The organism is Acinetobacter sp. AB03 (assembly GCF_058107045.1).
On record NZ_JBUEBA010000002.1, the window covers coordinates 697,387 to 753,279 of the forward strand.

Below are 55,893 nucleotides of genomic sequence, written 5' to 3' on the forward strand. Positions count from 1 at the left end.
TATCTGAATATTTTCCAAATGTTATTTATGCTCTTAAAAAATTAGAATTTTTTCATTTAGATTTTCACAAAAGCGGTGAATCCGATGGACATCTAGTCCCACATTTAGAGTTAGTTACAAGTGAATATTGGGAAGCACTACAGTTAGTCTGCTTTTCGATACTGTTTGCTCAACCTGAACATTTACCTACGATCATGGATATTTTGGCTTATGAAAATGACGAACAAGATGCCCTATTAGATAAGTTGGTATCACCTTGGTTACCAGAGCGAGATATTTCGAATATTTATTTAAGACAGTTGCCTTATCGAAAACTAGATAAAGTCTTTTCAGCCAAAGAAGAAGACAGACCAAAACTGATGTCACAGTATTTGGATGAATGGTATGGAGCCAGTAAACGAGAGCCTTATCATGATCGGCATAAGAGTAGTCAATTTCCAGGCTATTGGTCGCTTGAAGCAGCGGCAGTTACCGTTGTATTGAGAATAGATGATAGTAGTTATCGGGATAAACCTTATTATCCAAAAGACTTGGTTGATTATGCTCGAAGCCAATATACGCCTTTAGATCAACAAGGTAATGCTGAGGATGGTGACAAGCGTTTACGTTGTTTTGCAGGTGAAATATGCCCTCAATCTGGTGAATGGTATAGCCCAGCAAACAACATGGATAAACGTCATTTTAACCAAGGTGATGTGATGCCCGAGATTCCAAATAATGCTTGGGGTGAAACGATTTGGTATTTGGATTTAAGTCATTGATATGAATTTAAAGGAACTGATGAGGTTCCTTTTTTATAAAAATTTTCTGGCGTTTAGAGTAATAAGATTGATTTGGGAGAAATTTTTAATTACTCAATTAAACTGTCATTGAGTAGGTTTATGGATATTTTAACATTAGATGATTGGAATAATTTTCATAGAGAAAATTATCAAAGTCATAAAGATTATAATTCACGAATAGATGCTATTTTTAGAAAGATTTCGATAGGAGTGGCTTTGTTGCATAAATATGTAAGCATTTGATTTAAATAAATTTAATTTTGGATCAAAAAATAATCAAAACTTTTAAAATCATATAGTTATGAAATCTTTGTGCAACAAAGCCCTAGATTGAAATTAATGTGATATCAACAGGAACTGATCTTAATAAAAATGAGCCAAATTTATATTTAGTACATAGTTACTTGGGAACAATGAATACTAGCTAGAAAGGTTATGGCTTTATAATTTTATGAAACTTTTAAAATGTTCTCCTGTTGAGGATTATAAGCCGTGGATACTTAGTCCTCAAAAATGAATAGTTCTATTCTTTGAGGGAATAGAACTTATGATCGATTTAGCACAACAAATTGGACATGCAATTCGGAGTTGTCGAGTTGAGCAGAAAATTTCCCAAGAAAAATTAGCATTGCTTTGCAATATTGACCGTAGTTATTTAGGGCGGATTGAACGAGGAGAAGTAAATATCACAGTGTTAAAACTCTATGAGATTTAATAGATAATTTATTAACTCATAAATCATTTATTTCAGTCATTAATTGGGATGATATTGTAAATAATCCTGAAAAATTAAGATATCTAATAGATTTAACTTTTCAGGATAAGGATAAGGCTGAATATGATTTATCTAGACCAATGAAAGGTAAAAATAGTTCTAATAACTCTACCAATTCCATTTTTCAGAATTTATTTCAAATGGAACCTTAACATGGTTCTCAAAAAGGTATTAATTGATCTAAAGGAATCTAATAGTTCAGCATAAGCATAGTAAGTCTTTTGTATTTCGTAGATCGTCGTGTTGTAGAAAAATTTTCCACTTCCTTCGCCGGAATATTCGATGGTATTATCCGTAGAAATTTTTTGATACCAACGACGATAGTTATTCTGATTCTTAGTCAAAAACTTGTTTAGCTCTTGGAGTATATGATTTGTTAGGTCATATAGATCCTTATCCCTTTTTGGATCAAGAATTTTCATTTCGTGACGGAAAAAATTATAAGTTTCGAAATATGATTCGAATACATCTGAAAAATTATCATATTTTGGCTCAATTCTAAAAAGTGTTCTTTTGGAATCTAAAAAGTTAGAAACACTATTGGTATATAAGGTTCTAGATGTATCAAATAATATATTTAATCCACCTAAACTTAGTTTGTCTATTCTCAAAGAATACTTTTTACCAAGATATGCTGTAAAGGCTATGTAGCTTACTAAGCAAATTACAGTTGTAACAATCGTGGAAGATACGATTGAAAAGTTGTTTTTAAATTTTTCAGATACCCAAGCTGAGTAGTCTATGTAGAACATACTAATTAACATAGCAAGGAGAATTATGAAAATTAACTTTGTTAGATGCTTAGCTATATATGAGGAAAGAGAGTCAGTGATTTTTTTCATATCAATAAGATGCATTAGGTTTTATTAATGTTATGATAAAATTAATAAAAAATAAAAGGTTGTTTGATGGTAACTATGATTAGGCGTAAAGTTTTCATTTCTCATTACAAGGGTGATCGAATAGAGGTTGATAATTTTATAAAAAGGTTTGGTCATCTTTTTATTACTAAAGTTCTTGGTGCTAATGACAATGATGAGTTTATTAACAGTACTGATACTGAATATGTAATGAGAAGAATTCGCCAAAAGTACTTAGACGATAGTACTGTCACCATTGTGTTGCTGGGTAGTTGTACGCACAGTCGTAGGTATGTGGATTGGGAGATAAAAAGTTCATTAAGATATGATGCTTACACTCTACCGAATGGTTTAATAGGGATTGTATTACCTAGCCAAAATAATCGTTGTTATTTACCTGCTAGATTTGAGAATAATTGGGATCAACAACATTATAATTGTTATGCAAGATTTTATCCCTATCCTAGTTTAGATCAACAATTGGTTGAATGGATTGAAGATGCATATATTGCAAGAACGCAAAGGAAGCATTTGATAAATAACTCTAGAGTCATGCTGGGTTACAATGCAAAATGCAATATTCATGGAGCTACCCATTGATTGACATTATTACACCACCTTTAGCAATACATTTTGTTTGGCACCATGCTGATAATGAATCATTTAAAAAGTATTGTCAGCCTTTTAGAAGATTTTTAACGAGAGATATTGAGCGGCCTTTTTCGCGTGAATTAAATATTCCTACTTTTTTTTATAGTAGTTTAAGCGAAATTCCGAGTTATCCCATTAGTTTAGCTCAAAGAAATATAGTATTTATCTGTATGAGTGAGAATACACTCACAGATGAAAGATGGATTGATTTTTATAAAAATTTCCCTGTAGATCAAAGTTTGTCACTAATTCCAGTGGCTTTCGATATAAATGGTTTGAAGCATTGCAACCATCAAGGTGCTCTTTTAAAGCGCAATGCTTTGAGATTATACGAATTCGGTTTGGCAGATGATGATCAGACACGTGAATTAGAATCTATTTTAAAATTATTACATGAGTTGTATAGATTTGGTTTTGTTGATACAGAATCACCGTCTGTAGGGTCTGATACATCTATTCATCTTTTCTTGAGCCATGCTAAGAAAGGAGAAATGGGTGAAATATATGCAAAAGCAATCAAGCATTATATTGATACAACTAATATGAAAAATTTCTTTGATGCCTCAGAAATTTCAGTTGGTTATCAATTTGATACAGAGATAATTAGTCATATCCATAAATCTACGTTAATAGCTATTACTACTGATGCATATTCATCTCGCTATTGGTGTCAGCGTGAAATTTTAGAAGCTAAAAAAAATAATAGACCAATCATTTCAGTAAACTGCTTACAAGTTTATGAAGATAGGATATTTCCGCCAGCTGCGAATGTGCCATGCGTACATATTGCACCTACTGATCAGCCAACTAAATTCGAAATTCTAAATATTCTAGTTGCTGCGTTAACTGAAACTATTAGATTTAATTTTTCTATATCTCTCCTAGAGTATTATAAGCAACAATTATGGATAGACTCGACAGCAATTGCTCTAGCTCGTCCTCCTGAAATTCAACAAATAGTTTCTTTACGAAGTACACTTAATGAAAGTGAAATTTTAAAAATTTGTTATCCAGAGCCTCCTATTTATGCTGAAGAGATAGATTGGCTTGAATTCTTAAAGGTGAAACCTTCAACTCCTTTATGGGCAGTTGGAGATTCGAATACACAAAATAAAAAAATTGGTATTTCGATATCTGAATATGGTGAAGATTTTGAGAATATACACATTCATGAAGATGAGTTGAAACGATTTTCACAAGAGCTTGTTAGGCATCTTCTCGTCAGAGGTAATACTATCATTTTTGGAGGAGATTTAAGGAAAGATGGTTTTACTGAATTTCTTCTTGATGAGGCTAGTATTTTACAAAATAGATTGCCTGAAAGGGAATTCAAAGTCGAGAATCATCTGGCTTGGCCATTGCATATCACTAATGATTTAAGCAAATGGAAAATTAAATATGATCAAATCATTTCACAAATTAAATATGGCATTCCTGATGACATAGATGGGCAAGTAGATGAATCAGTTTTTTTACCCCCTACAGATTCTTTTAGCAAATTTATTTGGTCTAGATCACTAACATTTATGCGGGAACAATCAATATCTAATAGCGATATTAGGGTTTTTGCAGGGGGTAGACCTAAAGGTTATAAAGGTAAAATGCCTGGTGTTCTTGAGGAGCTTTTAATCTCGATTGAATATAATAAACCAATATATTTAGTGGGCGGTTTAGGTGGAATCATAAAAGATATCTGTATGATAATTAGTGGGGATACTATACCTGAAACTTTGACATTAGATTGGCAGTTATCAAATAATGAAGGTTATGATGAATTAATAGATTATTTGTCACAACAAGGTTATGAAATCAACTATTTTGATTTTATTGCCAAGATTAAAAGTATAGATATTGATCATTTGGCATCATTGGCTGGGCTATCTGTAGTTGATTATAGAAAATTAATGAAAACACCATTTATTGATGAAGTTATTCATTTGATTCTAAAAGGTGTAAAAAAAATTGCATAATTAGACATGTTAGATTGCTATATGGCAATCTAACAGTTTTCTTGTTAATTAATAAAATCTGGTAATCTTTTTCCTTTTACCCATGCATATTTGAGTTCGTTAAAGTATTCACTTTTAGTAATTGTTGGATAAAGCTCTAAATACTCTTGTCCCTTAAATTCTTCATTTTCTTCAAAAGTTAACGGAAGAACACTAACTTTTTCAGGACGAAATCCATCAAAATATCCGAGTTCCCATGGCATCCATTTAGATTCTTTTGAGCTAAATGTATGAATATAGATTAATGACTTACATTGTCTCATTCTTTTTCTTAATATATTTGCTGTAGTTGCATTAACTTTATCTCTTTCTAATAAGGGATCAATAATCCAATCAACATATACTGTAAAACCACTTTCCTCTAGTAGAGTTTTAACACCTAAGATTAAATCGGCGTCTTTAACTGCATGAGATAAAAATATATCAAAACTATTTTGTCTCTCTTGATTTTTTATAGCTTCATTAAGTACTGAATCAAGCATAATGTGTTTAGATTTAGCTTGAGCTCTGTTGGCTGCTGAACGTGCATCAGATCTGGTAAAAAATTTCATATTTAGAATTCTTTTCAAATTAAATTTTATGATTAAAAAAGAGCCTAATATTTAGACTCTTTTTGAGGAAATTTCATTTGTCGCTAAGGAAAACTTATATGTCGCCTTACGCACATTATCTGTCATTCAGCGGTGATGCTTTACCTTACCAGCTCAACGCGCCGCCAGTCTGATAATCTGTCACACGTGTTTCGAAGAAGTTCTTCTCTTTACGCAAGTCCATCATTTCAGACATCCACTGGAATGGATTGTTTACACCAGCAAACTGCTCAGGCAAGCCCAACTGTGCTAAACGGCGGTTACAGATGAATTTCAAGTATTCTTCCATCATCGCAGCATTCATACCCAATACACCACGTGGCATAGTGTCACGCGCATATTCGATTTCAAGCATCGTACCTTCAAGAATCATTTGAATGATTTCTTCTTGGAATTCAGCAGTCCACAAGCTTGGGTTTTCGATCTTGATTTGGTTAATCATATCGATACCAAAGTTCAAGTGCATCGACTCATCACGTAAGATGTATTGGAATTGCTCAGCAACACCATTCATCTTATTACGACGGCCCATCGACAAGATTTGGCTGAAACCACAGTAGAAGAAGATCCCTTCAAGAACACAGTAGAACGCGATCAAGTTACGAAGCAAAATTTGGTCGTTTTCAGGTGTACCTGTTTGGAAAGTAGGATCACTTAAAGACTGCGTATATTTCAAGCCCCAAGCCGCTTTACGTGCAACAGATGGAACTTCGCGGTACATGTTGAAAACTTCGCCTTCATCCATACCTAAAGATTCGATACAGTATTGGTAAGCGTGAGTATGAATTGCTTCTTCAAATGCTTGACGCAAAATGTACTGACGGCATTCAGGGTTGGTGATGTGACGGTAAATCGCCAACACCAAGTTATTTGCAACCAATGAGTCTGCTGTAGAGAAGAAACCAAGTGAGCGCATAACAATGGTACGTTCGTCTTCAGTTAAGCCATTTTCAGACTTCCAAAGGGCGATGTCATGGTTCATGTTTACTTCTTGTGGCATCCAGTGGTTTGCACAACCGTCTAGATATTTTTGCCAAGCCCATTCGTATTTGAACGGTACAAGTTGGTTTAAGTCCGCACGACAGTTAATCATGGCTTTGTCGTCAACTTGTACACGTTGTGCACCCATTTCTAGTTCTTCTAGACCTGGAGCAACATCTAAACTTTCTAAGGCGTTAGATGCTCTTGCCAACGGATCGGCTGAATTTGTTGATCGGCTTCGAGGGGTTGAAGCGGGTTGTGCAGTTGCCACATTCTTCTGTGGTTGCTCTGCAGCAGATACCATCTGCGGATTAGCCGCTTTTTGCGGTTCGACGGGCGCAGACTTGTGTTCAGGTGCAGCCGGTTTTTGCGAATCATCTTCGAAATCGTCCCAACTTAGGATAGACATATCAATTCTCTCTACGTTGCTTTATATCTTTTATCGACATCCAGCTACGCTGAGATGTCTTACTATACGCTTAATTTGTGAAAGCAAAATTAAGTTTTGCCAATCATTGTTCTAAAACTGTGCATAGAACGTGATTCTCACGACTTATTTTGCTTTCGCTTTTTGCTTTGGTTTGCTTTTACCCAAAAGTAGGCAATGGGCATATAAAACAAAACCACAAAGGAAATCACCAAGGTCGCAAGACCTAACATATAGTTATGTGTCATATGGAGCATGGTGGGTTCCTTTAATGAAACATATTAAATATGTTCTTGAATCCAATCACATCCTTTGAGTGATAGCCAACCTCTAAAATCTTTAGATGCTTGCAATACAAGAACGTGATCATTTTTATCTAGATGTTTATTTAACTTTTCATAAATTTCATCAGCGCTTTTAGGGGTACTGATAAGCCAATATGATTTCATTAAATGACACCAGCTATCAAAGCTTTTTAATTCTTTGATTAAGGCTTCATAGCTTTGACCTTCCTTATAGAGGTCGTAGCTTATCGAATAAACTGCCATTTATATCTCCTTAAATATCATTCATTAGAGCAGTTGTTACCCAAAAGTCCTTGACGATATTGCGAGATCAGGCGATTATTCACCTGCTTTTTACGAAGCAATATGTCGAAGAACTCGCTTCTTAGACTGGAAAGGGGATCTGTAGGAAGATTCCCTTTTTTTTATGTCTAAAATTTGTCTCTTAGGATTAGTAGTAGGAATTACTTTGCCTCTGAGTTGAATTAACTATTTACATAATTAATCCAAGAATTCTAACTTTTTTAATCTCCCTAAATCCCTCTTTTAAAAGAGGGACTTTCACACCTCAATAAGTTTGGTGTAATTCCCCTCCTTTTAGGAGGGGTTAGGGGAGGTGATTACTGACAAGCCTCACAGTCTGGATTATCAATTGAACACGCCATTGGCACTGGAGCTGCTTGACCGAAGCCTTCATCTTCAGCAACCACTTCTGGTTTAACTTCCTGAGCAACTGCTGCAACAGGCGCTGCCGTTACAGTTGCAGGTTTTACTGCATTCAATGCACCAGTGTTAATGGTTGATTTCTCAGCAGAAGTTGCACCTAAAGCTCGGAGGTAATACGTTGTTTTTAAACCACGTAACCAAGCCATTTTATAGGTCAAGTCCAGTTTCTTACCGTTTGCACCAGAGATGTAAAGGTTTAAAGACTGCGCTTGATCGATCCATTTTTGACGACGTGATGCAGCATCCACAATCCAGCGTGGCTCAACTTCAAATGCCGTCGCGAAGATTGCTTTAAGCTCTTCAGGAATACGAGAAATCTTCTGAACTGAACCTTCAAAGTGTTTCAGATCATTCACCATCACAGAGTCCCATAGACCACGGTCTTTCAACGCACGTACTAAGTACGGGTTGATCACTGTGAACTCGCCTGACAGGTTCGATTTTACATATAAGTTTTGGAATGTCGGCTCAATCGACTGAGACACACCACAAATGTTCGAGATGGTTGCAGTCGGTGCAATGGCCATCACGTTCGAGTTACGCATACCGTCTTTTTGAACTTTGGCACGTAAAGTGTCCCAGTCCAAACGTTGAGTGCGGTCAACTTCAAACATACGCTCAGGACGTGTTTTTGCAACAAGGTCTAGCGAGTCAATTGGCAGGATACCTTGATCCCATAGTGAACCTTTGAATGTCTCATAAGTACCACGTTCAACAGCCAAATCACTTGATGTTGAAATTGCGTAGTAGCTGATCACTTCCATCGATTCATCAGCAAAGTCTACTGCTGCATCAGAACCATAAGCGAGTTGCATTTCATAAAGCGCATCTTGGAAGCCCATGATGCCCATACCCACTGGGCGGTGTTTCAAGTTCGAGTTTTTCGCTTGTGGCACAGCATAGTAGTTAATGTCGATCACGTTATCGAGCATACGAACCGCTGTTTTCACTGTACGTGCAAGCTTTTCACGGTCTAACACACCACCTTGAACGTGTTGTACAAGGTTGATTGAACCTAAGTTACATACCGCAATTTCATCTTTGCTTGTATTTAATGTGATTTCTGTACACAAGTTAGAAGAGTGAACTACACCAACGTGTTGTTGTGGTGAACGTAAGTTACATACGTCTTTGAATGTGATCCACGGGTGACCTGTTTCAAACAACATTGACAGCATTTTGCGCCACAAATCTTTTGCACGGATTTTCTTGTGCAACATGTTTGTTTCTTTTGCAATTGCTTCATAGTGTGCATAACGCTCAGCGAATTCTGCACCCATTAAGTCGTGTAGATCTGGTGTTTCAGATGGCGTGAACAGGGTCCATTCAGCATCTTCAAAAACACGTTGCATAAATAAGTCAGGAACCCAGTTCGCGGTGTTCATGTCATGCGTACGGCGACGGTCATCACCAGTATTTTTACGTAGCTCTAGGAACTCTTCGATGTCCAAGTGCCAAGTTTCAAGGTATGCACACACAGCACCTTTACGCTTACCACCTTGGTTAACTGCAACAGCAGTATCGTTTGCCACTTTAAGGAATGGAACTACACCTTGTGACTTACCGTTTGTACCTTTGATATATGAGTTCAAGGCACGAACTGGCGTCCAGTCATTACCTAAACCGCCTGCCCATTTAGATAGCATTGCGTTATCACGCATAGCGCCATAAATGTCATACAGGTCATCATCAATGGTCGTTAAATAGCAGCTTGATAACTGTGGACGTAGCGTACCTGAGTTAAACAGGGTAGGCGTAGACGCCATGTAATCGAAGCTAGACAATAAGTTGTAGAACTCGATTGCACGTTCTTCACGGTTTGCTTCGTTGAGTGAAAGACCCATCGAAACACGCATGAAGAATAATTGTGGTAATTCGAAACGTACGCCATCTGAGTGGATGAAGTAACGGTCAAATAATGTTTGCAGACCTAAGTAAGTAAATTGGTTAGAACGTTCTGGTTGAATCGCTGCGGCTAATTTCGCAAGATCAAAGTTAAGAAGCTCTGGTGAAAGTAGGTCTAGCTCAATACCTTTCTTCAGGAAAGTTTCTAAAGCATCGCCTTCAGCTGTGTCTTCAGACAAGCCAAGGAAAGTTAAACCAGTTGCGACCAATTCATCACGAAGGAGGCGAGCTGTCACGTAGGTATAGTTTGGTTCTTGTTCGATACGTGTACGTGTTGCCATCATCATCGTGGTTGCGATGTCAGACGCTTTTACACCGTTGTAAAGGTTTTTAATGGTTTCATCGATGATCGCTTGAACATTGATGCCTTCTAAACCTTCAGCCGCTTTTGTTACAGTCGCTTCAAGCTTACGCATGTCAAGCGGTTGAAGCTGACCATTGGCGTCAGTAATTTGTAAGGTTGGGTGATGGTTTTCACCTGCTTGTTTACGTGCATCAGCACGTTGATCGCGGTAGATGACATACGCACGAGCAACTTTCTGTTCACCTGTACGCATCAGCGCAAGTTCAACTTGGTCTTGGATTTCTTCGATGTGAATTGTACCGCCAGAAGGTAGGCGGCGACTGAACGTATTTAATACCATCTCGGTAAGTTGAGAAATACGATCGTGGATGCGGCTTGAGTCAGCACTTTGTTGGCCTTCAACAGCCAAAAATGCCTTACCAATGGCAACAGAGATTTTTTCTGCGTCAAAGCTGGCAACATCTCCAGTGCGTTTAATCACCTGAATTTGACCAGGGGTTGAATTCGATACGCTCATGCTAGCATAGCTCCATTTTGTCATCTATTTTTATGTCTATGGACCGTTTGAACTGGGCAGTTTTTATGCCACAGTGTTTGAGGTTTAAACACAAGACCTAGTGGTTTAAAAATTAATTGAACACAAGATACGGGAAAATTCAGGGTAGATCAATATTGACATTTTATTAAATATTTTGATCGATTTGGTCTCGGAAAGATCTCAAAAAGATCCATTTTTTATGATTCTTGTATTAAGCCTTATTAGACAAGGCGATAGCATAACAAAGCTCGGTTTAAGTGCTTATAGATAACATTGTGGATAAGTTCAAAACAGACGAGTGAGTGAGTTATAAACTGTTCAAACAGTGACTTGGTATGAAAAATCGCCATTTTGTAAAGAAACGTTTCTTTTGCTTTGGTTGGATATACAGCAAACGCGAGAAAGCCTGCATTTCGAGGTTAAAAAAATGTATAACAAAATGCTACTTTGATGTATCAGTTTGGTGAACAAGATCTTGTTTACAATGTAAACGTGTGTATATTGCAAAATATATCAGAGCGTATCCCTTGGATTTTAAAGGATACGTTAAGTTGTCAAAATAAAGGGGCACTCCATGAGCCAAGAAGAAAAGTTACCAAAAATTTTAATCGTAGAAGACGATGAGCGCCTAGCTCGCTTAACTCAAGAATACCTGATCCGTAATGGTCTTGAGGTTGGGGTAGAACCCGATGGTAACCGTGCCATTCGCCGTATTATTGCAGAACAACCCGATATGGTGGTGTTGGATGTGATGCTTCCAGGTGCAGATGGTTTAACCATTTGCCGTGAAGTACGTCCACATTATCACCAACCGATTTTGATGTTGACTGCACGTACTGAAGATATGGATCAAGTGCTTGGTCTAGAAATGGGTGCAGATGACTATGTGGCAAAACCAGTTCAGCCACGTGTTTTACTTGCACGTATTCGTGCTTTATTACGTCGTACAGACAAAGCACCTGAAGATGAAGTTGCACAGCGTATCGAATTTGATGATCTGGTGATCGATAACGGTGGTCGTTCAGTGACTTTAAATGGTGAGTTGGTTGACTTTACCAGCGCTGAATATGACTTATTGTGGTTGTTGGCTTCAAATGCAGGACGCATTCTTTCTCGCGAAGACATTTTCGAGCGCTTACGTGGTATCGAATATGACGGTCAAGACCGTTCAATTGATGTACGTATTTCGCGTATCCGCCCAAAAATTGGTGATGACCCTGAAAATCCAAAACGTATTAAAACGGTACGTAGTAAAGGCTACTTATTTGTAAAAGAAACCAATGGTCTTTAAGCCGTTTATTTGATTCGTTAAAACGGGACATTTTTAGTGTTCAAACACAGTATATTCTTGCGTATCTATGCTGGGCTGGTAGTGCTGGTCGCTATTGTTGCCCTCATGGGATATTTGCTTGTACAAATTATTAACTATCAGCGAGTGCAAGAATATCGCGAGTCTTTGACGGACGGGATTTCCTTTATTATTAGTGAAGGTGTATCCCGTCAGACCAATGCACAGCAAAAAGCAGACTGGATTTCAGATGCTTCAGATTTGCTTGAACTGCCGATTAATATGATCCCTGCCGATAAGGTGGATTTGAGTCGTGCAGAATTAAAGCGGATCAGTGAGCGTAAAGCGGCTGTGCGTTATGATGCACAAACGCAAGTCGCTTACCTGATTATTGGTCTAAAAGATGATCCGAAACATTTACTGTATATTAAAGTAGATAAAATTGGTGAGCTGCAAATGAAAGCACTCCCGATTTTTATCCTAGATTATTTGGTGTATTACCCAGGTCAAGAAGAAGAGTACTTGGAAAAAGTACAGAAACATTTCTCTTATCCTGTGCAAATTGAAGAAGTACAAAATCTGGCTTTAGAGTCGGAGCAGATTGGTCGTTTGCGTTTAGATCATAGCGTGATCTTATATCGTGATAGTGCTTCTGTGCGTGGCACCACCATTTCTATTGTGTCTCCACCTTTACCTAGTTCACCGAGCAAGGTTTTGGTATTGGGGCCTGTGCCTATTTTCAACTGGATGCCGTTTCAGCTCGCAGCGGGGATTACCTTGTTGAGCCTGTTTGTACTCAGTTTGGGGGTGTATGGCTTGCTTGTACCGATGCAGCGTAAACTGCGTGAGGTCAATTACGGTTTAAACCGTATGAAAGCAGGTGATATGACCCTACGTTTGCCTGTCGATGGCACCGATGAAATGGCCAGTCTAGCCAATAGCTATAACAGCATGTCAGACCATATTCAGCGACTCATCGAGGCGCAGCGTGAGCTGATGCGTGCGGTCTCACATGAGCTTCGTACGCCCGTTGCTCGGATTCGTTTTGGTATGGAAATGTTGGCTGAAGAAGATGATTATGAATATCGTCTTCAGCAAGTCGATATGATTGATAAAGATATTGAGGCTTTAAATACCTTAATTGATGAAATCATGACCTATGCCAAGTTAGAGCAGGGCACACCATCACTCGATATTGAAAACATTGTATTGTTTGAAGTCTTAGATCAGGTGGTGGTTGAGACGGAAGCCTTAAAAACCCAGAAAGAAATTCATTTAAATGCTCCTCCTTTAACTTTAAAAGTTGAAGCTGAGCGTCGTTATTTACACCGCGTGGTGCAGAACTTGGTTGGTAATGCGGTTCGTTATGGTGACCATCAGGTGCTGGTCAGTGGCGGAATTAATGACAGTGGTATGGCCTATGTTTGTGTTGAAGATGATGGGCCAGGCATTCCGGAAGATGAGCGAGAGCGTGTTTTTGAAGCCTTTGCACGTTTGGATGATAGTCGGACTAGAGCATCGGGTGGCTATGGTTTAGGATTGTCGATTGTGAGTCGAATTGCCTATTGGTTCGGTGGTAGTGTTAAAGTGGATCAGAGTCCAAGTCTCGGTGGTGCACGTTTTACCATGACATGGCCGGCACACCGCTTTAGTAAGTCTAAAAAGAAGTATAGTGTCAAAGAAAGTACGGATCCAAAAAGCTAAGCATTGAAAATAAAAAAGCACCGAATTTCGGTGCTTTTTTATTTTCAATGCTGGCTTATTCTTGGATGCTGGCATCGGGAGAAATAATCTGTTTGCCTTGTTTTAGGCTTTCAAGCGCATCTGCATTAAAGTCAATCAATAAAGAGTTGTTTTGCGTATCTATGCCATAACGGCTAATGAGCTTTTGATCACCATTAATCGTTTCAATTTTATATTCATCCACAATATTCATAATGCCATCAAGGTTGGTGGTGGCTGAAGCTTTGTCTTGGCGAAAAAGTTCATAAATGTCGCGTAAATCAAAGATGGCATTATTGGCATCGGGGTGTTTACGAACATAAGTTTCAACATGGCGAATAAGCAACTGGGCAAATAAAAAATAGTTAGGTTTATGGGTGAATTCCAGACTCATGTGGTGCTCCTTATTCTTTGTTGTTGGTTGTTTATATCAATAGCACAAGAAAAAGCCAAGTGCATTAATTGATTGGGGTGATTTGCAAAAAAATACAAAAAATATGAGTGACTTAATCTACTTTTTTACTTTTTAAATAAGCAAAATGCTGCAGTTGAAGAGCTGAGTTTTTTAAACTGCTGATTGTGTGATTGTTATCGAAATAAGGCTGAAAAATGCTTTATAGGCTTTGTTTGAATGTTAAAATTTGGAAAAATAATAGAATAGTAGTGTTTTATTAGATAAAGCGATTGGTTTCGAAATAAAAGGGCTTTCATCGAAAAAATCTCAAAAAACGAAGAGAAATCATCCTAAAGACGAAGGTCTATAAGCTAGCAACTTACGTCAGCAATCGGGTACAATTGGCGGGATTAATTTTGTGTTTGGTGTATTTGAAGGCCAATACATGCATTCTTTGTTAATAAATTAGGCCTGCCAGGAGTTATCCCCGCATGAGTGCCATTACTCCATACGAATGGGCAATTATTGCCTTCGTGATCGGCGTTACATTTCTTTGCGTCTTTATGCTCACTGTCCCATTACTCCTTGGGGGTAAGTCATGGGGCCGTGCAAAGCAAGAGCAATTTGAATCAGGTGTGGTTGGTGCTGGTGGCGCACGTATCCGCCTGTCAGCAAAGTTCTATTTGGTTGCAATCTTCTTCGTCGTATTCGACTTAGAGGCGCTTTACCTTTATGCATGGGCTACATCGGTTCGTGAAGTGGGTTGGGTGGGTTTCACCACTGCAGCAGTATTTATTTTAGTTTTACTCGTTGGTTTGGTTTATGAGTTGTCTACTGGTGCGCTTAACTGGTCGCCTTCTGACAAACGTAAAGCAGCAGGGATTAAACCTAAAGTTGGTTCTCCAAATATGAATCTTGCAGAAATCACTCGCTTTAATTCAATTGAAGAGTTGGTTATGGACCCTACAGGTCAAATCCCAGCTCAATCATCTGGTCGTGTGAAAGATAAGTCACCGGCTAAATCGTCTGATAAGGAGTAACTCGGGATGAAATATACATTAACCCGTGCGAATCCGGATGCTGATCAATATCCACTTCAAGAGCGTCAAATCGTAACGGATCCGCTTGAAGAAGAAGTGAATAAAAATGTGTTCATGACTCGTTTAGAGGACGTGGCACATACAGCAGTGAACTGGGGTCGTAAGAACTCAGTTTGGCCGTTTAACTTTGGTACATCTTGCTGCTACGTAGAGTATGCAACGACTTTAACTGGCGTGCATGACTTGTCGCGTTTCGGTGCCGAAGTAATCCGTGCTTCACCTCGTCAGGCTGACTTGATGATTGTTGCAGGTACATGTTTCGTCAAAATGGCTCCAGTTATTCAACGTTTATATGAACAAATGTTGGAACCGAAGTGGGTTATTTCAATGGGCGCATGTGCAAACTCTGGCGGTATGTACGATATTTATTCAGTAGTACAAGGTGTGGATAAAATCATCCCAGTCGATGTTTATATTCCAGGTTGCCCACCCCGTCCAGAAGCATTAATCCAAGCATTAATGTTGTTACAAGACCAAATTCAATTAGAGCGCCGTCCACTTTCTGCCGTGATTGGTGATGATCTTAAGCCAGTGTATAAGCCAAAGATGATGCCAGAACGTGACCGTAAGAATGCTGAACGTATTGCAGTGAAAAACTTACGCTCTATGGATGAAATTAAATAATTTAAACGACAGTTGTTTTGATGCACCCGGTCTGGGTGTAGTTGTCGTTTAGGTTGAATGAATTTGTATTAAATAGGAAGCCAAGCCAATGGCTGAAACTGAAAACGCTATGCCAGAGTCAGCGCAAGTTGATTCACGCCCAGCATTTGCAATTGTAGAAGAGCTCAAAACCAAATTTGGCGAGAACTTCTATGTGCAAACGACTTTTGAAGACTTTCCAACAGTCTGGGTTGAGCGCGCGCGCGTACAAGAAGTTTTAATGTTCTTGCGTACAGTGTCACGTCCATACGTGATGTTGTTTGACTTGTCTGCGGTAGATGAACGTTTACGTACACACCGCGACGGTTTGCCTGCGTCTGACTTTACTGTGTTCTATCACTTATTATCGCTTGAGCGTAATAGTGATATTCGTATCAAAGTTGCATTGAATGAAAATGATGTAAATCTTCCAACTGCAACCAACATTTGGCCAAATGCCAACTGGTACGAACGTGAAGCTTACGATATGTTCGGGATCAATTTCGAAGGGCATCCAATGCTCCGTCGTATTTTGTTGCCAACCTATTGGGAAGGTCACCCACTTCGTAAAGAATACTCTGCACGTGCCACTGAATATACGCCGTATATGCAGAACCAAGCAAAGCAGGATTACGAACAGGAACACCTTCGTTTCGTACCTGAAGATTGGGGTATGAAGCGCGGTAATGACGACGAAGACTTCATGTTCTTGAACTTAGGTCCGAACCACCCATCTGCGCACGGTGCTTTCCGTGTAATCTTGCAGTTAGATGGTGAAGAAGTGAAAGACTGTGTGCCTGATATCGGCTATCACCACCGTGGTGTGGAAAAGATGGCTGAACGTCAAACTTGGCATTCATTCATTCCTTATACCGACCGTGTCGACTACTTAGGTGGTTGTGCGCAAAACATGCCTTATGTGATGGGTGTGGAGCAAATGGCGGGTATTACTGTACCTGACCGCGCGCAATGTATCCGTGTCATGATGTCTGAATTGTTCCGTATCAATAACCACTTATTGTATATCGGTACTGCGATTCAAGATGCCGGCGGTATGACACCAGTCTTCTACATGTTTGCGGATCGTCAAAAAATCTATGACGCGATTGAAGCAATCACTGGTTACCGTATGCACCCAGCATGGTTCCGTATCGGTGGTACAGCGCATGACTTGCCAAACAACTGGCAGCATCTGATTCGTGAAATCCTAGATTGGATGCCGAAGCGTATGAATGAATACTACACCGCTGCATTACGCAACTCAGTATTTATTGGTCGTACCCGTAACGTAGCTCAATATGATGCAAAATCTGCATTGGCTTGGGGCGTGACTGGTACAGGTCTGCGTGCAACAGGTATTGACTTCGACGTTCGTAAATATCGTCCATACAGTGGCTATGAAAACTACGACTTCGATGTGCCACTTGAGTACGAAGGCGATGCTTATGCACGTGTCATGGTTCACTTCCGTGAAATTGAAGAATCACTCAAAATCGTGAAGCAATGTTTAGACAACATGCCTTCAGGTGCGTACAAAGCAGATCATCCATTGGCTGTTCCACCACCAAAAGACAAGACTTTACAAGACATTGAAACCTTGATTACGCACTTCTTAAGCGTATCTTGGGGTCCAGTCATGCCTGCAGGTGAAGCATCTGTGATGGCGGAAGTGGTCAAAGGTGCGTCGAACTACTACTTGACTTCAGACAAGTCAACCATGAGTTATCGTACCCGTATTCGTACACCGACCTTCACGCATTTACAGCAAATGCCTTCTGTTATTAACGGCAGCTTAATGTCTGACTTGATCATTTATTTAGCGACTATTGACGTCGTTATGGCTGACGTGGATCGCTAAGGGGTAAACGCATTATGATGATTTTGACTGATAAAAAGCCACGCGTGAATGTTGAAGGGATTTTGACTACGGACGAAATCCACGAAATTGAACATCACATTGGTCACTACCCGTACCCACGTGCAGCATCTTTGGATGCTTTGAAGTGTGTACAACGCCGTAATGGCTGGGTAGATGACGCGCAGCTAAACGCCATTGCTCAGTTATTGACAATCAGTGTTGCTGATTTGGAAGGTGTTGCAACTTTCTATAACCGTATTTACCGTCAACCCGTGGGTCGTAACGTCATTTTACTTTGTGACTCGATTGCATGTTTCTTGATGGGTGCGGAAACTTTAGCAGAAGCTTTTCAGCGCGAGTTAGGCATTCAGTTTGGTCAAACGACTGCTGATGGTCGTTTTACTTTGCTGCCGATTTGCTGCTTAGGTAACTGTGACAAAGGCCCAACCTTAATGGTGAATGAAGACACTCACGGTTTGGTTGAAGTTTCTTCAGTGAAACAGTTATTGGAGAAGTATGTATGAATACCGAACCAAAACCAATTTATGGCGAAGGTAACCCAGAAACGCATCCATTAACTTGGCGTTTGAGTAAACAAGAGCACGTTCGTAATGCAGATGATTACGAAGCGCTTGAAGGTTACGCGGGTCTGAAAAAAGCAATCACTATGCCGCCGAAAGATGTGCTTGAAGTGATTAAAGCTGCGACCGTAAAAGGCCGTGGTGGTGCGGGCTTCCCAGCAGGGATCAAATGGTCTTTGATGGCGCCAAATGACAATTCAGGTCCACGTTACCTGATTTGTAATGCCGATGAGATGGAACCAGGAACCTTTAAAGACCGTTTGTTGATGGAAAAACTTCCTCACCAATTGATCGAAGGGATGTTGATTGCAGCGTATACGCTAGAAGCAACTCATGGTTATATCTTTATTCGTGGCGAGTACATTGAAGCGGCTGCTTACTTAAATGAAGCGCTTGAGCAAGTTCGTGCCAAAGGTTACTTGGGTGAAAACATCCTTGGAACTGGCTGGAGCTTCGAGTTGCATGTGCATACTGGTGCGGGCCGTTATATCTGTGGTGAAGAAACTGCATTAATCAACTCGCTTGAAGGTCGCCGTGCAAACCCACGTACGAAACCACCATTCCCACAAGTTGCAGGTGCTTGGGGTCGTCCTACCATTGTTAACAACGTAGAGACCTACAATAACCTACCAGCAATCATGTTGCGTGGTCCTGAATGGTATATCGGCTTATCTGCGGGTAAATCGAAAGATCCAGGCACAAAAATTTATGGTGCATCTGGCAAGGTGAAATTCCCTGGTCTTTGGGAGCTTCCATTTGGTACAACTGCGCGTGAAGTCATTGAAGACTATGCGGGCGGTATGCGTGATGGCTTGAAGCTTAAAGCATGGTTACCGGGTGGTGCGTCTACAGACTTCTTGGCTGCTGAACACATTGATCTACCGATGGATGCTGAGAGCATCATGAAAGCAGGTTCACGTTTAGGTACGTGTTTGCTGATGGTGGTGGATGAAACGCAATGTATGGTTTCAGCGACTCGTAACTTAGAAGAATTCTTTGCACGTGAGTCATGTGGTTTCTGTACGCCTTGTCGTGATGGTTTACCGTGGGCGGTGAAAGCACTGAAAGCATTGGAAGATGGTACAGGTAAGAAAGAAGATATCGATCACTTACAAGAACTTACTCGTAAGCTTTGGATTGGTAAGACTTTCTGTGCGCATGCTCCGGGTGCAATGGAACCGTTGATGGGTGCACTCAAATATTTCCGTGGCGAGTTTGAAGCAAAAGTAGTGAATGCTGCTGCGCAAACTAGCAACGTAGAACAAGCTTAAGGAATTCGACTATGGCTACAATTCATGTCGATGGCAAATCGTACGAAGTCAATGGCTCAGAGAACTTGCTGCAAGCATGTTTGTCTTTGGGTATTGATATCCCGTACTTTTGTTGGCATCCATCCTTAGGTTCTGTCGGTTCTTGCCGTCAATGTGCCGTGACTCAATACGCGAATCCTGAAGATACGCGTGGTCGTTTAGTCATGTCATGTATGACGCCTGCATCTGACAATACCTACATCTCGATTGAAGACAAAGAAGCGAAAGACTTCCGTGCGTCAATTGTTGAGTTCTTGATGACGAACCACCCACACGACTGTCCAGTGTGTGAAGAAGGTGGTCACTGTCATTTACAAGATATGACCGTGATGACTCAACACGATCGTCGTCGTTACCGTTTCACTAAACGTACACACTACAACCAAGAGCTGGGCTCATTCATTTCACACGAAATGAACCGTTGTATCGCATGTTACCGTTGTGTTCGTTACTACAACGACTATGCGGGTGGTACTGACTTTGGTGTGTATGCAAGCGCGTCACGTGTTTACTTTGGTCGTCCTGAGTCAGGCACTTTAGAGTCTGAATTCTCGGGTAACTTAACTGAAATCTGTCCAACAGGTGTATTCACCGACAAAACTCACTCAGAACGTTATAACCGTAAGTGGGACATGCAGTATGCGCCAAGCGTATGCCAAGGCTGTTCTTCGGGTTGTAATATTTCTCCGGGTGAGCGTTATGGCGAACTTCGTCGTGTCGAAAACCGTTTCAACGGTGAAGTGAACCAATACTTCTTGTGTGACAAAGGTCGTTTTGGTACAGGTTATGTGAACCGTGCAGATCGTCCACGTCAACCGCAGTTCCGTGATGGTGCTGAAGTCACTACAGTTTCTGTAGATCAGGCATTAGATACGGTGATTGCAAATATCCAAGGCAAAAAAGTCTTAGGTATTGGTTCTCCACGGGCATCACTTGAGTCGAACTTCGCGCTTCGCAAATTAGTCGGTCAAGAGAACTATTCAACAGGTATGTCTCAAAAAGAGCAAAACTTGGTTGAATTGGCTGCATCGATTATGCAAACCGAAGGTGTATATAACCCCGGTATGCGTGAAATCGAAAGCTATGATGCCGTGCTTATTTTGGGTGAAGACTTAACGCAAACTGCGCCACGTATGGCGTTGTCTGTTCGTCAAGCGGCGAAAAACAAAGCCAAAGAAATGGCTGCAGAACGTCGTACTCAAGACTGGTTAGCAGAACCGCTACAACGTATTGCTCAAGATGCGAAATCACCGATTTTCATCCTCGCTGCAACGCAAACTCGTCTTGCTGATGTTGCTGCAGGTGAAGTGGTTGCTTCTCCAAACGACATCGCTCGTTTAGGTTTTGCCGTTGCTGCTGCTGTGAAAGGTGATGCAATTCTTGGTCTGGCAGATGATGCGAAAGCATTTGCTCAGAACATTGCAGATACACTGAAAGCGGCGAAGAAACCACTGATCATTTCAGGTACAAGTTTACAAGACGCATCTATCATGGAAGCTGCTGCACAAGTCGCGCAAAATCTTGGTGGAAATGCTGGCTTAAGCTTGACTGTTCCTGAAGTGAACTCTATGGGCTTAGCAATCTTCGGTGGACAAAGCTTAGAACAAGCGTTTGCACAAGACTATGACACGGTTGTGATCGTTGAAAATGATCTATTCCGTCGTTTGCCAGCGGTACAAGTTGAAGCAGCACTTTCTGGTAAAGATGTGATTGTTTTAGATCACTCTGAAACTGAAACTGTGAAGAAAGCGGATATCGTACTTTCTGCTGCGTCATTTGCTGAAGGCGATGGTACGGTTGTCTCTCAAGAAGGCCGTGCACAACGTTTCTATCAAGTGTATGACCCGAGCTACTACAAACCTGAACTGGCGATCAAAGAATCTTGGCGCTGGTTACATGCCATTGAAACAGGTGTGAAGGGTAAAGCGATTTCTTGGACCTTGCTTGATGACGTAATCGAGTCAGTTGCGAAAAACGTACCTGCACTTGCTGCGATTCAAGATGTAGCTCCAGATGCGGGCTTCCGTGTCCATGGTTTGAAAGTTGCGCGTGAACCGCGTCGTTACTCTGGTCGTACCTCTATGCGTGCACCATTGAACGTGCATGAACCGAAACAACCGACAGATATCGACTCGGCATTAACATTCTCTATGGAAGGTTATGTTGGGAACCAGACGCCGTCTTCACTGGTACCATTTGCATGGTCAGCAGGTTGGAACTCACCACAAGCTTGGAACAAATTCCAAGATAACGTGGGTGGTCACTTAAAAGGTGGTGATTCGGGTGTGCGTTTATTCGATCGTTTAGCGAAGCGTCCAGCACGTAGTTTCGTTGCTCCAGCGGTTGTGGTTGCAAACCCTGAAAGCTTCCGTTTAGTGCCGATGCATCACATTTTTGCTTCTGGTGAATTTACTGTGAAAACACCTGCGATGGAATCGCGTATTCCTGAAGCGGTCTTTGCAGTGGGTGAGCAAGATGCAACTCGTTTGAATGTTCAAGATGGTCAAAAAATCACTGTGAAAGCAGGCGAGACTTCGATCGTACTTCCAGTTCAAGTGATTGATTATTTACCTACAGGTTATATTGGTTATCCAGTTGGTCTTGCACCTACGGTTTCACTTGCTGAGCCTGTATCAGTCGCGGTAGGAGCGTAATTCATGCAACAAGAATTAATCCGTCAAACGCCGCTTTGGGCTGAGAACTGGCCAATTGCCTACTCAGTCATTCAAGCGATTGTGATTTTACTCGTTGTAGTACTCATCGCTGCGTTGATGTCTTTTATTGAGCGTCGTTTACTGGGCTTATGGCAAGACCGTTATGGTCCGAACCGTGTAGGTCCTGGGGGGATGTTCCAGATCGTTGCCGACATGCTGAAAATCATGTTCAAAGAAGACTGGACACCAAAGTTTGCTGACAAATTGACTTTCCGTTTAGCTCCTGCTGTTGCCATGGCAACAGCGGTGATGTCGTTCATGGTTATTCCTGTATCACCATACTTAGGTGTTGCAGACATGAGCATCGGTCTATTGTTCTTTATGGCAATGGCAGGTATTGCAGTCTATGCTGTATTGTTTGGTGGTTGGTCCTCAAACAACAAATATGCATTGCTTGGCGGTCTACGTTCTGCAGCTCAAACCATTTCCTATGAAGTGTTCTTGGGTATTTCATTGATGGGTGTGGTTGCAATTGCAGGCTCATTCAATATGCGTGAAATTGTAGAAGCACAAAAAGATGTATGGTTTGTCATCCCACAGTTCTTAGGTTTCTTAATCTTCGTGGTTGCAGGTGTTGCGGTCACTCACCGTCATCCATTTGACCAACCAGAAGCAGAACAAGAATTGGCGGAAGGTTACCACGTCGAGTACGGCGGTATGAAATGGGGGATGTTCTTCGTTGCGGAATATGTCAACGTGGTTCTGATCTCTGCATTGATCGTAACGCTATTCTTCGGTGGTTGGTTAGCGCCATTTAACATCGATATTCCGTTCATTCCACCAGTATTCTGGTTCATTATCAAAACAGCATTCTTTGTGATGATGTTTGTCTTGGCTCGTGGTTCACTTATGCGTCCGCGTTATGACCAAGTGATGAACTTTGGTTGGAAGATTTGCTTACCATTAGCGTTAGTTAACTTATTAGTTACTGGCGCAGTGATTCTGTGGTAAGGGCAGGGAGAATAAAATGTATAAAATTCTAGCTGGGTTCGGGTCAATCGTACGTTCACTGTGGATGGTTTTCTCACACGTGACACGTAAACGTGACACCATTCTTTACCCAGAAGTGCCAGCCGAACAAATTGTTCCACCACGTTTCCGTGGTCGTATCGTGTTAACACGTGACCCAGATGGTGAAGAACGTTGTGTTGCGTGTAACTTATGTGCAGTTGCATGTCCTGTTGGCTGTATTTCACTACAAAAAGCAGAAAAAGAAGATGGTCGTTGGTATCCGGAGTTTTTCCGTATCAACTTCTCACGCTGTATTTTCTGCGGTATGTGTGAAGAAGCATGTCCGACGACTGCAATTCAAATGACTCCAGATTTCGAGTTGGGTGAATACGTTCGTCAAGACTTGGTATATGAGAAAGAAAACTTACTCATTTCAGGTCCTGGTAAATACCCAGACTACAACTTCTACCGTGTAACAGGTATGGCTGTAACTGGAAAAGACAAAGGTCAAGCGCAGCGTGAAAGCGCACCAGTTGATGTACGGAGCTTATTACCATGATGTGGCCATTTTATTTGATGGCACTTGTGGCCATCGTTTCTACGATTCGTGTTGTGACCAACGCGAATCCTGTACACGCTTTATTAAGCTTGATCGTGTCACTTCTTGCAGTTGCAGGCATGTTTATGATCGTGGGTGCGCCATTTGCTGGCGCGCTTGAGATCATCGTCTATGCAGGCGCGATCATGGTGTTATTCGTATTCGTAGTGATGATGTTAAACCTTGGTCAACACACCGTTGAACAAGAACGTAAATGGTTAACATCGTCTGCTTGGGCATATCCAGCGCTCATGAGCTTCTTAATGGGCTTGGTGTTGGTGTGGATGCTCGGCTCTGACTACACAGCGGCTGGCCCTGTTATGGGGACTGAAGTTGTGGGTCCAAAAGTCGTTGGCCAAGCACTCTTTACTCACTATTTATTATTGGTTGAAGTTGCTGCCATGTTATTGCTTGCTGCGTTGGTTGCAGCATTCCATCTTGGCAAACGTGAACCAGGTGCAGAAGAGGACAAACAATAATGGGCAACATCCCTTTAGAACATGGTTTGATTGTTGCAACCATTCTTTTTGCACTGGGTTTTTACGGTGTGATGGTGCGACGCAATCTATTATTTATGTTAATGAGTCTTGAAATCATGATGAACGCAGCTGCGCTTGCGTTTGTTTTGGCTGGTAGTGCATGGGTACAACCAGACGGACAAATCATGTTTATTCTGATCTTAACGCTTGCTGCGGCAGAGGCTTGTATTGGTCTTGCGATCGTCCTTCAGTTCTACCATCGCTTCCATCACTTGGATGTGGATGCTGCTAGTGAGATGCGCGGATGAGTTTTTTATATTTAACAGTATTATTCCCGCTCATTGGTTTTGTCCTTTTAGCGGCAGGTCGCAACAAGCTTCCTGAAAATGTCGCTGCCATTATTGGTGTGGGAGCGGTTGGCCTTTCTGCATTGGTTGCTTTGATCGCTGGTCTAGACTTTGTTAATAATGGCAAAGTGACTTATGTTCAACATCTTTGGACATGGTTCAATGTAGGTAACCTAAGCCCAGGCATTAGCTTACATCTTGACGGTTTATCACTGCTCATGATGGGTATGGTGACGGGTGTGGGTTTCCTGATTCACATCTTTGCATCATGGTACATGCGTGGTGAAGAAGACTTCGCGCGTTTCTTCTCTTATTTCAACCTGTTCGTTGCCAGCATGTTGCTGCTCGTATTGGGCGATAACTTAGCGTTATTGTTCTTAGGTTGGGAAGGCGTAGGTCTATGCTCTTACTTGCTGATTGGTTACTACTATCAAAACCCTGCAAATGGTTTTGCAGCAATTAAAGCATTTACCGTAACACGTGTCGGTGACGTTTTCTTATTGATCGCTTTGTTCTTAATTTACCAACAGTTCGGTACTTTAAACATTGCTGAAGTGGTTGCAGCTGCACCAACAGTGATGACACAAAGTTCATCTTTAACCATTTGGACAGCACTCATGTTGTTCTTGGGTGCGGCAGGTAAATCTGCACAGATCCCATTACAAACATGGTTGGCCGATGCAATGGCAGGTCCTACACCTGTATCTGCATTGATCCACGCTGCAACGATGGTAACTGCAGGTGTTTACCTGTGTTGCCGTATGTACACCGTGTTTGAAATGGCGCCTGAAGTGATGATGTTTATCTCAATCACAGGTGCGGTAACGTTGTTAGTGGCTGGTTTTGCTGCATTGGTTCAAACCGACATCAAACGTATTTTGGCTTACTCAACGATGAGTCAGCTGGGTTATATGTTTATGGCTGTGGGTGCTGAAGCTTATCAAGCAGGCTTGTTCCACATGCTGACTCACGCATTCTTCAAGGCATTATTGTTCTTGTCTTCAGGTGCAGTGATTTTGGCTTACCACCACGAACAAAACATCTTCAAGATGGGCGGTTTGTTCTACAAGAACAAATTCCTATTTGCTTGTTTCGCCATTGGTGGCGGTGCATTGGCAGCGATTCCATTCATTACAGTCGGCTTCTTCTCGAAAGATGCGATCTTGGGCGCAGTTTGGGTACAAGGCGAATCAATCGCAGTATATAACTCATTATATTGGGTGGGTGTAGCTGGTGCTTTCTTAACGTCGATTTACACATTCCGTCTGATTTGGGTTGTGTTCTTTGGTAAAGAAAATACACCGTATCATGCGATTAAAGGCATTACCTTTTGGGGTCCTTTGGCGATTCTTGCTGTACTTTCAACTTTCGTCGGTGCGGCACTTAAAGCACCTGTGGAAAGCATTTTAAATGCAGCAAAAATTCCAGCATTTGTGATTCCTGAAGCTTTAGAACATGGCATGCATAGCGCTGAATGGACTGCTGTAGGTATTGCATTGGTTGGTTTAGTGATTGGTGTGGTCTTATTCGCGTTTGCTTATAGCGCAGTGAAAGGCTTTGCTAAAACGTCATTGGGTGCAGGTCTTGCAAACATTTGCCGTAATGCACTGGGCTTCGATGCGCTTTATGACATCGTTTTTGTGAAACCATATTTGCTTATTGCGAAGATTTTAGGTCGTGATCCAATTGATCGTTTGTGGTTAGTCTTGCCTGCACTTGTAAAAGGTGGTCATAGCTTCACAAGTTCACGTCAAACGGGTTCATTGCGTGATTACGCATCAAGCATGGCATTAGGTATCTTTGTATTGCTAATGGTCTTGATCGTAACTCAGATCGTGGGGAAATAAGATGGAAATCACAAACAACTGGATTCTACCCGCGCTGATCTTAGTTCCGTTCATTGCTGGTTTTATTTGTTGGTTAGTCGACAAACTCGACGACAAACTGCCGCGTTATATCGCGTTAGTGGGTATGCTCATTACTTTGGGCTTAACTGTTGCGCTATGGCAGACAGGTACATTTAACTACGAACTTGGCGCGAAAGTGCCATCGTGGTCTGCTGAATTCATGTTGCCATGGATTCAGACTTTAGGCATTAACATCCACTTAGCGGTGGATGGTCTATCTCTATTAATGGTGGGCTTAACTGCACTTTTAGGTGTGTTGGCTGTCGGCTGTTCTTGGGGTGAAATTCAAAAGAATGTTGGTTTCTTCCACTTAAACCTTTTATGGTCTTTGGGTGGTGTGATCGGTGTATTCTTAGCGATTGACATGTTCTTGTTCTTCTTCTTCTGGGAGATGATGCTTGTACCTATTTACTTCTTGATCGCACTTTGGGGTCATAAAGGAGCAGAAGGTAAGTCACGTGTTTATGCTGCAACCAAATTCTTTATCTATACGCAAGTCGCTGGTCTTATTATGTTGATCGGTATCCTAGGCCTTGTGGTTTATGGTTACATGATGACGGGTATGATCGGTTTTGATTACAACTACTTATTAGCTGTAGCCAACACTTTAGACAAAGAATTACCTACCGTTGCTTATGCATTCATGCTGTGTTTATTTGTCGGTTTTGCGGTAAAACTTCCAGTTTTCCCATTACACGGCTGGTTACCAGATGCGCATGCACAAGCACCTACAGCAGGTTCGGTTGACCTTGCAGGTATCTTAATTAAGACCGCTGCATATGGTTTACTACGTTTTGTGATTCCATTCTTCCCAGCGGCTTCTGCACAGTTTGCAGACATCGCGATCATTTTCGGTTTAATCGGTATCTTCTACGGTGCTTGGTGTGCTTTCCAGCAAACCGATATGAAACGTTTACTTGCGTATACGTCAATTTCGCACATGGGCTTTGTTTTACTTGCGATTTACGCAGGTAACATCTTAACCTTCCAAGGTTTGATGATCATGATGTTGGCACATGGCCTATCATCTGCTGCATTGTTCATTATGTGTGGTCAAGTGTACGAGCGTGTTCATACACGTGATATGCGTTTGATGGGTGGTATGCGTGGCCAGTTCCCATATCTTGCATTCTTCCTCATGTTCTTCGTGGCGGCGCTTGTAGGTATTCCGGGTCTAGGTAACTTCATTGGTGAGTTCCTGATCTTGATGGGTTCTTATGCAAAATTCCCAGTGTTTACTATTCTTGCAGCAGTAAGCTTAGTATTTGCAGGTCTTTATGGCTTGATTCTGATCCACAAAGCGTTGTTTGGTACGCCAAACGAAGAACAACAGCAGCACTACAACAACCCATTGAAAGATTTAAATGCGCGTGAAGTAGTGATCTTGTTAATCTGTGCTTTCGGTCTGTTATGGCTTGGTTTGTACCCACAAAGCTTCCTTGATATTTCAAATTCAAGCATGGCGTGGTTAGCGAACAGCTACATTCCTGTACAAGAAGTAGTTGACGTTGCGAGTCAAGCAACTGTTCAACTCGAAAATGTGGAGATGCAATAAGTCATGAACTTCACAATGTCATTTTCTGAGCTTATGCCTTTAGCTCCTGTGATGATCGTTGCTTTAACAACGATCGTCGTGATGATTCTTACTGCAATTAAGCGTAACCATAACTTAATTGCGACAGCATCAGTGGTGGGCTTAAACCTTGCAGCAGCATATGTACTCTTCACAATGTTCGGTGGTGCTTTTAAACCAGCGAACGTGATGGGTATGTTCATGGTGGATGCGTTCACCTTGCTGTACCAAGTAATTATTCTAATTGCTGCTTTGGCATGCTGTACTCTGTCGCATGCCTATATCGAAAGCTATAAAGATAACCGTGAAGAGTTGTATATCTTAATGTTGTCATCAGTGACTGGTGCAATGTTAATGGTGGCAAGCTCTCACTATGCATCGTTCTTCATTAGCCTTGAGTTGATGTCAATTCCTGTATATGGCTTATTGGCCTATACACACCAGCGCTCTAAGTCTTTAGAAGCGGGTGTGAAGTACTTGGTGCTTTCAGCAACAGCTTCGGCAATGTTGTTGATGGGTATGGCTTATATTTACGCGTACACAGGTTCAATGTCGTTCTATGACAATGTTCAAGCGTTAATGCAAAACATTCAACAGCCAATGGTACTTTTAGGTTTAGGCCTGATTGTTTTTGCTGTGGCATTCAAACTGTCTTTAGCGCCATTCCACAAATGGACGCCAGACGTTTATGCAGGTGCACCAACTCCGATCGCAACTTTCCTTGCAACAGCTGCAAAAGTAGCGACGATTGGTCTGTTTGTACGTTACATCTTAACTTCAGGTGCGATCCTTGTTGACTCAATCGTGACGATCTTAACCGTGATTGCGGTGTTATCGATCTTGGTGGGTAACTTCCTTGCAGTGAAACAAGTGAACTTGAAACGTATCTTGGCATACTCTTCAATTGCGCACTTTGGTTACTTGTTGATTGGTTTAATCAGCATGACTTATGCAAGCCTTGGTAATGTTTCGGTCTATGTGATCACTTATGTGTTAACTACGATTGGTGCGTTCGGTGCGGTTGCATTGATGTCTAGTCCATACAACAACGTAGACGAAGCAGAAAGTCTAGCGGACTACCGTGGTCTATTCTGGCGTCGTCCAGTGCTGACTGCCGTATTAACCGTGATGATGCTATCGCTTGCAGGTATTCCATTGACAGCGGGCTTCATTGGTAAGTTCCTTGTGGTCATGGCTGCGGTAACGACTCAGCACTGGTTCCTTGCTGCGATGATCATTGTTGGTTCTGGTATTGGTCTGTACTACTACCTCCGTGTGATGGTTGTTATGTACATGACACCACCAGATGCACCGCGTGTAGATGCTGTGGATCATTGGGGCCAAAAAGTGGGTGGTATTATGGTGCTTTTAGCTGCGGCAGCAGTGCTTGTGATTGGTATCTATCCAGATCCAATTATTAAGTTAGCACTTCAGTCAGAGATCTTATCTCCAATCCACTTTATGCTTTCTCAACAGCACTAATTTTTAAAAACGTTTCGTTTTAACAAAAAAGCCTCCATCAATTGGGGGCTTTTTTGTTTTTATCGCACGATAAAAAGCTTTATAATGTAAGGAATTTTATTTTACCTTTTAGGTGCTCTCCCGTGGCTATCCATGAAATTCGTCATCCACTGATTCGTCATAAGCTTGGTCTTCTTCGTCGTGCAGATATCAGCACTAAAAACTTCCGTGAGCTGGCTCAGGAAGTGACCATGCTGTTGACCTATGAAGCGACCAAAGATTTACCTGTTTGCGACCATGAAATTGATGGTTGGAATGGTAAAGTAACGGTAGACCGCATTGTGGGTAAAAAAATCACCGTTGTGCCAATTTTACGTGCGGGTATTGGCATGTTAGATGGTTTCTTAAACCTGATCCCAAGTGCCAAAGTGTCTGTACTGGGTTTAGAGCGTGATGAAGAAACGCTTGAAGCACGTACTTATTACAAAAAATTAGTTCCAGATGTACAAAACCGTTTAGCGATGATTATCGACCCGATGCTTGCAACGGGTTCTTCATTGGTTGCTGCGATTGATGTATTGAAAGCAAGTGGCTGTAAAGACATCCGTGTGATGGTATTGGTTGCGGCGCCTGAAGGCATTAAACGTGTTTTGGATGCGCATCCAGATGTCACTATTTTCACAGCTTCAATTGACCAAGGCTTAAATGCCAATGGTTATATCGTGCCGGGTCTAGGCGATGCGGGCGACAAAATCTTTGGTTCAGTTCAAAAAGATTAAGATTAAGCCCCAGCAAAAAGAGGCTTTTATAGCCTCTTTTTTATAAACTACAACAAAGCGTGTACATATTAGGATCTGTTTATGAAGGCCGAGCAATATCAAGGAAAAGTTAAGCAATATAATGCGGATAAAGGTTTTGGCTTTATTTCCTCACCTGAAGGTGACGTATTTTTTCATATCTCGGATTTCCCTGCAGACTCAGGTGAGCCGAAACGTAATGAACGCGTGAAATTTAATGTGGTTGAGAATGGCGACCGCTATAAAGCGATTAAAATTGAGCGGGTTGAAGACAACTCTGCCAAAGCCAAGAAATCGAAAGTCTCAAGCCATAATAAATCGATCACCACAGACTTATTGTCTAATTTTAGACGCTAAGTCAGCGTTGATTCAGAGTGCAATCGTGCAAAGATTAATCTTTGCATTTTGAAGCTAAGAGGATTTTTAGTCTCTTTTTTATTGATTACAATACGAAAAATACAATTGAATAGAGCAGATTATGTTTCTGAAAGGGAAAATCAAAAGCTTTAGTACCTCACGTGGTTTTGGTTTCATTGAGGTGGAGGGGGATATTGATGATGTATTTTTTCATATCAAAGATTTGCCACAGCACAACATTGAACCCAAGATTGGTGAAGCGCTTCAGTTTATGATTGTAGAAGACCAAGGCAAGTTTAAGGCTGGCAATATCCAGCGGCTCGGTCTGTCCTCAGAAAGCAAAGCAACGACATCACCCAATAAGAAAAAAGCGCATACCCAAGCCTCGCCACGTTACCATGAGGCGGGACATAAAAGTACCATCATCACCGTGATTGGCATCATTATCGTCGCGGTATTGAGCTTTTTGACCTATGGGAAATATCAAAGTTATAGTGCAGAAAAACAGCGTAAAGCTGAACAGTTGATGCTTGAGCAGCAACAGATTGTAGAAGAACAGCGTAAAGCTTTAGGAAAGTTGCCCGATCAAATCCTATCTGAGCAAGGGAAGCGTAATTTAGATGCAGGTCTGCATCAGACCAATCAACCTCGCTCGGAACGTGTGACGGAAAGCATTGATAAACAAAATGGTCGTTTACCTGTCAGCACTGGACAGTTTAAATGCGATGGACGAACCCATTGCTCCCAAATGCGTTCTTATGAAGAAGCGGTTTATTTCTTAAGGAATTGTCCAAATACCAAAATGGATGGGAACAATGATGGTGAGCCTTGTGAGCGCCAATTTGGGAAATAAAAAAAGCACCCTCGGGTGCTTTTTGCTTACTTATTTTTCGCAGAATTTCATAAAGGCTTTGAGTCCTGGGCCTTGGTACTTCTGACGATGTACCAACATGAACAGTGGACGTGTTAGAGACCAGAACGGCGTATCAAGTACCACCAACTGGCCTTTTTCGCGCAAAGGTTCAGTTGCCAGCTTTGAAATACAGGACATCCCTAAACCACCCGCCACGATTTTTAAAATCGCTTCATTATGACCTAAAGTTAGACGGATATTGGCATCAGGCAAGTCTTTTAAAATAGCATTATCAAACACTTCACGCGTACCTGAACCTTCTTCGCGCAAGATCCACTCGACCGATTTAAAGTCTTCAGGCGTTAATGTGCGATTTAACTGCGCCAAAGGATGATCTGGTGCACAGCAGACCGCTAATTCATCGTCACGCCAGTGAATACATTGCAGTTGCGGCAAGTGACAAGAGCCTTCAATCAAAGCCAAATCTAGTTGGAACTGATTCACCGCCTCAATCATTTGACGGGTGTTACCAACTTGCAGTTGTAAATGGGCTTGAGGCTGAATTTGTAAGAAATCAGCCATTAGGTCAGGCATGAGGTAGTCACTGATGGTCAGGGTTGCACCCAAACGCAAATCAATGCTTTGTAACTCACCTTTAGCGGCTTGCTCGAAAGCATCACAGCGACCCAAAATTTCTAAAGCTTGTGGCAGCAGGAAACGACCCAGATCATTGAGCTGAAGACGCTTACCTAGACGGTCAAACAGAGGAGCTCCCAAACCGTCTTCTAGATCTGCTAAAGCCATACTCGCAGCACTCTGGGTGAGTCGAACCGCATCACTGGCTTTGGTTACTGTGCCTTCTTGAGCAACTGCTACAAAAACCGCCAACTGGCGTAAAGTCATGCGCATGAATATAGCCTTAACATTTAAAAAATATTAACAAATTATGTGGTCATGCTAACATGAGCAACGTCTTTGATGCCACGCTGAAATCATGTCAATTGAAAAATTTAGCCTAGAAAAGGTTTTATCCGTACACCGTTGGACCAATACACTTTTTAGCTTCACTATGACGCGACCTGCACATTTTAAGTTTACCGCAGGACAATTTGCCCGTATTGGCATCAAAGTGGGTGATGAATTGGTGGTTCGAGCGTATTCGGTGGTGTCCTCTCCCTTTGATGAAACTTTAGAGTTTTTCTCGATTGTGGTGCCTGAAGGTGCATTTACCTCGAATTTACAACACTTAAAAGTTAATGATGAGATCTACCTCGAAAAGATCCCGTACGGCTTTTTGACCTTGGCGCGTTATCAGTTGCCGTTACCAAAAGACTTATGGCTACTGGGCACAGGGACAGGACTTGCACCTTTTATCTCGATGTTGCAAGACTTTGAGACGTGGTCGAAATACGAGAGCATTACACTGGTTTATAGTGTACGTACAGCCTCTGAACTGGCCTATGCAACACGCATTCAAGAAATTGCAGAGACCTTTGGTGAGGGCCATACAGGCTTTAAATTTGTGCCGATTATTACCCGTGATCCGCATGCACCACTGCATGACCGTTTACCCGTACTGATTGAAAATGGTGAGCTTGAAAAAGCAGTCGGTTTGAGTCTGAACCCTGAAACCAGCCATGTGATGCTGTGTGGTAACCCGCAAATGGTCGAAGATACCAAAGAGGCATTAAAAGCACGTGGCCTGACCATGAACCGCCGTGGTGAAGGAAATATCGCGGTCGAAAACTATTGGTAAGCTTCAAAAGCTCACATGGATAGCGATATCAAAGTATTGCTAAAACATCGCTTTAGCACAGAGAAAGAGACGAAATATCGCGTAGGTTTTGTTGTTGACTGAAACACTTTAAACTGAGGAGCAGTGGGGTAAATGCTAAAAATGGATTCATTCCTAATCGGTTGATGGTGTTATTTGCTGGTTTGGCATTTACTTTGGGGCTTTGTATTACCTTATATATCGGTAAAACTGCTTCGGCTCAAATGAGTAAATCCAGCGGTCAAACCTTATATATTGCTGCGAAGAGTATCAGTAATACTTTGGCCAATTCGTTGACAGAACGCGAACGGGAAATGGTGCTTTTGAGTCAATCACCGTTTATTGCTGAGGCAGACTTTAATAATCCACGTGTTCAACAGCAACTCGATCAAGTTAAAAAATCATATCAATATTATGCATGGCTTGGGATTGCTAACCCTGAAGGGAAAGTCGAAGTTGCGGCAAACCATTTATTGCAAGGTGCAGATGTATCTGAGCGGGATTGGTTTATTCACGGCTCCAAGCGAGTGTATTTGGGCGATGCACACAAGGCTGTTCTACTCGCCAAAAAAATCAAGGCCATTAACCCGAATGAACCGATGCGATTTATTGATTTTGCGACTCCCATTTATGACCCTACAACGCATAAAATAAAAGGCGTTTTGGCTGCGCATGCAGACTGGAGCTGGGCAAGCCATGTGCTGAAAAGTTCATTGTCTGAAAATGCCGCACAACGTGGGATTGAAGTATTTATTGTGAACCAAGCGGGTGAAATTCTATATCCGTTTAAAAGTATTGGTCAGGTGAACCCTCCGAGTTTTAGTAAACAACATGGCAATTACTTTGTGCATGACTGGGGAGAGGGACAAAACTACCTCACCACGGATGTTCCTGTGTTTTCACAAACACAGATGAACTTGGGTTGGCATGTCATGATTCGCCAGCCAGTTTCGATAGCCTTGGTAGAAGTTCGGTCACTGCAACATCAAATCTTAGCTATTGGTTTTGTGATTTCATTACTGCTACTTTTTGTGACTTATCGCTTAGCGAATCGTTTTAGCCGTCCAATTGAAAACTTGGCAAAAAGTGCGCATGCAGTCGAGCAGGGACGTGAAGATGTTTACTTTGAGGCGAATACCAGTATTAGAGAAATTAAAGGCTTGTCACAGTCATTAAATAGTATGACCGACACACTGTTGACACAAAAACATCAGCTAATGGATGCCAATACAACGCTTGAGCAAAAGGTTCAGGAACGCACACAGGAACTTAAAACGGCCAATATAGAATTAGAAAAGTTGGCACGGCATGATGCACTGACAGGACTGTATAACCGCGGTGCATTGACCGATTATCTGGACTATTTATACGCTCAGTTTACACGTAGTCATGTGGGCTATGCGGTGCTGTTGTTGGATGTAGATTACTTTAAAAAAGTGAATGATCAGTATGGGCATGAGGTGGGTGATCGATTCTTAAAAGGGGTGGCATAGGTGTTGTCCTCGAACATCCGTGAGTCGGACTTTGTTGCTCGTTATGGTGGTGAAGAGTTTGTGGTGTTGTTGCCCACGACCACGCTTGAAGGTGCAATGGTTTTAGCTGAAAATCTACGTCAAACTGTCGAACAAGCCCCAATTTTGGATCAGCATCCCATCAGTATTAGTATCGGGGTGAGTGTGGTTCAGGTCACAGATAGTGATGCACAGACTGCCTTGTGCCGTGCCGACCAGCATTTGTACCAAGCTAAAGCGCAAGGGCGTAACCGTGTGGTTGCACTTTAACATTTAGGCTTCGACTGTGGCAGATTGGGGCGATCTGCTACACTGAAGTATCTTCTGCTTTACTGTGCATTATTGTGATGTCTTACGATATAAAAATGAGCCAACTACCTAAGGTTGAGCGCTCCCCGCAGCAGAAAAAATTAAATCGTTTGATTGAGCGTATTGAACAACAAAAACAAGAACTGGCGACATGGCAAAACGCCCAAGCCGACATTCAAAACTATACGCGCAGTAAGCTTTTACCTGTTTATACCGAGTTGCACACGGTTTTATTTGAACAGCTCGATACCTTGTGGAATCACTTAGCCAACGATGCCTTTAGCAAAGCGGACTTGGCGCAGATTGACACCAAAATAGCCGCTTTAGCCAAGATGCTAAAAAAATCTCAGATGCTGACTTCCGCACAGAAAGAACAAGTAGAGAAAGTGGATACTTTCTATAAGCAGCATTCAGAGCATGTACGCGCGAAGAAAGCCAAAGCCATTTTAACGCAAGCGCATGACCTCGCTGAAACGGTAGAGCAAGGCATAGCACTTGATGTTGAAACAGATTGGGAAAGTTATGAATATGATTCTGCCCAATATGCAGCAGAGCGAGAACGCGCCAAGCAGTTGAAACAACAACAAAAACGTGAGCAATCAGCCAAAATGGCAGAGCAGTCACTAAAAACCGTATATTTAAAAATTACCGCGATGATTCACCCTGACCGTGAGCCTGATGAAGCGAAGAAGTTAGATAAGACTGAACTTTTGCAAAAGGTCAATGAAGCTTATGCAGAGCAGGATTTATTTTATTTGCTCAAACTCCAATTACAGTTAGAGACCAATAAAAGCTTAAGCTCAAAGCCTTTAAGTTCTGAACAAGTGAAGTTTTATCAGTTGTCTTTGGAAGCCCAAAGTCAGAACTTGCAAAGCCAGTTAGAGGAAATTTTTGCGTCTTTTCACTTGAGCAGTCATATCAACATCAAACAGCTCAAAATGAATGATGTGTATAAGGTGATTGATAAGGATGTTGCTGAGTTAAAGCAGCAATTGAAGTGGGAAAAAGAGCGTTTAAAGCATATGAAAAAGGTGAGTGGGGTGGAGATGTTGTTGGGGCATCAGCTTCTTTAATTTTTGCTTTTCTCCCTCTCCCTTTGGGAGAGGGAGGTACGGTTACATACTTTCCATAATTTTTTGAACTAAAGCCATTTTTTGTTCACGTGTCAGTAGATTTATATCTTTTTCTTCAATAAATTCATCTAATGCCCCGACTTGTTTGCCACTCATATCTGGAAATCCTGCAAAATTTCTATTAAATCGATCCAAATCAAATATTCTGAAAGTAGCTTTTGCTTTTGGACCGCAAGCTGTGAAAAAGTAGTGGTCTGGATAATCACAATGATTAGAGCGAGTTCTTTTAATGTGTTCCTCATAATTATCGAAGAATGGATGAATAATTTTAAAACGACCCCTTGTGCTCGGGTAGGTGGATTGTGAGCAAGCCGTATTACCATTTACATGGGGGTTTTGGTCTCCTTTTTCTCGATTACAGTCAGGACAAATGACAATTAAGTTTTTAGGTTCAAATAGGAATTGAGGAAATAATGATTTCGGTAAAATATGCTCTACTTGCCAATGCAATCCATTAGTAGAAAAAATATATTGCTTACAATAGAAACAAGTGAGTTTTTGTTCAGATAAATAGTGATTACGAATTAACGAACGAAAACTTTTAACATCCTTATTTTCATCATCATTCCATAACTGATAATTTATTTTATCGTAGCTATCTATAAAAGGCTTAAGTTCTGCAGGTATTACAAAAATTTCCATTTCATCCTCTATAGCTAGCTATAAGATTGAAAAGAATAAATACTTTGTCTTCTTTATCTATTTTTTCATGTTTTATTAATTTTTCTAAGTGTTCGAGTAAGGCTTTACTTTCATCATCTAGATGGAAATCAATTTCTATATTAAACTTATTTAAAATAATAATTAATTTCCTGATCAAATATTCATTATTATTTCCTGGGAAATTAAAAATCTCTGATAGTTGAAAATCTGAAGATCTATTTTTAAAATGATCTATACTATATGTCTCATTTTTTTCTAGATTGTGTATGTAAGTATGTAAATAGTCAGTACCTGAAACAATTTGTGGCGCGTGCGTTGCTATAAAAAAATGACAATTCTCGAAGTTGGAGAAAACTGAGTTTAAGAAGTTAAGTACCTGATTTTGCCATTCTGGATGTAAGTTTATCTCAGGCTCATCAATACAAACTAAAGAGTCATTTTCTAAAAAAATTAATAGAAAAAGTCCCAATGTTAGAAATGAAGTTTCACCTGAGCTGAGATCTCTATATGAAACTTTATGATTTTTTTTTGTAAAGTCTATTTTTTTTATATTCCAAAGACCGAGAGCGATACCATAGCTTAAAGATGAAAATGACTTTAAATTACTAGCGAGAGGGAAATAATAGTCTGTAAGTTTACTATCACAAAGATTGAGGTAAATTTGTTTTAAGATTTCATGATTTTCAGTTTTGTTTTCAAAGTATAGAAGATTATTGTTATAGGTGCCCATAAAAAAATCTGAATTTTTTTTATTTTTATTGAATGTGATGTGGAGATTTTTATCAAAATCTAAAAATAGTAATATTTTGTCCAGTAAATGTTCTCTAATAGGATCTTGCTTTAGTTTTAACATTAATAATGGTATTAACGTTCTAATGCTCCAATCCTTGTATTGCAAAATTGGTGATACATCAAATAGATTTTTTTGGTCTAAAATTTCTATTAGTTTGTAATCTATAAGTTTATTTAAAGCATCGCAATAAGAGAAGTTTTTTTGCAATCCCTGATAGTTGGCATAACAATAATATTTTGAGCCATAAGTTCTAAGTTGTGGAAACTTATGGTACATCGAGTTTGAGAAAGCTAAAACATACTTCTCATCCTTTAGTCTACGCATAATTAAGCTATTTAATAGACGACTTTTACCACTACCATTTTTTCCTACAAGAATTGTAAAAATGTTATTAGTGTTGGATGAAAGTTTTTTGTCATAAAAAGTGTATTTTTTACCGCTACTTTCATGCGTATGGATAAAAGTCATTTTCAATATAAAAGGCTGAATAATCAGCCCTTTATATTACATATTAATTTTAAGATTACAACACTTTACAGCGCTGCAATCTGCTCCATATTCGCTTTAATCTTCGCTAATTGGTCGGCAAATTCAGCCAATTTCACTTTTTCACCTTCAACGACAGCCGCAGGTGCTTTCGCTACAAAACCTTCATTAGAAAGTTTGCCTGCAATGACGTCATGCTGCTTTTGCACTTTGTCTAAGTCTTTCTGTAAACGACCTAATTCCGCTTTCGGGTCAATTAAACCTTTCATTGGAACGAATACAGACACGTGACCAACAACGCTTGATGAAGACAATGGTGGTTGCTCACCATCAGCCAAGAACGTAATGCTTTCAACTTTTGCCAACGCTTTCACTAATGGTTCAATGCGCGCAATCTGTGCTTTTTCTGCTTCAGTGGTATTTTGTAGAAGAACTGGTAATAAACGTGCATTACCTAAGCCCATTTCACCACGGATGTTACGTACTGCACCAATCAAACCTTGAAGCCATTGCATATCGGCTTCAGCCTGTTCGTTTACACGCTCAGGGTTGGCAACAGGGTATTGCGCCAGCATGATGGTTTCGCCAGAAATACCAAGTTTCGGTGCAAGTGTTTGCCAAATTTCTTCAGTCAAATACGGCATGATTGGGTGTGCAAGACGTAACGATGCTTCCATCACCGCAAGTAGTACACGACGAACTTCAGCTTTACGCTCAACTGATACATTTTCATCGTTCAGAACAGGTTTCGTCAGTTCGACATACCAGTCACAGTATTCATTCCAAATGAACTCGTAAATCGCTTGTGCAGCCAAGTCTAAACGATAAGTCGCGAAAGCTTGTTGTACCGAAGCTTCGGCTTTTTGCAGACGGCTTACGATCCACTGTTCAGGCAATTCCCAAAGGTCTTGACGAACTTCAGTGCCAATCACTTGTTCTTCACAGTTCATCATCACGAAACGGGTTGCGTTCCAGATTTTGTTGGCAAAGTTACGGTAGCCTTCAACACGCTTCATGTCGAACTTAATGTCACGACCGGTGTTGGCAAGTGCGCAGAATGTGAAACGAACTGCGTCCGTACCATAGGCTTGAATGCCTTCTGGGAACTCTTTACGGGTTGATTTTTCAATCTTCGCCGCTTGTTTCGGGTTCATTAGACCTGTAGTACGTTTTTGTACCAAAGTCTCAAGGTCAACACCGTCAATCAAGTCAAGAGGATCAAGTACGTTGCCCTTAGACTTCGACATTTTTTGACCTTCGCCATCACGGACTAAACCGTGAACATAGACCGTTTTAAACGGAACTTGTGGCGTACCATCTTCATTTTTCATGAAGTGCATCGTAAACATAATCATACGAGCAACCCAGAAGAAGATGATGTCAAAACCAGTCACCAATACATCCGTTGGGTGGAAGGTATTGAGGAAATAGTTTTCCACATCTTTCTTGGCATCGCCAGTCCAACCAAGAGTTGAGAAGGTCCACAGCGCAGAAGAGAACCATGTATCGAGTACGTCTTCGTCTTGGCTAAGCGTAACATCAGCAGGAATGTTATTTTTCGCACGGACTTCAGCTTCGTCACGACCGACATAGATGTTGCCTTCAGCATCGTACCAAGCAGGGATACGGTGACCCCACCAAAGTTGGCGAGAGATACACCAGTCTTGAATGTTGTTCATCCATGCCATGTACATGTTGCTGTACTGCTCAGGGACAAACTTGATGCGACCGTCTTGAACCGCTTCAATGGCAGGTTGCGCCAATGGTGCAATTTTCACATACCATTGATCGGTCAAAAGTGGCTCAACGATTACGCCTGAACGGTCACCACGAGGTGGTTTCAAGGTATATGGTTGGATTTGATCTAACCAACCTTCAGCATCAGCTTGTTCAACCAGTTTTTTACGCGCTTCAAAACGCTCTAAACCAATATAGTCCGCAGGGGCAGGGATGGTTTTAGAAATTTGCTCGCCCGCTTTCGCGATGTATTCAAACTCAGCCAACACTTCTGCATTTTTATTGAAGATATTGATAATTGGCAATTCACAACGCTTACCGACTTCATAGTCGTTAAAGTCGTGCGCAGGCGTAATTTTCACACAGCCTGTACCGAATTCTTTATCGACATATTCATCTTTAACGATTGGAACAGCACGACCTGTAATTGGCAGGATAATGTTCTGACCCACAAGGTGCGTATAGCGCTCATCATCTAGTGCCACAGCAACCGCAGTATCACCCAGTAATGTTTCAGGGCGTGTGGTTGCGACAACAATGTGGTCTTTACCATCATGGGTACGTAGGTTTTTATCTTCAAAGAAATATTTGAAGTGCCACAGTGAACCTGCTTCTTCTTTATCCGACTCAACTTCGAGGTCAGAAAGCGCAGTTTGCAGTTTTGGATCCCAGTTCACCAAACGTTTGCCACGGTAAATCAAACCGTCTTCGTGCAGTTTAACAAATACTTCTTTTACGGCATTCGATAAACCTTCATCCATCGTAAAGCGTTCACGTGACCAGTCTACTGAAGAACCTAAACGACGGATTTGACGGGTGATGGTGTCGCCTGATTGCTCTTTCCATTCCCAGATTTTTTCGATGAATTTTTCACGGCCGAGGTCATGACGGCTGACACCTTGAGCACCCAACTGACGCTCAACCACCATTTGCGTTGCAATACCCGCATGGTCTGTACCCGGTTGCCATAAGGTGTTTTTACCTGACATACGGTTGTAGCGTGTTAAGGCATCCATAATGGCATTGTTAAAACCATGACCCATGTGCAAGCTACCGGTGACGTTTGGTGGCGGAATCATGATACAAAATGACTCACCTTTTTCAGAGGGCTTGAAATAACCACGCTCTTCCCAAGTTTGGTACCATTTTTTCTCGATCTCGGTCGGATCGTAAGTTGTAGCGATATTTTGCGCTGAATCAGTCATAGTTCAAACAGTTCAAAAGTAGATAAAAAATTGCATCTATTGTAGCAAAGAAATCGCAAATGGGGGTATGTAAAGCAAATGCGTTGATCTAGCAATTGCGACATGATGCAGAGCGCTTTATGATGTGTCTAAACCTAGAGTGCGCTTTGTTCGCAGTAAAAATCAAAAAAAGGGGGGATCACTATGACTTATCAAATATCATTAAAATTAAAACCTGAAACTCACCAACGCTTTGCCCACATTCATCAACAGCTTAATGCCGGCGAAAGCCAAAGTCTTGCCAAACCTTTGGGTGAGGTTTTAGCGGATATTTCATGTGAAGTGATTGATCAAGTCTTTGGCGATCTTGCGCGCTTGTCTACCTCAGGTGATGGAGAGTCTGAGAAAATTATTCAGCATATTGTGGACACTATGCGTAAGTACATGCCGTGGTCCGTGTCTTTTTTTTCAAATGACCGTCTAATTCCAATGGTGAATTATCTAGAGCAAATGATGTATGACAACGAGAGCACACATTTTTTAAGCTACCCAGTCGAAAAAACCTTAGTCACCGAACTTTTGGGTTGTGCGGAACAGATGGAAAAGGGCAATAACAGTTATGTTGCTCCAGCTTTGAAGGTGTTTACGCAAATTGTCGACCAAGGGGTGACCAGTCTGGTCCGTGAACCCAAAAAAATGCTTAAATTTAATCTGGTGGTCGATAAAACACTAAATGGGGTGATTAACTTAACGACCCAGTTGGGCTATAAACGTTTTGATAAGTTAGGGCGTATCTATGATGCGCAGATGATGAGTCAATATTTCGATCATTTCCTGACTTTTTTAAATGATCAATCTGCAAATAAAACTTCGGTATGAGGCAATAAGGACATGGCACAGTTAAACAGTTTAGACGCTAAGGTGGTCTGGATCACGGGGGCATCTTCAGGGTTAGGTGAAGCACTGGCTAAAGAATGTGCTTTACAGGGTGCTGAGGTCGTACTCACGGCAAGACGTTTTGACGAACTCGAGAAAGTTCGTGTCGGACTGCTGAATCCAGATCAACACATTTCCATTTGTGCGGACATTACCGACGAAGCTCAAGTTCGCCATGCCTATGAGCAAGTGCTACAGAAAAAAGGTCGAATTGATTGGTTGATTAATAATGCGGGTTTAAGCCAGAGAGCCTTGATTGCTGACACCAGCATGCAGACTGAACGTGCAATTATGGAAGTGGATTATTTCTCACAAGTGTTTTTAACCAAAACTGTTCTACCGACTTTTTTAGCGCAAAAATCTGGCCGTATTGCTTTTGTTTCGAGTGTTGCGGGGTTGTTGGGGACGCAGTACCGTGCCAGCTATTCAGCAGCCAAGGCTGCCATTCATATGTGGGCAAATAGCCTGCGTGCCGAAGTGGCCAATGAGGGCGTAGATGTATCGGTGATTTTCCCGGGCTTTGTTAAAACCAATGTCTCGTTTAATGCTTTAAATGGCGAAGGTAAACCACAGGGTCATCAAGACGAAGCGATTGAAAATGGTTTAGAACCCGATATTTTTGCGCAAACGGTGGTGAGTGCATTGCTCAAAGGTGAAGAATACATCGTAGTCGGTGGTCGGAAGGAGAAAATGGGGGTTCTGGTGTCTCGTTTATCGCCTACAACGTTGTATAAAATGATTCGTAAGATGAAAGTGAAGTAAATTGAAAAAGGCAGGAGGAACGTCTCTTCCACCTGCCTTTTAGGATCATGATGTTCACATATCCCATCCCCCCATGTTTTGATAGGGGGGAACACCGCTGCACTACTTGCTGATTTTATTTAAATAATTTAAGAATAATTCCGCATTTTTCCCACGCACTTGCCAAGACATACAACGCACACCGCCGCCCATATGGCAGACATTAGAAGACTATACAGGAACAACAGTACGTTTGGTTACGCTACGAATTTGTTGTAACGCGACAGCATCTTCTTTAATCCCAAATTGCGGGAAGTAAATCCGTTCAGGCGTGACCAGCATGTTGGTGTATAAACCACATGCAGAACCAAATTTTTCATCGTAGATTTCGCTACCATCATAAGGGGTGATGATTTCACGAATTTTAACATTGGGAATGCCGCGCTTTAAATCGGCTTTAAGTTGCTTGGCATAGTCGGGATCTTCAGGGTAAGAGTTAATCACCAAGGTGTTTTGGTCGACAAAGCTGACCACACCATCGGCATGTTCCAAGCCCCCTTGTTCATCGGCTTCAATGAAGGCAATCTGCTTTGCACCTGTTAGAGCCATGAGTTTTTTACGGGCTTCGCTTTCGGTGAGCTTGTTATCCGCTAGAAATTTGGTGCTGAGGACGACATTGCCATAACCATCTTCCACCCAGTTTCCGCCATCATTCAATAGTTTGCTTTGCGTAAACTGTAAGCCAGCCTTTTGGCTGTAGTATTTAAACACGTCTTGTACTTCATCTGAAATGGCCTGACCTTTTTGTAGTGTAGGTGAAGTCCATTTTTATTATGTTTAGTGTAGAGAATTATGCTCTAGTGAGTAATCACCAACCGAATGTACGATAGAAGGTGAGCGAGCATGAGCTATTTTGAACGCTCATGCTATTTGAGTTTAGTGAATGGATAATTGGTCAATAGTGACTGTTTGAGGACTTTGAATGGCAGTCCCATAAGCAAAGACTTCAACCATACCGCCTTGCATGCCCATTTCTGTGGTCGCCAGTCGCATACAAGCAACATGCGTTGCGCCGTGCTTTTCTGCTTCAAATTTGAGTCGGACGATAGCTTCACGACGGGCACGATCGACGACACTTTCATAGCTGGTGAGTCTACCCCCAAAAAAGTTTTGCACGGTCGCCAATACATATTTGAAATAATCATGAGAAATCACAACATTGCTACTGATCATGTGCCCAGACTGTTCGAAGCTTACTTTGCGTAAATTACCCACGGTAATGTAGGCAAGACGCTTCTCATTCTGTTCAAGCTCCGCCAAATGTTTACGTTCATTGTAGCGACCAAAGCCAAAACCGACGCTAAAGAGCACCGCAAAGATCAGCAGTTGGAAAACTAAACTTTCCATTGCTTAGGCCTGTGTTGGAAATGGATCGGGGAGATGGTTGTCTAACGGTGTGACACGGACTGCAGTGCCATAAACAAATAACTCAGATGCACCTTGGGCAATATTTGAGGTTGAAAAACGAATACCTACAATGGCATTGGCACCTAAGCCTTGTGCTTTTGCAATCATACGATTCATGGCTTCTTGGCGTGATTCTTCTAAAAGCTCGGTATAGGCAGTGAGTTCACCACCGACAATATTTTTTAACCCTGCCAAAAAGTCGCGCCCGACATGTTTACTTCGAACCGTACTGCCATAGACCACATCCAGTTGTTGAGAAATGGTATGTCCAGGAACAGACTCAAGGTTACTTAAAAGCATAATGTTCAATATTCAAATGATTTGATTATCTTTGAAGATAGGAAAAAGCCCAGCAAAAAGCAATAAAAAAGCCCACCGAAGTGAGCTTTTGATGTTGCAAACCTTAGTTTGCTGTTTTGTTGTATTTCACATCTGAAGAAGAAGGCTGTTTCACCACTTGATCAGCAGTGTTGGCTTTAACGCCGCCACCGAGGGTTTTATACACTTCAACTTGGTTGTTTAAGTTTGCTTGTTCAAGCAATAACAACCCTTGTTCCGCCGAGTACGATGTACGCTGTGCATCAAGTACAGTCAGGTAGTTATCGATACCTGCACGGAAGCGGGCCGTTGAAAGCTTATAGGTGGTGTTGGTTGCATCTACCAGACGACGTTGCGCCGCCAAACGGTCACCAATATTTTCACGTACTGCCAAGGCATCATTCACTTCGCGGAAAGCGGTTTGAATGGTTTTTTCATAATCTGACAACGCAATTTTTTGGTCAGTTTCTGAAATCTTCACATTGGCACGACGTGTACCCCAGTCAAAGATTGGAATATCCAAGCTTGGGCCAAGTGACCAGACAAAGGCACCTGATTTAAACAAATCGCTTAAATCTGTCGATGCATAGCCGGCTGTACCCGTTAAACTGATAGTTGGGTACAACTGTGCTTTTGCCGCACCAATGTTGGCACCCGCAGCAGACAATTGATATTCCGCAGCGCGGACATCAGGACGGTTATTTAACAAGTCGCTTGGCAAGCCCGCTGTCAACGCCGTACTTTGGGTAATGCGTTTCACAGGTTGAGGAGACAATAAGTTTGCAGGAACAGGCTGACCCACCAACAGGTTGAGTAAGTTCTGTGCTTGTGCAAGTTGAGTCTTGTAGTTCGCAACGTCATTACGTGCGGTTTCAACCGAAATTTGCGCTTGACGTACAGGGACTTCGCTATCGATACCGACATCAAAACGTTTTTTGTTCAGATTGTATGATTCAAGCTGTGCTTTTAAGGTTTGGTCTGCCAGTTTTAAGTTGGCATTGGCAAACGAATAGCTCAGCCATGCTTGCGCAACCTGACCAATCAACGAAATTTGTGTTGCATCACGTGCACTTTGAGTTGCCAAATAGCTGTCTAAAGCATTGTCTTTTAAGCTACGAACACGACCCCAAAAGTCTAACTCATAAGCAGTGACACCAAGACCAACATTATAGGTTGTGACTGGCTTGGTCGTACTTAGCGTATCTTGACGAAGCACACTACCACTTGCCCCAATAGTGGGTAGTTGGTTGTTTTCAGTAATTTGATACGCTTGCTGAGCACGTTGAATATTTAAAGTCGCCGTACGGAGGTCACGGTTATTGGCTAATGCTAACTCGATGACTTGGACTAAACGCTGATCAGCAAAAAAGTCTTTATAGCCTTGTTCTGCAACAGATGGACCTGTCGTTGAACCAATATATCCTGTTGGGATATCCGCTTGAGCGACGGGTTCTGGACCACGCATGCTTTGACATGCAGTCAAAGCAAGCGCAAGTGCAGATACCGCAATGCTACGACCTGAAATAGACCATACTTTTTGCATCACGATGTTTGCTCCTGATTGTTTTGTTTCTTAGGTTTGTATTTGAAAATACTACGAATCCAAACAAAGAATACTGGAATGAAGAAAATACCCAACAGTGTAGAACTAATTACACCACCAAGGACACCAAAGCCTACCGAGTGTTGGCTACCTGCACCTGCACCTGTTGAAAGGGCAAGCGGAAGGACACCAAAACCGAAAGCAAGGGTGGTCATGATAATTGGGCGTAAACGCATTTTTGCAGCATGAAGGGTTGCATCAAACAAGTCTTCACCTTGTTCTTGCAACTCTTTTGCAAACTCTACGATCAAGATTGCATTTTTCGCAGAAAGACCAATCACGGCAACAATTGCGACTTGGAAGTAGATGTTAAATGACAGATTTGGATCGCCTTTGATGATCATACCTAACCACGTTAAAGTAAATGCACCAATAATACCAAGTGGTACAACCAGCAATACTGAAACAGGGATAGACCAACTTTCATACAATGCGGCAAGACATAAGAAGACGATAAGCATTGAAAGAACAAGCAGCGGAGCTGTTTGATTGCCCGAATCACGTTCTTCTAAAGATAAACCCGTCCATTCATAGTCGAAACCATCTAAGCCCATAGATGGTAACTTGCCAATGATTTCTTCCATCGCGAGCATTGCATCACCCGAACTAACGCCTGGTGCTGGAGTACCTTGGATGTTAGCCGAAGCAATACCGTTATAGCGCTCTAGACGAGGTGAACCATAAGTCCATTCACCCGATGCAAATGCAGAGAAAGGAACCATCGTACCTACGTTGTTACGTACATACCATTTGTTTAGGTCTTCCGGCATCATACGTGTATTTGAGTCGCCTTGAACATAAACTTTTTTCACACGACCACGGTCAACGAAGTCATTGATATAAGAACCGCCCCACGCCATGTTCATGGTTGAATTAATATCGGCAATACTTACACCCATTGCTCCTGCTTGCGCTTGATCAATGTTGATTTGATATTGAGGCGTATCTTCTTGACCATTTGGACGAACACCAGCAAGACGTTTGTCTTGTGCAGCCATGCCTAACACAGCATTACGTGCTGCAATCAGTTTATCGTGACCTTGACCACTCGCATCTTTTAACTGGATGTCAAAACCTGAAGAAACACCTAATTCTGGCATTGCAGGTAATTGCAATGGCATGATGTAAGAGGCGTCTTTCACAATCATATTCAATGCCATACCACGTTGGATGATGGCACCAATTTGCGACTCAGGTGTCGTACGCTCACTCCAGTCCTTCAATTTGATAAATGCAAGACCAGCATTTTGGCCAACCCCTGTGAATGAGAAACCAGAAACAGTAAAGATCGACTCTACATTTTCTTTTTCCTTGTTCAAGAAGTAATCAGTCATAGTTGTGATGACTTTATCCGTTCGTTCAAGGCTCGCACTTGGTGGAAGCTGAACTAAAGTCATGACGACGCCTTGGTCTTCATCTGGTAAGAATGAAGAAGGTAAGGCTTTATACAGACCGAATAAACCTGCAAGCACCAGTAGATAAACCACACCAGAGAATATTTTATGGTGCGTCATGCGGTTGACACCGCCTTGGTATTTCACGGCAACTTTTTCAAAGCTACTGTTAAACCAACGGAAGAATCGCGCAAAAATATTATTACTTTCTGGCTTGTTTGCATCATGTTGTTTTAACAAGGTTGCACACAGGGCAGGGGTGAAGGTTAATGCCACGATCAGTGACAAAATCATTGCGGTAACAAGCGTAATCGAGAACTGACGGTAAATAACACCTGTTGTCCCCGCAAAGAATGCCATCGGTACGAATACTGCGGTTAACACGCTCGTAATACCGACCAAGGCACCAGAAATCTGTTTCATGGACTTTTCAGTTGCCGCTACAGGGTCAAGATGTTCTTCGACCATGACACGTTCTACGTTTTCCACCACGACAATTGCGTCATCAACCAATAAACCAATCGCTAAGACCATCGCAAACATGGTGAGCGTGTTGATTGAGAAACCGAAGATGTTAATGACAGCAAATGTGCCCAATACAACCACTGGAACAGCCAATGTTGGAATAATTGTGGCACGCCAATTCTGTAAGAACAGGAACATCACAATAAAGACCAAAATGATCGCTTCAATTAAGGTTTTAACAACACTCTTAATCGAAAGTTCAATAAACGGTGTGGTGTCATAAGCCAGTTGATCTTTTAAACCATTTGGGTAGTTTTTACGAAGTTCACTGAGGCGCTTTTCTACAGCCGCTGCTGTATCTAGTGCATTTGCACCAGTTGCCAGTTTAATCGCAACACCGCCAGCAGCCTTACCATTAAATTTAGAGTCGAACTGATAGTTATCTGACCCGAGTTCAACACGCGCAACATCACTCAAACGGACTTGAGCACCAGAAGATGTATTTTTTAGAAATATATTCTTAAATTGTTCAGGTGTTTGCAACATACTTTGCGCATTGACAGTCGCATTCAGCACTTGACCTTGTACAGAAGGTGCACCGCCTAACTGACCTACAGCCACTTGAGCGTTTTGAGCACGAATTGCAGCAGCAATGTCACTTGGTGTCACTTGCAAACTGTTCATTTTCGCTGGATCTAGCCAAATACGCATCGCATATTGACCACCAAAGACTTGAAGTTCACCAACACCTGCAACACGGCTCAGCGGTTCAGAGATGTTTGAGTTTACATAGTCATTAATGTCCGCCCCAGAAAGACTTCCATCTGGAGAGTAAAATGCAAGTACTTGCATAAAACTTGCGCCAGACTTGGTGACTTTTACACCTTGACGTTGTACATCTTCAGGTAAAAGTGCCGTTGCCGATTGTAGTTTGTTCTGTACTTGAACTTGAGCAATATCAGGATCGATGCCTTGTTCAAAGTTTAAGTTAATAGATGCTTGACCGTTACCCGCACTGTTTGAAGAGATATAACGTAGACCATCCAGACCATTCATTTGTTGTTCAATGATCTGAGTGACTGTGTTTTCAACAGTCTGTGCAGAAGCACCTGGATAAGTTGCAGCAATTGTCACCACTGGTGGTGCAATTGTTGGATATTGAGCAACAGGCATTGTAGTTAGCGAAAGAACCCCCGCCAACATAACCACCAGTGCAATCACCCAAGCAAAAATAGGGCGATGAATGAAAAATTGAGCCATATTCGTCTACCCCTTATGTATTTGAAGTAGCTTTTTGTTCAGTTTTTGCACCAGCTTCTGTCTTTTTAGCATCCGTTGTTGGAGCTTGAGGTGCTGCTGCTTTAGGTTGATACGGTTTCGCAACAACTTTCTGTTCAGCTTTAACTTTTGCTATTCCGTCAACAATAACTTTTTCACCTGTTTTAAGGCCTTCAGTCACAATCCAGTCTTGGCCTTGAATACCAACTGTGGTGATTTGACGAGGCTCTACTACGCCTTTGTCATTCACAATCATTGCCATCGCTTGACCTGTTGGTGTGCGAGTCACTGCAATTTGCGGCACTAACATCGCATTCGGGATTACGCCTTGAACGATTTGTGCATTGGCAAACATACCTGGAAGCAGCAAGTGATTCGGGTTCGGGAACACCGCACGAATCGTCACAGTCCCTGTATCTGGATTGACACTGGCATCAGAGAACGCTAAGCGGCCTTCGATTGGATAGTCACTGCCATCTTCAAGTTTCAGCTTCACACGCGTGTTGTTACTGCTGTCTAAGCTACCTTTACTCAATTGTTGACGTAAACGAAGAAGTTCAGAGCTTGATTGGTTGATATCAACATAGATCGGGTCTAAACGTTGAATCGTCACCAATGGCTCTGTTTGGTTTGCAGTCACCAAAGCACCAGCAGTAACTGTAGAGCGGTTGGTTTGACCTGAAATTGGAGAGCGGATGGTTGAGTAACCTAAGTCCACTTCAGCATTTTTAACTTGAGCACGTGCTGCTGCCACTTGTGCTTCAGCGACATTTACTTGACCCACTAAGTCGTCATAGTCTTGCTTCGCAACAGCGTTGCTTGAAACCAGTTGCTGATAACGATTCAATTTGGTTCTGAGTGTGCTTAAATTCGCTTCTTGTTGTAATAATGCTGCTTTGGCATTATCAAATGTTGCGCGGTTAGTACGAGAGTCAAGTTCATAAAGTGCCTGGCCTTCACGTACATAACTGCCTTCCGCAAACAAACGTTTTAGAATGATTCCACTCGTTTGTGGGCGAACTTCAGAGATTTCAAATGCCGTGGTTCTGCCAGATAACTCTACAGATTGTTCTACATTTTGCGGTTGTGCAACAATGACACCGACTTCAGTAGGTGGCATTTGTTGAGAAGCGCCAGCTTGCTGCGCATCCTTTGGATCTTTGCTACAACCAACAAGTGCAATACTCGTTGCTAATGCGCAAGCGGTAAGGGCTGGGGCCCAAAGCTTTGCCGATATCATTGTTCCACCTCGATTAGATTCTTATCTAAAAATAATGTGTATTTAATTGGGTATATCTGCCACACAAGATGTAAAGCAGTGAAATCCAGATAATACTAATGCTCCAACCTGCGAGAACGTCGGATGGGAAGTGTACTCCAAGATAGACTCTTGAAATTCCCATCATCAGCATCCATAAAATAGCAATGCATACAACATAACGATGTGCAGGAAATGGTCGACTTAAGAAAATGGCAAGACACGCCAAAGTGGCAGCATACATACTGTGCGCACTCGGAAAGGAAGCACCATAGCTCGTCACTAGGTGAAACATTTCTGGTGGGCGTGGTCTTGAAATTAGAAATTTAAGTAGCCAAGCAGAAGCAATACTTCCAACAACGCCTAAACCAATAAAAACAACATCTCTATACTTTTTATACCATGCACGATGGAAACACCATAGAGTGGTTAGAAATAATACAAACGGCATGCCACCGAGTGCCGATAAAAGTATTGCAAGTTTATCTATAGGCTCAGTTCTTAATGTGCTGAAACATTCGACCATCGCCAGATCTAAAGCGGTGAGTGGTTGAATGCTTAGAGCTAATACACTGATTATAAATAAAATAATACCGATAAAAAGCAACAAGTAAGGCATGCTGGAACTCGTGTCATTTCAACCGATTTAAGCGCGGTTATTTACTGGGTTAAAGTGTACTCATCAGTACACTTTAATTCAAGTGTTGATTAATCATGTATAAAATTTTGTTTACAGTGTAACAAGAGCTCAAAATGGGTACAAAATCATTTTGTATGGTGTTTTGTATTGTTCGAACTTTCATCAACTTCAAGAGGTACTTTGGGTGGCCAAAAGAAGTCACTTGGTCGCGTTAGAAAATGGGTTAAAACCAATTTTGCTAACGGTTTCCACTGTTCAAAACGGACCCGACGTGCACGTAAAGCCACAATAATCGTGAGAGTAAAACTAACAAATAAGTTCGTCAGACCAATAGCGAGTACTCCGAGGAAAGATACAATAATCAAGCCAATCTCAGGACTACCATTAATATTCATCAGGCCTTGAATGAAGTTTGCTGAAGCAAAGGCAATATGGCGAATATCTAGGGGTAAACCCAAAATATAACCAATGGTTCCCATACTTCCTAACATAATCCCGAACAGAAAATTACCCGCCAACGCACCTAAGTTACGTTCTATATAACCTGCAAATTTATCGAGCCGTTCTTGTCCCATGATGGTTTTGAGACGAGGGTGTGCTTTTAAACGAGGGCCAACTTTGCGATAAACCGCCATATTGTCAAAATAACCCGCCAAAAGTCCCGATAAAAACAAACAGACACCCGCAATCGCGGCGTGCGGAATGGCCAAAGAGGTAAAAGGGTTTAAGTCATGTAAGACTTTCGCCGCTTTTGCATGATTGAGTAGCGGTTCATGCATGCCAGTTGCCCATGCCCATGTAATAAAGGCGGCAACAGGGATGGCAATTGAGATATTGCCCAAAATAGCAATAAATTGGGTGCGAATAATATTAATAATCAGCGCTGCTAATTCAGCAATTTGCGCTGTTTTTGAACCTTTGCGCTGTTGTACAGTTGCCGCGAGTGCCGCCGCTGTCATTGCTGGTTGCTTTGTTGCCACGGTAAAGTGCAAGACATGAATCAGCATAAACCCCAATGAGTAGTTCATGCTGTAAACAAAGGCTTGCATGAGCGGCGCCATGATCATCCGTGCTGACAAGATTTTCAGGGTGGCCATGGTTGCAATGATGACACCTGCACCCGCTGCGGACTTATACATGGCTAAAAAGCCTTGTTTGTCTGTACTTACATAGTGTTCGCCCGTTTTACTGGCATTTTCAGTCACCTGTAAAGCAATCAATTCACTATTGGTCGTCAGTAAAGAGCGCACACTCCGTTCACTATAAATCGCAGCGGTAATGTCGACCAAGAGCAGACTCACCGCTTCATAGTGTGCTTCGCCTTCTTCTACAATTAAATTGAGCAACAGTTCGACGCGGTCTAAGCATTGCTCAAGTAAGGAAATCAGATAAGTTAAACTGACACTGACCCCAATACGTTTGGTCGCACGACGAATTTTCAATACCACATCACGACACTGCTCAATCATGACCAGTGCTTGAGAGGCGTCGGGTGGGGCAACCACACTCGAGGTTTCAGCTTCTTGATGTGCCTTTTTATACTGTTGAATGAACTCGATAATTTCGCGGTTCTGCACTAAAAAAGGCGATTCATATTCGGTCAGCTCAGGATGCGCATTAATAAACTCCGGATATAAACCAATACCACTAATCCGATAAGACAGCACCGTAATGGCTTTAATCACTTCACTGCGAATTTTGACTTTTTCTTTTTGATTGGCATGCCCGTGATTGAGCAGGTTCAGCAGTTGTAGCCAGTCACTGTCTCGGATGTTATCGAGCCAATATTTATCACTTCGGTTGGGAAAAACGCGACGGACTAAATCTTGCAGTTGAGTTTCGTCATTAATCAGCGGGAGAAAATGTGCCCCTAAACGCTGTGACAATTGGTTCCAAAACCCATCTAAAGACAAGATACCTGTATCGGCATAAAGACTGGTTTGTTTATATTGGGAAATAAGCCGCAGCACAAAGCTTTGTAAGGTCGATGCGGCATCGGGAGTGATAAGTAATGCTTGAATGAGCGCTTGAAATTTTTGATGGATTTCATCGGTTTGATGCGAATCCGTTGGACGAATACGCTCCACCAACTCAATTAAAAGTTGATCATTTAAAACAGCTTGAGGTTGCTCAAGCTGTTGCTGCATTTGAGAGAAAAGATCATTAAATTTTATATGCATAGGCAAGTTAAAAACATTTTAAAGCATCATTTGTTATTGAATTCGATGTAAAGCCAGTTGGGTTAAATTGACCAGTGCTTGACGATATTGGCTGTCAGGTAAAGCCTGTAATGCTTGAAGTGCGGCTTCGGTTTCTTCATGCGCCCGTTGTCGACAGTAATCTAGTGCGCCAGAACTGTTTACGATAGCAATGACTTGATCAAGATCTGCCGTTCCACCTGTCGCAATACTTCGACGAACAATGTCATGTTCTTCACCCGTTGTATTTTTCAATGCTGAGATTAACGGCAAAGTCGGTTTGCCTTCCATTAAATCATCGCCAATATTTTTACCTAATGTTTCAGCGTCTGAGGTGTAATCCAAAATATCATCAATGATTTGAAAGGCATTGCCAAAGTGGCCTGCAAATAAGCGTAGTGGTTCACGGTACTGCGGTGTCCCAGAAAGAATGGCAGCCCCTTCAGTTGCCAGTTCAAATAAACGTGAGGTTTTACCGTGAATAATATCTAAATAAGTTTGTTCTGTGGTTTCAGGTTGGTGCTGTGCTTGAAGTTGTAGCACTTCACCTTCGGCAATTTCACAAGTCCCTGTAGAAAAATCTTTGAGTAAGGTCATATCACCGAGATCGACCAATAAATCAAAGGCACGTGAAATTAGAAAGTCACCCACCAGTACAGCGGTCTGATTGTTCCAAGTCGCGTTGGCCGTTGGGCGACCACGACGTAAGCCAGATTCATCGACCACATCATCATGGACTAAAGTTGCGGTATGCAGCATTTCAATGATTGCAGCAAGTTTACGTTGGCGTTCAAGGTCTTCTGCACCACAGGCTTTGGCGGCCAATAAACACATAATGGGACGCATGCGTTTACCACCTGCTTCAACCACATGTTTACTCACCGCCATGACCAATGCCACTTTAGAGGTAATGCCTTCATTAATAAATGTGTCCATCGTGGCAAAGTCTTGAGCTACAGGGGCGAGAATATCTTGCTTAAAGTCGATGGTCATTTGAAGAGCGGCCTCATCTATATAAAGTGATAAAAATCAGCATTACCAGTATTGTGTAAATAGGGATACCTGTCTAAATGATTCATTTCAATCTTAAATAAGACTCGCTAGTGTGCGAGGCTGTATTTTACGAAAGACAGTTCCTTATTTCCCCAATGTATAAGCGTACTGCATTTGTAGGCTTATTTACATTTTTAAAATCAATTCATCCATACTATAGCGGATTGATTTTAAAAATCTATTTCATTGTAAGCAAAGTCAAGCCAGAGTTGAACTGTAATTTGTTGATTGAGTTTTTCTCGATTATTAAATAATCGTTAATTTAGTCTAATAAGTTCGGCAAATCTCTTGTTGTTTGAGTCAATATCACTTAAAATCCTTGCCCTTGATTAACCCCAGTGGCGTTCGTATTAAGATCGATATCTTCCTTTATCGGCACGACGACACGGGCATGTTTGGAGTACATTATGTACGCAGTAATCCAAAGCGGTGGTAAACAGCACCGTGTTGTAGAGGGTGAAACCCTTAAAGTTGAATTGTTGAAAGCTGAAACTGGCGCAACTATTACGTTTGATGACGTATTAATGCTAGTAAATGGCGACAGCATTCAAATCGGTGCTCCAGTTGTTGCTGGTGCTACTGTAACTGCTGAAGTAGTTAGCCATGGTCGTCACGACAAAATCCGTATTGTAAAAATGCGTCGTCGTAAACACTACCGTAAACAACAAGGTCACCGTCAATGGTTCACTGAGTTGAAAATTACAGCTATTTCAGGCTAATCACGAGGAGTAATGAGACATGGCAACTAAAAAAGCCGGTGGTTCGACTAAGAACGGTCGTGATTCGAACCCTAAAATGCTTGGTGTTAAAATTTACGGTGGTCAATCTGTGACTGCTGGTAACATCATCGTTCGTCAACGTGGTACAGAATTCCACGCAGGTCAAAACGTTGGTATGGGCCGTGACCATACTTTGTTTGCAACCGCTGACGGCGTAGTAAAATTCGAAGTGAAAGGTCAGTTTGGCCGTCGCTACGTAACTGTTGAAGCGTAAGTTTTAATAGTAAAAAAACCCACAGTTTTGTGGGTTTTTTTTCGTCTATTCATATGGTTAGCTTATTTTTCTTGTATTTTTAAATTTTGAAATAAAGCACTAAATACCAGTAAGTGGTGATATACGTCACAAAAAAAAGGAGCGTAATAATAGTGTAAAAGTAAAAGAAAGGCAGACGGATATGAATAAAATAGA

At 41.7% G+C, this 55,893-nt stretch carries 46 protein-coding genes and 2 pseudogenes; 29 read left to right on the forward strand and 19 right to left on the reverse strand.

Features of this window, described 5'->3' with window-relative positions; all coding sequences use genetic code 11:
• On the forward strand, window positions 1-761 hold a 761-nt coding region (locus ACY3FQ_RS03720; RefSeq protein ID WP_489773637.1), incomplete at its 5' end, for a PoNe immunity protein domain-containing protein.
• Window positions 762-1,329: 568 nt separating this feature from the next.
• The gene (locus ACY3FQ_RS03725) at window positions 1,330-1,497 is read left to right on the forward strand and encodes a helix-turn-helix domain-containing protein (protein ID WP_178929035.1); all 168 of its coding nucleotides are present in this window, start codon (window positions 1,330-1,332) and stop codon (window positions 1,495-1,497) included.
• 191 nt (window positions 1,498-1,688) lie between these two features.
• Here ACY3FQ_RS03725 and ACY3FQ_RS03730 read toward each other — a convergent pair whose 3' ends face one another.
• Window positions 1,689-2,399, reverse strand: a complete 711-nt coding sequence (locus ACY3FQ_RS03730; protein WP_489773638.1) for a hypothetical protein — start codon at window positions 2,397-2,399, stop codon at window positions 1,689-1,691.
• A gap of 66 nt (window positions 2,400-2,465) precedes the next feature.
• Here ACY3FQ_RS03730 and ACY3FQ_RS03735 point away from each other — a divergent pair, with 66 nt between their 5' ends.
• Together ACY3FQ_RS03735 and ACY3FQ_RS03740 are read left to right on the forward strand one after the other, a co-directional pair.
• The gene (locus tag ACY3FQ_RS03735; protein WP_178928350.1) at window positions 2,466-3,017 is read left to right on the forward strand and encodes a TIR domain-containing protein; all 552 of its coding nucleotides are present in this window, start codon (window positions 2,466-2,468) and stop codon (window positions 3,015-3,017) included.
• On the forward strand, window positions 3,014-5,038 hold the full coding sequence (locus ACY3FQ_RS03740) for a TIR domain-containing protein (protein WP_228128220.1): 2,025 nt from the start codon (window positions 3,014-3,016) through the stop codon (window positions 5,036-5,038). Before ACY3FQ_RS03735 ends, ACY3FQ_RS03740 begins: the two co-directional genes overlap by 4 nt.
• 44 nt (window positions 5,039-5,082) lie before the next feature.
• Here the strand turns inward: ACY3FQ_RS03740 and ACY3FQ_RS03745 are convergent, their stop codons facing one another.
• The 4 genes from ACY3FQ_RS03745 to ACY3FQ_RS03760 all read right to left on the reverse strand — a co-directional run bounded on the left by ACY3FQ_RS03745 (window position 5,083) and on the right by ACY3FQ_RS03760 (window position 10,811).
• Complete coding sequence (locus ACY3FQ_RS03745; RefSeq protein ID WP_005400339.1) at window positions 5,083-5,628, reverse strand: TIR domain-containing protein; 546 nt, start codon at window positions 5,626-5,628, stop codon at window positions 5,083-5,085.
• Between the two features lie 145 nt (window positions 5,629-5,773).
• Complete coding sequence (locus ACY3FQ_RS03750; RefSeq protein ID WP_004982915.1) at window positions 5,774-7,057, reverse strand: ribonucleotide-diphosphate reductase subunit beta; 1,284 nt, start codon at window positions 7,055-7,057, stop codon at window positions 5,774-5,776.
• Window positions 7,058-7,356: 299 nt separating this feature from the next.
• Complete coding sequence (locus ACY3FQ_RS03755; protein WP_004695371.1) at window positions 7,357-7,623, reverse strand: hypothetical protein; 267 nt, start codon at window positions 7,621-7,623, stop codon at window positions 7,357-7,359.
• A 356-nt stretch (window positions 7,624-7,979) separates the two neighbouring features.
• On the reverse strand, window positions 7,980-10,811 hold the full coding sequence (locus ACY3FQ_RS03760) for a ribonucleoside-diphosphate reductase subunit alpha (RefSeq protein ID WP_004695373.1): 2,832 nt from the start codon (window positions 10,809-10,811) through the stop codon (window positions 7,980-7,982).
• 595 nt (window positions 10,812-11,406) lie between these two features.
• Between ACY3FQ_RS03760 and bfmR the strand changes: the two genes are divergently transcribed.
• Both bfmR and bfmS read left to right on the forward strand, forming a co-directional pair.
• Window positions 11,407-12,123, forward strand: a complete 717-nt coding sequence (gene bfmR / locus ACY3FQ_RS03765; RefSeq protein WP_004695375.1) for a response regulator transcription factor BfmR — start codon at window positions 11,407-11,409, stop codon at window positions 12,121-12,123.
• Window positions 12,124-12,159: 36 nt separating this feature from the next.
• Window positions 12,160-13,824 (forward strand): sensor histidine kinase BfmS, encoded by a 1,665-nt coding sequence (gene bfmS / locus ACY3FQ_RS03770; RefSeq protein WP_005400340.1) that lies wholly within the window; start codon window positions 12,160-12,162, stop codon window positions 13,822-13,824.
• Window positions 13,825-13,879: 55 nt separating this feature from the next.
• On the opposite strand, the gene ACY3FQ_RS03775 is transcribed toward bfmS, so the two are convergent.
• Complete coding sequence (locus tag ACY3FQ_RS03775) at window positions 13,880-14,236, reverse strand: hypothetical protein (RefSeq protein WP_004695379.1); 357 nt, start codon at window positions 14,234-14,236, stop codon at window positions 13,880-13,882.
• Window positions 14,237-14,727: 491 nt separating this feature from the next.
• Between ACY3FQ_RS03775 and ACY3FQ_RS03780 the strand changes: the two genes are divergently transcribed.
• From ACY3FQ_RS03780 to ACY3FQ_RS03855, 16 genes are all read left to right on the forward strand, one after another.
• Complete coding sequence (locus ACY3FQ_RS03780; RefSeq protein ID WP_004695380.1) at window positions 14,728-15,276, forward strand: NADH-quinone oxidoreductase subunit A; 549 nt, start codon at window positions 14,728-14,730, stop codon at window positions 15,274-15,276.
• Window positions 15,277-15,282: 6 nt separating this feature from the next.
• On the forward strand, window positions 15,283-15,960 hold the full coding sequence (locus tag ACY3FQ_RS03785) for a NuoB/complex I 20 kDa subunit family protein (RefSeq protein ID WP_004695382.1): 678 nt from the start codon (window positions 15,283-15,285) through the stop codon (window positions 15,958-15,960).
• An 88-nt stretch (window positions 15,961-16,048) separates the two neighbouring features.
• A complete protein-coding gene (gene nuoC, locus ACY3FQ_RS03790) occupies window positions 16,049-17,836 on the forward strand; it encodes an NADH-quinone oxidoreductase subunit C/D (protein WP_178928349.1) in 1,788 nt (595 codons plus the stop codon).
• Window positions 17,837-17,850: 14 nt separating this feature from the next.
• The gene (nuoE, locus tag ACY3FQ_RS03795) at window positions 17,851-18,360 is read left to right on the forward strand and encodes an NADH-quinone oxidoreductase subunit NuoE (RefSeq protein WP_004695385.1); all 510 of its coding nucleotides are present in this window, start codon (window positions 17,851-17,853) and stop codon (window positions 18,358-18,360) included.
• The gene (gene nuoF / locus ACY3FQ_RS03800; RefSeq protein WP_178928348.1) at window positions 18,357-19,688 is read left to right on the forward strand and encodes an NADH-quinone oxidoreductase subunit NuoF; all 1,332 of its coding nucleotides are present in this window, start codon (window positions 18,357-18,359) and stop codon (window positions 19,686-19,688) included. Before nuoE ends, nuoF begins: the two co-directional genes overlap by 4 nt.
• 11 nt (window positions 19,689-19,699) lie before the next feature.
• The gene (gene nuoG, locus ACY3FQ_RS03805; RefSeq protein WP_178928347.1) at window positions 19,700-22,381 is read left to right on the forward strand and encodes an NADH-quinone oxidoreductase subunit NuoG; all 2,682 of its coding nucleotides are present in this window, start codon (window positions 19,700-19,702) and stop codon (window positions 22,379-22,381) included.
• Window positions 22,382-22,384: 3 nt separating this feature from the next.
• A complete protein-coding gene (gene nuoH / locus ACY3FQ_RS03810; protein ID WP_004695391.1) occupies window positions 22,385-23,392 on the forward strand; it encodes an NADH-quinone oxidoreductase subunit NuoH in 1,008 nt (335 codons plus the stop codon).
• A gap of 16 nt (window positions 23,393-23,408) precedes the next feature.
• Entirely contained in the window at window positions 23,409-23,951 is a 543-nt protein-coding gene (gene nuoI, locus ACY3FQ_RS03815) for an NADH-quinone oxidoreductase subunit NuoI (protein WP_004651038.1), read from the forward strand.
• Window positions 23,951-24,469 carry an NADH-quinone oxidoreductase subunit J gene (gene nuoJ / locus ACY3FQ_RS03820; protein WP_171056751.1) on the forward strand — a complete coding sequence of 173 codons (519 nt, stop codon included), beginning with the start codon at window positions 23,951-23,953 and terminating at the stop codon, window positions 24,467-24,469. The genes nuoI and nuoJ overlap by 1 nt, the downstream gene beginning before the upstream one ends.
• Window positions 24,469-24,777, forward strand: a complete 309-nt coding sequence (gene nuoK, locus ACY3FQ_RS03825; protein ID WP_004695395.1) for an NADH-quinone oxidoreductase subunit NuoK — start codon at window positions 24,469-24,471, stop codon at window positions 24,775-24,777. The genes nuoJ and nuoK overlap by 1 nt, the downstream gene beginning before the upstream one ends.
• On the forward strand, window positions 24,774-26,663 hold the full coding sequence (gene nuoL / locus ACY3FQ_RS03830; RefSeq protein WP_234964750.1) for an NADH-quinone oxidoreductase subunit L: 1,890 nt from the start codon (window positions 24,774-24,776) through the stop codon (window positions 26,661-26,663). The genes nuoK and nuoL overlap by 4 nt, the downstream gene beginning before the upstream one ends.
• A 7-nt stretch (window positions 26,664-26,670) precedes the next feature.
• Window positions 26,671-28,278: an NADH-quinone oxidoreductase subunit M gene (gene nuoM, locus ACY3FQ_RS03835; protein ID WP_171262524.1), complete on the forward strand. Its 1,608-nt coding sequence runs from the start codon at window positions 26,671-26,673 to the stop codon at window positions 28,276-28,278.
• Window positions 28,279-28,281: 3 nt separating this feature from the next.
• Window positions 28,282-29,778 (forward strand): NADH-quinone oxidoreductase subunit NuoN, encoded by a 1,497-nt coding sequence (gene nuoN / locus ACY3FQ_RS03840; protein ID WP_005400347.1) that lies wholly within the window; start codon window positions 28,282-28,284, stop codon window positions 29,776-29,778.
• Between the two features lie 122 nt (window positions 29,779-29,900).
• A complete protein-coding gene (upp, locus tag ACY3FQ_RS03845) occupies window positions 29,901-30,536 on the forward strand; it encodes a uracil phosphoribosyltransferase (protein WP_058870138.1) in 636 nt (211 codons plus the stop codon).
• Between the two features lie 81 nt (window positions 30,537-30,617).
• On the forward strand, window positions 30,618-30,911 hold the full coding sequence (locus tag ACY3FQ_RS03850) for a cold shock domain-containing protein (RefSeq protein ID WP_005400349.1): 294 nt from the start codon (window positions 30,618-30,620) through the stop codon (window positions 30,909-30,911).
• A 121-nt stretch (window positions 30,912-31,032) separates the two neighbouring features.
• Entirely contained in the window at window positions 31,033-31,764 is a 732-nt protein-coding gene (locus ACY3FQ_RS03855) for a cold shock domain-containing protein (RefSeq protein ID WP_151836421.1), read from the forward strand.
• 30 nt (window positions 31,765-31,794) lie between these two features.
• Here ACY3FQ_RS03855 and gigC read toward each other — a convergent pair whose 3' ends face one another.
• Window positions 31,795-32,673 (reverse strand): LysR family transcriptional regulator GigC, encoded by an 879-nt coding sequence (gigC, locus tag ACY3FQ_RS03860; RefSeq protein WP_010327351.1) that lies wholly within the window; start codon window positions 32,671-32,673, stop codon window positions 31,795-31,797.
• Window positions 32,674-32,758: 85 nt separating this feature from the next.
• Here gigC and ACY3FQ_RS03865 point away from each other — a divergent pair, with 85 nt between their 5' ends.
• The 3 genes and pseudogenes from ACY3FQ_RS03865 (at window position 32,759) to ACY3FQ_RS03875 (ending at window position 36,431) form a co-directional block, all read left to right on the forward strand.
• Entirely contained in the window at window positions 32,759-33,520 is a 762-nt protein-coding gene (locus tag ACY3FQ_RS03865) for a ferredoxin--NADP reductase (protein ID WP_151836420.1), read from the forward strand.
• A 242-nt stretch (window positions 33,521-33,762) separates the two neighbouring features.
• Window positions 33,763-35,319: pseudogene (locus tag ACY3FQ_RS03870) on the forward strand (sensor domain-containing diguanylate cyclase).
• 77 nt (window positions 35,320-35,396) lie between these two features.
• Entirely contained in the window at window positions 35,397-36,431 is a 1,035-nt protein-coding gene (locus ACY3FQ_RS03875) for a molecular chaperone DnaJ (RefSeq protein WP_151836419.1), read from the forward strand.
• A 42-nt stretch (window positions 36,432-36,473) separates the two neighbouring features.
• On the opposite strand, the gene ACY3FQ_RS03880 is transcribed toward ACY3FQ_RS03875, so the two are convergent.
• The 3 genes from ACY3FQ_RS03880 to ACY3FQ_RS03890 all read right to left on the reverse strand — a co-directional run bounded on the left by ACY3FQ_RS03880 (window position 36,474) and on the right by ACY3FQ_RS03890 (window position 41,375).
• Window positions 36,474-37,133: an HNH endonuclease gene (locus tag ACY3FQ_RS03880; RefSeq protein WP_195728197.1), complete on the reverse strand. Its 660-nt coding sequence runs from the start codon at window positions 37,131-37,133 to the stop codon at window positions 36,474-36,476.
• Between the two features lies 1 nt (window position 37,134).
• Window positions 37,135-38,415: an AAA family ATPase gene (locus tag ACY3FQ_RS03885; RefSeq protein ID WP_279693285.1), complete on the reverse strand. Its 1,281-nt coding sequence runs from the start codon at window positions 38,413-38,415 to the stop codon at window positions 37,135-37,137.
• A gap of 65 nt (window positions 38,416-38,480) precedes the next feature.
• Complete coding sequence (locus ACY3FQ_RS03890; RefSeq protein ID WP_151835889.1) at window positions 38,481-41,375, reverse strand: valine--tRNA ligase; 2,895 nt, start codon at window positions 41,373-41,375, stop codon at window positions 38,481-38,483.
• Window positions 41,376-41,558: 183 nt separating this feature from the next.
• Between ACY3FQ_RS03890 and ACY3FQ_RS03895 the strand changes: the two genes are divergently transcribed.
• Together ACY3FQ_RS03895 and ACY3FQ_RS03900 are read left to right on the forward strand one after the other, a co-directional pair.
• Window positions 41,559-42,233 carry a hypothetical protein gene (locus tag ACY3FQ_RS03895; RefSeq protein ID WP_183173053.1) on the forward strand — a complete coding sequence of 225 codons (675 nt, stop codon included), beginning with the start codon at window positions 41,559-41,561 and terminating at the stop codon, window positions 42,231-42,233.
• Window positions 42,234-42,245: 12 nt separating this feature from the next.
• Entirely contained in the window at window positions 42,246-43,052 is an 807-nt protein-coding gene (locus tag ACY3FQ_RS03900) for an SDR family NAD(P)-dependent oxidoreductase (protein WP_078389117.1), read from the forward strand.
• Window positions 43,053-43,154: 102 nt separating this feature from the next.
• Here ACY3FQ_RS03900 and ACY3FQ_RS03905 read toward each other — a convergent pair.
• The 9 genes and pseudogenes from ACY3FQ_RS03905 to sdsA form a co-directional block, all read right to left on the reverse strand.
• A pseudogene (locus ACY3FQ_RS03905) lies at window positions 43,155-43,838 on the reverse strand (agmatine deiminase family protein); the annotation flags it as partial.
• A 129-nt stretch (window positions 43,839-43,967) separates the two neighbouring features.
• Window positions 43,968-44,438: a YbjQ family protein gene (locus ACY3FQ_RS03910; protein ID WP_183173052.1), complete on the reverse strand. Its 471-nt coding sequence runs from the start codon at window positions 44,436-44,438 to the stop codon at window positions 43,968-43,970.
• Between the two features lie 3 nt (window positions 44,439-44,441).
• Window positions 44,442-44,798 (reverse strand): YbjQ family protein, encoded by a 357-nt coding sequence (locus tag ACY3FQ_RS03915; protein ID WP_010327337.1) that lies wholly within the window; start codon window positions 44,796-44,798, stop codon window positions 44,442-44,444.
• Window positions 44,799-44,901: 103 nt separating this feature from the next.
• Window positions 44,902-46,359: a multidrug efflux RND transporter AdeIJK outer membrane channel subunit AdeK gene (adeK, locus tag ACY3FQ_RS03920; RefSeq protein ID WP_110974397.1), complete on the reverse strand. Its 1,458-nt coding sequence runs from the start codon at window positions 46,357-46,359 to the stop codon at window positions 44,902-44,904.
• Window positions 46,359-49,538: an efflux RND transporter permease subunit gene (locus ACY3FQ_RS03925; protein ID WP_094148965.1), complete on the reverse strand. Its 3,180-nt coding sequence runs from the start codon at window positions 49,536-49,538 to the stop codon at window positions 46,359-46,361. The genes adeK and ACY3FQ_RS03925 overlap by 1 nt, the downstream gene beginning before the upstream one ends.
• Before the next feature lie 13 nt (window positions 49,539-49,551).
• Entirely contained in the window at window positions 49,552-50,796 is a 1,245-nt protein-coding gene (locus ACY3FQ_RS03930; RefSeq protein ID WP_005400363.1) for an efflux RND transporter periplasmic adaptor subunit, read from the reverse strand.
• A gap of 25 nt (window positions 50,797-50,821) precedes the next feature.
• Entirely contained in the window at window positions 50,822-51,433 is a 612-nt protein-coding gene (locus ACY3FQ_RS03935) for a phosphatase PAP2 family protein (protein WP_005400364.1), read from the reverse strand.
• Between the two features lie 146 nt (window positions 51,434-51,579).
• The gene (locus ACY3FQ_RS03940; RefSeq protein WP_279677660.1) at window positions 51,580-53,634 is read right to left on the reverse strand and encodes a site-specific recombinase; all 2,055 of its coding nucleotides are present in this window, start codon (window positions 53,632-53,634) and stop codon (window positions 51,580-51,582) included.
• 33 nt (window positions 53,635-53,667) lie between these two features.
• Entirely contained in the window at window positions 53,668-54,645 is a 978-nt protein-coding gene (gene sdsA, locus ACY3FQ_RS03945; protein WP_004982856.1) for an All-trans-nonaprenyl-diphosphate synthase, read from the reverse strand.
• 467 nt (window positions 54,646-55,112) lie between these two features.
• Here sdsA and rplU point away from each other — a divergent pair, with 467 nt between their 5' ends.
• Both rplU and rpmA read left to right on the forward strand, forming a co-directional pair.
• Window positions 55,113-55,424, forward strand: a complete 312-nt coding sequence (gene rplU, locus ACY3FQ_RS03950; RefSeq protein ID WP_004695441.1) for a 50S ribosomal protein L21 — start codon at window positions 55,113-55,115, stop codon at window positions 55,422-55,424.
• A 19-nt stretch (window positions 55,425-55,443) separates the two neighbouring features.
• The gene (gene rpmA, locus ACY3FQ_RS03955) at window positions 55,444-55,698 is read left to right on the forward strand and encodes a 50S ribosomal protein L27 (protein WP_004695443.1); all 255 of its coding nucleotides are present in this window, start codon (window positions 55,444-55,446) and stop codon (window positions 55,696-55,698) included.
• The last annotated feature ends 195 nt before the right edge of the window (window positions 55,699-55,893 follow it).

Bases quoted from the DNA above. Each gene is read 5' to 3' on its own strand.
- ACY3FQ_RS03775 (WP_004695379.1), bottom strand. From the start codon at position 14,236: ATGAGTCTGGAATTCACCCATAAACCTAACTATTTTTTATTTGCCCAG.
- rplU (WP_004695441.1), top strand. From the start codon at position 55,113: ATGTACGCAGTAATCCAAAGCGGTGGTAAACAGCACCGTGTTGTAGAG.
- ACY3FQ_RS03890 (WP_151835889.1), bottom strand. From the start codon at position 41,375: ATGACTGATTCAGCGCAAAATATCGCTACAACTTACGATCCGACCGAG.
- ACY3FQ_RS03785 (WP_004695382.1), top strand. From the start codon at position 15,283: ATGAAATATACATTAACCCGTGCGAATCCGGATGCTGATCAATATCCA.
- ACY3FQ_RS03730 (WP_489773638.1), bottom strand. From the start codon at position 2,399: ATGAAAAAAATCACTGACTCTCTTTCCTCATATATAGCTAAGCATCTA.
- ACY3FQ_RS03745 (WP_005400339.1), bottom strand. From the start codon at position 5,628: ATGAAATTTTTTACCAGATCTGATGCACGTTCAGCAGCCAACAGAGCT.
- ACY3FQ_RS03885 (WP_279693285.1), bottom strand. From the start codon at position 38,415: ATGACTTTTATCCATACGCATGAAAGTAGCGGTAAAAAATACACTTTT.
- ACY3FQ_RS03780 (WP_004695380.1), top strand. From the start codon at position 14,728: ATGAGTGCCATTACTCCATACGAATGGGCAATTATTGCCTTCGTGATC.
- nuoL (WP_234964750.1), top strand. From the start codon at position 24,774: ATGAGTTTTTTATATTTAACAGTATTATTCCCGCTCATTGGTTTTGTC.
- ACY3FQ_RS03865 (WP_151836420.1), top strand. From the start codon at position 32,759: ATGTCAATTGAAAAATTTAGCCTAGAAAAGGTTTTATCCGTACACCGT.
- ACY3FQ_RS03915 (WP_010327337.1), bottom strand. From the start codon at position 44,798: ATGCTTTTAAGTAACCTTGAGTCTGTTCCTGGACATACCATTTCTCAA.
- ACY3FQ_RS03940 (WP_279677660.1), bottom strand. From the start codon at position 53,634: ATGCATATAAAATTTAATGATCTTTTCTCTCAAATGCAGCAACAGCTT.
- nuoK (WP_004695395.1), top strand. From the start codon at position 24,469: ATGGGCAACATCCCTTTAGAACATGGTTTGATTGTTGCAACCATTCTT.
- nuoI (WP_004651038.1), top strand. From the start codon at position 23,409: ATGTATAAAATTCTAGCTGGGTTCGGGTCAATCGTACGTTCACTGTGG.
- nuoG (WP_178928347.1), top strand. From the start codon at position 19,700: ATGGCTACAATTCATGTCGATGGCAAATCGTACGAAGTCAATGGCTCA.
- ACY3FQ_RS03935 (WP_005400364.1), bottom strand. From the start codon at position 51,433: ATGCCTTACTTGTTGCTTTTTATCGGTATTATTTTATTTATAATCAGT.
- ACY3FQ_RS03925 (WP_094148965.1), bottom strand. From the start codon at position 49,538: ATGGCTCAATTTTTCATTCATCGCCCTATTTTTGCTTGGGTGATTGCA.
- sdsA (WP_004982856.1), bottom strand. From the start codon at position 54,645: ATGACCATCGACTTTAAGCAAGATATTCTCGCCCCTGTAGCTCAAGAC.
- nuoN (WP_005400347.1), top strand. From the start codon at position 28,282: ATGAACTTCACAATGTCATTTTCTGAGCTTATGCCTTTAGCTCCTGTG.
- ACY3FQ_RS03880 (WP_195728197.1), bottom strand. From the start codon at position 37,133: ATGGAAATTTTTGTAATACCTGCAGAACTTAAGCCTTTTATAGATAGC.
- ACY3FQ_RS03735 (WP_178928350.1), top strand. From the start codon at position 2,466: ATGGTAACTATGATTAGGCGTAAAGTTTTCATTTCTCATTACAAGGGT.
- ACY3FQ_RS03855 (WP_151836421.1), top strand. From the start codon at position 31,033: ATGTTTCTGAAAGGGAAAATCAAAAGCTTTAGTACCTCACGTGGTTTT.
- nuoH (WP_004695391.1), top strand. From the start codon at position 22,385: ATGCAACAAGAATTAATCCGTCAAACGCCGCTTTGGGCTGAGAACTGG.
- ACY3FQ_RS03755 (WP_004695371.1), bottom strand. From the start codon at position 7,623: ATGGCAGTTTATTCGATAAGCTACGACCTCTATAAGGAAGGTCAAAGC.
- ACY3FQ_RS03875 (WP_151836419.1), top strand. From the start codon at position 35,397: ATGTCTTACGATATAAAAATGAGCCAACTACCTAAGGTTGAGCGCTCC.
- gigC (WP_010327351.1), bottom strand. From the start codon at position 32,673: ATGCGCATGACTTTACGCCAGTTGGCGGTTTTTGTAGCAGTTGCTCAA.
- nuoF (WP_178928348.1), top strand. From the start codon at position 18,357: ATGAATACCGAACCAAAACCAATTTATGGCGAAGGTAACCCAGAAACG.
- bfmR (WP_004695375.1), top strand. From the start codon at position 11,407: ATGAGCCAAGAAGAAAAGTTACCAAAAATTTTAATCGTAGAAGACGAT.
- ACY3FQ_RS03760 (WP_004695373.1), bottom strand. From the start codon at position 10,811: ATGAGCGTATCGAATTCAACCCCTGGTCAAATTCAGGTGATTAAACGC.
- rpmA (WP_004695443.1), top strand. From the start codon at position 55,444: ATGGCAACTAAAAAAGCCGGTGGTTCGACTAAGAACGGTCGTGATTCG.
- adeK (WP_110974397.1), bottom strand. From the start codon at position 46,359: ATGCAAAAAGTATGGTCTATTTCAGGTCGTAGCATTGCGGTATCTGCA.
- ACY3FQ_RS03900 (WP_078389117.1), top strand. From the start codon at position 42,246: ATGGCACAGTTAAACAGTTTAGACGCTAAGGTGGTCTGGATCACGGGG.
- ACY3FQ_RS03750 (WP_004982915.1), bottom strand. From the start codon at position 7,057: ATGTCTATCCTAAGTTGGGACGATTTCGAAGATGATTCGCAAAAACCG.
- ACY3FQ_RS03930 (WP_005400363.1), bottom strand. From the start codon at position 50,796: ATGATATCGGCAAAGCTTTGGGCCCCAGCCCTTACCGCTTGCGCATTA.
- ACY3FQ_RS03850 (WP_005400349.1), top strand. From the start codon at position 30,618: ATGAAGGCCGAGCAATATCAAGGAAAAGTTAAGCAATATAATGCGGAT.
- nuoE (WP_004695385.1), top strand. From the start codon at position 17,851: ATGATGATTTTGACTGATAAAAAGCCACGCGTGAATGTTGAAGGGATT.
- ACY3FQ_RS03910 (WP_183173052.1), bottom strand. From the start codon at position 44,438: ATGGAAAGTTTAGTTTTCCAACTGCTGATCTTTGCGGTGCTCTTTAGC.
- ACY3FQ_RS03895 (WP_183173053.1), top strand. From the start codon at position 41,559: ATGACTTATCAAATATCATTAAAATTAAAACCTGAAACTCACCAACGC.
- nuoC (WP_178928349.1), top strand. From the start codon at position 16,049: ATGGCTGAAACTGAAAACGCTATGCCAGAGTCAGCGCAAGTTGATTCA.
- nuoJ (WP_171056751.1), top strand. From the start codon at position 23,951: ATGTGGCCATTTTATTTGATGGCACTTGTGGCCATCGTTTCTACGATT.
- ACY3FQ_RS03725 (WP_178929035.1), top strand. From the start codon at position 1,330: ATGATCGATTTAGCACAACAAATTGGACATGCAATTCGGAGTTGTCGA.